General features: G+C 63.4%; 55 protein-coding genes, 1 tRNA gene and 1 pseudogene (2 of these 57 cut by a window edge). 22 read left to right on the forward strand and 35 right to left on the reverse strand.

All coding sequences use genetic code 11. From position 1 onward, the window contains the following. The 8 genes in view from cbiE to F3H96_RS30415 are tightly spaced (at most 58 nt apart) and all read left to right on the forward strand, a layout consistent with a single transcriptional unit that may run on beyond the window. On the forward strand, nt 1-415 hold the 3' end of the coding sequence (cbiE, locus tag F3H96_RS07025; RefSeq protein WP_149791224.1) for a precorrin-6y C5,15-methyltransferase (decarboxylating) subunit CbiE. It extends 827 nt beyond the left edge of the window; the window shows 415 of its 1,242 coding nt (coding positions 828-1,242); its start codon lies off the left edge, out of view; it ends in the stop codon at nt 413-415. Next, nucleotides 412-798, forward strand: coding sequence for a cobalamin biosynthesis protein (locus F3H96_RS07030; protein ID WP_149791554.1), 387 nt, complete (start codon nt 412-414; stop codon nt 796-798). Before cbiE ends, F3H96_RS07030 begins: the two co-directional genes overlap by 4 nt. Further along, nucleotides 795-1,559: a precorrin-4 C(11)-methyltransferase gene (cobM, locus tag F3H96_RS07035; RefSeq protein WP_149791225.1), complete on the forward strand. Its 765-nt coding sequence runs from the start codon at nt 795-797 to the stop codon at nt 1,557-1,559. The genes F3H96_RS07030 and cobM overlap by 4 nt, the downstream gene beginning before the upstream one ends. Next, nucleotides 1,556-2,371: a uroporphyrinogen-III C-methyltransferase gene (gene cobA / locus F3H96_RS07040; RefSeq protein ID WP_149791226.1), complete on the forward strand. Its 816-nt coding sequence runs from the start codon at nt 1,556-1,558 to the stop codon at nt 2,369-2,371. The genes cobM and cobA overlap by 4 nt, the downstream gene beginning before the upstream one ends. Then, nucleotides 2,368-3,684: a cobyrinate a,c-diamide synthase gene (locus F3H96_RS07045; RefSeq protein ID WP_149791227.1), complete on the forward strand. Its 1,317-nt coding sequence runs from the start codon at nt 2,368-2,370 to the stop codon at nt 3,682-3,684. Before cobA ends, F3H96_RS07045 begins: the two co-directional genes overlap by 4 nt. After that, the gene (locus F3H96_RS07050; RefSeq protein ID WP_149791228.1) at nt 3,681-4,448 is read left to right on the forward strand and encodes an adenosylcobinamide-GDP ribazoletransferase; all 768 of its coding nucleotides are present in this window, start codon (nt 3,681-3,683) and stop codon (nt 4,446-4,448) included. Before F3H96_RS07045 ends, F3H96_RS07050 begins: the two co-directional genes overlap by 4 nt. Nucleotides 4,449-4,472: 24 nt before the next feature. Next, on the forward strand, nt 4,473-5,483 hold the full coding sequence (gene cobT / locus F3H96_RS07055; protein ID WP_149791229.1) for a nicotinate-nucleotide--dimethylbenzimidazole phosphoribosyltransferase: 1,011 nt from the start codon (nt 4,473-4,475) through the stop codon (nt 5,481-5,483). A 58-nt stretch (nt 5,484-5,541) separates the two neighbouring features. Beyond that, entirely contained in the window at nt 5,542-5,706 is a 165-nt protein-coding gene (locus tag F3H96_RS30415) for a hypothetical protein (RefSeq protein ID WP_188131313.1), read from the forward strand. Between the two features lie 147 nt (nt 5,707-5,853). Here F3H96_RS30415 and F3H96_RS07060 read toward each other — a convergent pair whose 3' ends face one another. The 8 genes from F3H96_RS07060 to F3H96_RS07095 form a co-directional block, all read right to left on the reverse strand. Further along, on the reverse strand, nt 5,854-7,173 hold the full coding sequence (locus F3H96_RS07060; RefSeq protein WP_149791230.1) for an extracellular solute-binding protein: 1,320 nt from the start codon (nt 7,171-7,173) through the stop codon (nt 5,854-5,856). Nucleotides 7,174-7,268: 95 nt separating this feature from the next. After that, complete coding sequence (locus F3H96_RS07065; protein WP_149791231.1) at nt 7,269-8,117, reverse strand: carbohydrate ABC transporter permease; 849 nt, start codon at nt 8,115-8,117, stop codon at nt 7,269-7,271. Next, the gene (locus F3H96_RS07070) at nt 8,114-9,031 is read right to left on the reverse strand and encodes a sugar ABC transporter permease (RefSeq protein WP_244619941.1); all 918 of its coding nucleotides are present in this window, start codon (nt 9,029-9,031) and stop codon (nt 8,114-8,116) included. The genes F3H96_RS07065 and F3H96_RS07070 overlap by 4 nt, the downstream gene beginning before the upstream one ends. A gap of 19 nt (nt 9,032-9,050) precedes the next feature. Beyond that, nucleotides 9,051-10,142 (reverse strand): sn-glycerol-3-phosphate ABC transporter ATP-binding protein UgpC, encoded by a 1,092-nt coding sequence (gene ugpC / locus F3H96_RS07075; RefSeq protein WP_149791233.1) that lies wholly within the window; start codon nt 10,140-10,142, stop codon nt 9,051-9,053. Between the two features lie 44 nt (nt 10,143-10,186). Next, a complete protein-coding gene (locus tag F3H96_RS07080) occupies nt 10,187-11,698 on the reverse strand; it encodes an alpha-N-arabinofuranosidase (protein WP_149791234.1) in 1,512 nt (503 codons plus the stop codon). A 183-nt stretch (nt 11,699-11,881) separates the two neighbouring features. Then, the gene (locus F3H96_RS07085; RefSeq protein ID WP_149791235.1) at nt 11,882-12,808 is read right to left on the reverse strand and encodes a helix-turn-helix domain-containing protein; all 927 of its coding nucleotides are present in this window, start codon (nt 12,806-12,808) and stop codon (nt 11,882-11,884) included. Between the two features lie 256 nt (nt 12,809-13,064). After that, a tRNA-Lys gene (locus F3H96_RS07090) sits at nt 13,065-13,140 on the reverse strand. A 160-nt stretch (nt 13,141-13,300) separates the two neighbouring features. Then, nucleotides 13,301-14,203, reverse strand: a complete 903-nt coding sequence (locus F3H96_RS07095; RefSeq protein ID WP_149791236.1) for a PhzF family phenazine biosynthesis protein — start codon at nt 14,201-14,203, stop codon at nt 13,301-13,303. A 132-nt stretch (nt 14,204-14,335) separates the two neighbouring features. Between F3H96_RS07095 and F3H96_RS07100 the strand changes: the two genes are divergently transcribed. Genes F3H96_RS07100 through F3H96_RS07110 form a run of 3 tightly spaced genes read left to right on the forward strand, consistent with a single transcriptional unit; the run spans nt 14,336 to nt 17,545 of the window. Further along, nucleotides 14,336-15,622 carry an efflux RND transporter periplasmic adaptor subunit gene (locus F3H96_RS07100; protein ID WP_149791237.1) on the forward strand — a complete coding sequence of 429 codons (1,287 nt, stop codon included), beginning with the start codon at nt 14,336-14,338 and terminating at the stop codon, nt 15,620-15,622. Nucleotides 15,623-15,626: 4 nt separating this feature from the next. Next, complete coding sequence (locus F3H96_RS07105) at nt 15,627-16,331, forward strand: ABC transporter ATP-binding protein (RefSeq protein ID WP_149791238.1); 705 nt, start codon at nt 15,627-15,629, stop codon at nt 16,329-16,331. Continuing rightward, a complete protein-coding gene (locus F3H96_RS07110; protein ID WP_149791239.1) occupies nt 16,328-17,545 on the forward strand; it encodes an ABC transporter permease in 1,218 nt (405 codons plus the stop codon). Before F3H96_RS07105 ends, F3H96_RS07110 begins: the two co-directional genes overlap by 4 nt. Nucleotides 17,546-17,580: 35 nt before the next feature. Here the strand turns inward: F3H96_RS07110 and F3H96_RS07115 are convergent, their stop codons facing one another. Continuing rightward, a complete protein-coding gene (locus F3H96_RS07115; RefSeq protein ID WP_149791240.1) occupies nt 17,581-18,057 on the reverse strand; it encodes an Lrp/AsnC ligand binding domain-containing protein in 477 nt (158 codons plus the stop codon). Nucleotides 18,058-18,205: 148 nt separating this feature from the next. Here F3H96_RS07115 and F3H96_RS07120 point away from each other — a divergent pair, with 148 nt between their 5' ends. Then, nucleotides 18,206-19,282, forward strand: coding sequence for a 1-aminocyclopropane-1-carboxylate deaminase (locus tag F3H96_RS07120; protein WP_149791241.1), 1,077 nt, complete (start codon nt 18,206-18,208; stop codon nt 19,280-19,282). Between the two features lie 33 nt (nt 19,283-19,315). Here F3H96_RS07120 and F3H96_RS07125 read toward each other — a convergent pair whose 3' ends face one another. Together F3H96_RS07125 and F3H96_RS07130 are read right to left on the reverse strand one after the other, a co-directional pair. Further along, nucleotides 19,316-20,035, reverse strand: a complete 720-nt coding sequence (locus F3H96_RS07125; protein WP_149791555.1) for a hypothetical protein — start codon at nt 20,033-20,035, stop codon at nt 19,316-19,318. Between the two features lie 5 nt (nt 20,036-20,040). Next, on the reverse strand, nt 20,041-21,153 hold the full coding sequence (locus F3H96_RS07130) for an endonuclease/exonuclease/phosphatase family protein (protein WP_149791242.1): 1,113 nt from the start codon (nt 21,151-21,153) through the stop codon (nt 20,041-20,043). 166 nt (nt 21,154-21,319) lie between these two features. Here F3H96_RS07130 and F3H96_RS07135 point away from each other — a divergent pair, with 166 nt between their 5' ends. Further along, on the forward strand, nt 21,320-21,910 hold the full coding sequence (locus F3H96_RS07135) for a BA14K family protein (protein ID WP_149791243.1): 591 nt from the start codon (nt 21,320-21,322) through the stop codon (nt 21,908-21,910). Nucleotides 21,911-22,084: 174 nt separating this feature from the next. Next, the gene (locus tag F3H96_RS07140; RefSeq protein ID WP_149791244.1) at nt 22,085-22,369 is read left to right on the forward strand and encodes a PilZ domain-containing protein; all 285 of its coding nucleotides are present in this window, start codon (nt 22,085-22,087) and stop codon (nt 22,367-22,369) included. A gap of 189 nt (nt 22,370-22,558) precedes the next feature. Here the strand turns inward: F3H96_RS07140 and ilvC are convergent, their stop codons facing one another. Both ilvC and F3H96_RS07150 read right to left on the reverse strand, forming a co-directional pair. Continuing rightward, entirely contained in the window at nt 22,559-23,578 is a 1,020-nt protein-coding gene (ilvC, locus tag F3H96_RS07145) for a ketol-acid reductoisomerase (RefSeq protein WP_149791245.1), read from the reverse strand. A gap of 26 nt (nt 23,579-23,604) precedes the next feature. Then, nucleotides 23,605-24,258, reverse strand: coding sequence for a TetR/AcrR family transcriptional regulator (locus F3H96_RS07150; RefSeq protein ID WP_149791246.1), 654 nt, complete (start codon nt 24,256-24,258; stop codon nt 23,605-23,607). A gap of 137 nt (nt 24,259-24,395) precedes the next feature. On the opposite strand from F3H96_RS07150, the gene F3H96_RS07155 reads away from it, so the two are divergent. Next, on the forward strand, nt 24,396-24,827 hold the full coding sequence (locus F3H96_RS07155; protein WP_188131331.1) for a DUF1772 domain-containing protein: 432 nt from the start codon (nt 24,396-24,398) through the stop codon (nt 24,825-24,827). A 21-nt stretch (nt 24,828-24,848) separates the two neighbouring features. Here F3H96_RS07155 and F3H96_RS07160 read toward each other — a convergent pair whose 3' ends face one another. Continuing rightward, entirely contained in the window at nt 24,849-25,253 is a 405-nt protein-coding gene (locus F3H96_RS07160; protein WP_244619931.1) for a MarR family transcriptional regulator, read from the reverse strand. Nucleotides 25,254-25,399: 146 nt separating this feature from the next. Here F3H96_RS07160 and F3H96_RS07165 point away from each other — a divergent pair, with 146 nt between their 5' ends. Then, complete coding sequence (locus tag F3H96_RS07165; protein ID WP_149791249.1) at nt 25,400-25,705, forward strand: Rieske (2Fe-2S) protein; 306 nt, start codon at nt 25,400-25,402, stop codon at nt 25,703-25,705. Between the two features lies 1 nt (nt 25,706). Further along, nucleotides 25,707-26,426, forward strand: coding sequence for a glutathione S-transferase family protein (locus F3H96_RS07170; protein ID WP_188131314.1), 720 nt, complete (start codon nt 25,707-25,709; stop codon nt 26,424-26,426). Here F3H96_RS07170 and F3H96_RS07175 read toward each other — a convergent pair. Both F3H96_RS07175 and F3H96_RS07180 read right to left on the reverse strand, forming a co-directional pair. Continuing rightward, nucleotides 26,380-27,609, reverse strand: coding sequence for an NAD(P)/FAD-dependent oxidoreductase (locus tag F3H96_RS07175; RefSeq protein WP_149791251.1), 1,230 nt, complete (start codon nt 27,607-27,609; stop codon nt 26,380-26,382). The genes F3H96_RS07170 and F3H96_RS07175 overlap by 47 nt on opposite strands. Before the next feature lie 93 nt (nt 27,610-27,702). Further along, nucleotides 27,703-28,110 carry a helix-turn-helix domain-containing protein gene (locus F3H96_RS07180; RefSeq protein ID WP_149791252.1) on the reverse strand — a complete coding sequence of 136 codons (408 nt, stop codon included), beginning with the start codon at nt 28,108-28,110 and terminating at the stop codon, nt 27,703-27,705. A 167-nt stretch (nt 28,111-28,277) separates the two neighbouring features. Here F3H96_RS07180 and F3H96_RS07185 point away from each other — a divergent pair, with 167 nt between their 5' ends. Beyond that, the gene (locus F3H96_RS07185) at nt 28,278-29,171 is read left to right on the forward strand and encodes an SDR family oxidoreductase (RefSeq protein WP_149791253.1); all 894 of its coding nucleotides are present in this window, start codon (nt 28,278-28,280) and stop codon (nt 29,169-29,171) included. A 36-nt stretch (nt 29,172-29,207) separates the two neighbouring features. Here the strand turns inward: F3H96_RS07185 and F3H96_RS07190 are convergent, their stop codons facing one another. The 4 genes and pseudogenes from F3H96_RS07190 to F3H96_RS07205 form a co-directional block, all read right to left on the reverse strand. Beyond that, nucleotides 29,208-30,248 (reverse strand): aldehyde reductase, encoded by a 1,041-nt coding sequence (locus tag F3H96_RS07190; protein ID WP_149791254.1) that lies wholly within the window; start codon nt 30,246-30,248, stop codon nt 29,208-29,210. A 117-nt stretch (nt 30,249-30,365) separates the two neighbouring features. Beyond that, nucleotides 30,366-32,214: pseudogene (locus F3H96_RS07195) on the reverse strand (potassium transporter Kup). A gap of 148 nt (nt 32,215-32,362) precedes the next feature. Further along, nucleotides 32,363-34,276, reverse strand: a complete 1,914-nt coding sequence (locus tag F3H96_RS07200) for a potassium transporter Kup (protein ID WP_149791255.1) — start codon at nt 34,274-34,276, stop codon at nt 32,363-32,365. Between the two features lie 86 nt (nt 34,277-34,362). Then, nucleotides 34,363-35,103, reverse strand: coding sequence for a pyridoxine 5'-phosphate synthase (locus F3H96_RS07205; protein WP_149791256.1), 741 nt, complete (start codon nt 35,101-35,103; stop codon nt 34,363-34,365). A gap of 174 nt (nt 35,104-35,277) precedes the next feature. Between F3H96_RS07205 and F3H96_RS07210 the strand changes: the two genes are divergently transcribed. Next, nucleotides 35,278-35,673, forward strand: a complete 396-nt coding sequence (locus F3H96_RS07210) for an STAS/SEC14 domain-containing protein (protein WP_149791257.1) — start codon at nt 35,278-35,280, stop codon at nt 35,671-35,673. A 12-nt stretch (nt 35,674-35,685) separates the two neighbouring features. Here the strand turns inward: F3H96_RS07210 and F3H96_RS07215 are convergent, their stop codons facing one another. From F3H96_RS07215 to F3H96_RS07260, 10 genes are all read right to left on the reverse strand, one after another. Further along, the gene (locus F3H96_RS07215; RefSeq protein ID WP_149791258.1) at nt 35,686-36,813 is read right to left on the reverse strand and encodes an ATP-dependent RecD-like DNA helicase; all 1,128 of its coding nucleotides are present in this window, start codon (nt 36,811-36,813) and stop codon (nt 35,686-35,688) included. 150 nt (nt 36,814-36,963) lie between these two features. Beyond that, entirely contained in the window at nt 36,964-37,854 is an 891-nt protein-coding gene (locus tag F3H96_RS07220) for a hypothetical protein (protein ID WP_244619942.1), read from the reverse strand. Between the two features lie 113 nt (nt 37,855-37,967). Beyond that, nucleotides 37,968-38,318: a nitrile hydratase accessory protein gene (locus tag F3H96_RS07225; protein WP_149791260.1), complete on the reverse strand. Its 351-nt coding sequence runs from the start codon at nt 38,316-38,318 to the stop codon at nt 37,968-37,970. After that, nucleotides 38,305-38,964: a nitrile hydratase subunit beta gene (nthB, locus tag F3H96_RS07230; RefSeq protein ID WP_149791261.1), complete on the reverse strand. Its 660-nt coding sequence runs from the start codon at nt 38,962-38,964 to the stop codon at nt 38,305-38,307. Before nthB ends, F3H96_RS07225 begins: the two co-directional genes overlap by 14 nt. Beyond that, nucleotides 38,961-39,581, reverse strand: coding sequence for a nitrile hydratase subunit alpha (gene nthA, locus F3H96_RS07235; RefSeq protein WP_149791262.1), 621 nt, complete (start codon nt 39,579-39,581; stop codon nt 38,961-38,963). Before nthA ends, nthB begins: the two co-directional genes overlap by 4 nt. 120 nt (nt 39,582-39,701) lie before the next feature. Next, complete coding sequence (locus F3H96_RS07240) at nt 39,702-42,860, reverse strand: efflux RND transporter permease subunit (protein WP_149791263.1); 3,159 nt, start codon at nt 42,858-42,860, stop codon at nt 39,702-39,704. After that, entirely contained in the window at nt 42,857-44,146 is a 1,290-nt protein-coding gene (locus F3H96_RS07245; RefSeq protein WP_149791264.1) for an efflux RND transporter periplasmic adaptor subunit, read from the reverse strand. Before F3H96_RS07245 ends, F3H96_RS07240 begins: the two co-directional genes overlap by 4 nt. Before the next feature lie 214 nt (nt 44,147-44,360). Further along, entirely contained in the window at nt 44,361-44,957 is a 597-nt protein-coding gene (locus F3H96_RS07250; RefSeq protein WP_149791265.1) for a LysE family translocator, read from the reverse strand. A 106-nt stretch (nt 44,958-45,063) separates the two neighbouring features. After that, complete coding sequence (gene ilvN, locus F3H96_RS07255) at nt 45,064-45,639, reverse strand: acetolactate synthase small subunit (RefSeq protein WP_027169049.1); 576 nt, start codon at nt 45,637-45,639, stop codon at nt 45,064-45,066. An 82-nt stretch (nt 45,640-45,721) separates the two neighbouring features. After that, the gene (locus tag F3H96_RS07260; RefSeq protein ID WP_149791266.1) at nt 45,722-47,503 is read right to left on the reverse strand and encodes an acetolactate synthase 3 large subunit; all 1,782 of its coding nucleotides are present in this window, start codon (nt 47,501-47,503) and stop codon (nt 45,722-45,724) included. A gap of 381 nt (nt 47,504-47,884) precedes the next feature. On the opposite strand from F3H96_RS07260, the gene F3H96_RS07265 reads away from it, so the two are divergent. After that, nucleotides 47,885-49,693: an NAD(P)/FAD-dependent oxidoreductase gene (locus tag F3H96_RS07265; RefSeq protein WP_149791267.1), complete on the forward strand. Its 1,809-nt coding sequence runs from the start codon at nt 47,885-47,887 to the stop codon at nt 49,691-49,693. 107 nt (nt 49,694-49,800) lie between these two features. Here the strand turns inward: F3H96_RS07265 and F3H96_RS07270 are convergent, their stop codons facing one another. From F3H96_RS07270 to F3H96_RS07280, 3 genes are read right to left on the reverse strand one after another with little or no spacing between them, the layout of a single operon-like run. Next, nucleotides 49,801-50,343 carry a GNAT family N-acetyltransferase gene (locus F3H96_RS07270; protein ID WP_149791268.1) on the reverse strand — a complete coding sequence of 181 codons (543 nt, stop codon included), beginning with the start codon at nt 50,341-50,343 and terminating at the stop codon, nt 49,801-49,803. Between the two features lie 22 nt (nt 50,344-50,365). Next, nucleotides 50,366-50,674: a hypothetical protein gene (locus F3H96_RS07275; RefSeq protein ID WP_149791269.1), complete on the reverse strand. Its 309-nt coding sequence runs from the start codon at nt 50,672-50,674 to the stop codon at nt 50,366-50,368. A 5-nt stretch (nt 50,675-50,679) separates the two neighbouring features. Further along, nucleotides 50,680-51,246, reverse strand: coding sequence for an XRE family transcriptional regulator (locus F3H96_RS07280; protein ID WP_149791270.1), 567 nt, complete (start codon nt 51,244-51,246; stop codon nt 50,680-50,682). A 154-nt stretch (nt 51,247-51,400) separates the two neighbouring features. Here F3H96_RS07280 and F3H96_RS07285 point away from each other — a divergent pair, with 154 nt between their 5' ends. Further along, nucleotides 51,401-53,233 carry an ATP-binding protein gene (locus F3H96_RS07285; protein ID WP_149791271.1) on the forward strand — a complete coding sequence of 611 codons (1,833 nt, stop codon included), beginning with the start codon at nt 51,401-51,403 and terminating at the stop codon, nt 53,231-53,233. Nucleotides 53,234-53,388: 155 nt separating this feature from the next. On the opposite strand, the gene F3H96_RS07290 is transcribed toward F3H96_RS07285, so the two are convergent. Together F3H96_RS07290 and miaA are read right to left on the reverse strand one after the other, a co-directional pair. Next, entirely contained in the window at nt 53,389-54,180 is a 792-nt protein-coding gene (locus tag F3H96_RS07290; RefSeq protein WP_149791272.1) for a GGDEF domain-containing protein, read from the reverse strand. A gap of 125 nt (nt 54,181-54,305) precedes the next feature. Beyond that, nucleotides 54,306-55,250 (reverse strand): tRNA (adenosine(37)-N6)-dimethylallyltransferase MiaA, encoded by a 945-nt coding sequence (gene miaA / locus F3H96_RS07295; RefSeq protein ID WP_149791556.1) that lies wholly within the window; start codon nt 55,248-55,250, stop codon nt 54,306-54,308. On the opposite strand from miaA, the gene serB reads away from it, so the two are divergent. Continuing rightward, nucleotides 55,240-56,119, forward strand: the 5' portion of a protein-coding gene (gene serB, locus F3H96_RS07300; protein WP_149791273.1) for a phosphoserine phosphatase SerB. 8 nt of this gene lie beyond the right edge of the window; 880 of the gene's 888 nt are visible here — the first part of the coding sequence; its start codon is at nt 55,240-55,242; its stop codon lies off the right edge, out of view. The two genes, miaA and serB, sit on opposite strands and share 11 nt — an antisense overlap.

Genomic DNA, 56,119 nt, shown 5'->3' on the forward strand with positions numbered 1-56,119 from the left:
CATCGAGTGGATGCTGGCTCATTCCTCGCTGCGCGCCATCGCCATCGAGGCCAACGGCGAACGCGCCGCCCGCATCGCCCGCAACGCCGCGCATTGCGGCGTGCCCGGCCTTGTCGTGGTCGAAGGCGCCGCGCCCAAGACGTTCGCCAGGCTGGCGACGCCGGATGCCATCTTCATCGGCGGCGGCGGCAGCGATGCCGGCGTGCTGGAGAAAGCGATCAAGGCGCTCCGCCCCGGTGGCCGGCTGGTCGCCAATGCGGTGACGCTGGAGATGGAGACACTGCTGCTCGGCCAGCACAACAGGCGGGGTGGCGATCTCACCCGCATCGCGCTTTCGCGCGCAGCACCAGTCGGTTCCATGCAGGCGTGGCGGCCGGCGATGCCGGTGATGCAATGGAGCTGGGTGAAGCCATGATGGTCGCGGGGATCGGCAGCCGAAAGGGTGTGACGGCGCGCGACGTGCGCGCCGCGATCGAGACCGCGCTGGAAGCACATGGGCTGGCCATGACGGCGCTTTCGGCGCTGGCGACCGGTGAAATCAAGCGCGACGAACAGGCGATCTTCCTTGCCGGTCGCGACCTCGACCTCCCGGTGCTCGTCATCTCCGACGATGCTTTGCAGGCCGTCGCGTCCGGCACGATCAGCCGGTCCGAAGCGTCGCAGGCACGTGCCGGCACGCCTTCGGTTTCGGAGGCTTCGGCGCTGGCCGCGGCCGGCAAGGATGCAAAACTGCTTGGGGCCCGCACCGTTGTCGGTCCAGTGACCTGCGCCATCGCTCTCGGCGGAGGCGCCGCATGACCGTCCACTTCATCGGCGCCGGTCCGGGCGCGGCCGACCTCATCACCTTGCGCGGCAGCCGCCTGCTGGCGTCCTGCCCGGTCTGCCTTTATGCCGGCTCGATCGTCGCGCCGGAACTGCTCGAGCACTGCGCGCCCGGCACGAAGCTGGTCGACACAGCGCCGATGTCGCTCGATGAAATCGAGGCCGAATATGTCGCCGCCCACAAGGCCGGCCAGGATGTCGCGCGCCTGCATTCCGGCGACCTCTCTGTTTGGAGCGCCGTCGCCGAACAGATCCGGCGCCTGGAAAAGCATGGCATCCCTTACACGCTGACGCCCGGCGTGCCCTCTTTCGCGGCGGCAGCGGCCGCGCTGCGCCGTGAGCTCACCATTCCCGAACTCGCGCAAAGCCTGGTGCTGACGCGTGTTTCCGGCCGCGCCTCGAAGATGCCGCCAGGCGAGACGCTGGCCGGCTTCGGCCGCACTGGCGCCACGCTTGCCATCCACCTTGCCATCCACGCCATCGACCGTATCGTCGCTGAGCTCACGCCGCTCTACGGCGCGGAATGCCCGGTCGCGGTCGTCTTCCGCGCTTCCTGGCCGGACGAGCGGATTCTCACCGGCACACTCGCCACCATCGAAGCTCAGCTGGCGGAAAACCCGATGGAGCGCACGGCGATCATCTTCGTCGGCAGCGCTCTCGCCGCGCAGGATTTCGGCGAAAGCTCACTATACGACGCCCACTACCAGCGGCGTTTTCGCGGACGGGACGGATTGTGAACGGCAGCGCCAATACAAACGCACGGACAACGGTGGCGCAGGCGCTGGCGCGGCTGAACTTCAAGCCGCGCGAACTTGAGCCCGGCCATGTCTGGCTGGCCGGCGCCGGCCCCGGCGATCCCGGCTGCCTGACGCTCGAAGTGCTGGCGGCGCTCGGGCAGTGCGATGCGCTGGTCTATGACGCGCTGGTGTCGCCGGATGTCGTGGCAGTCGCTGAAGGCGCCGAGCTCTTCTATGCCGGAAAACGTGGCGGCCAGCCCTCGATGAAGCAGGACGACATCAACGCCCTGCTGGTGCGGCTGGCGCGCGAGGGCCGCCGTGTCGTGCGCCTCAAGGGCGGTGACCCCTATATTTTCGGCCGCGGCGGCGAGGAAGCGTTGGCACTCGCGCGGGAAGGCATTCCATTTCGAGTGCTCTCCGGCCTCACCTCCGGTCTCAGCGCATTGGCCGCAACCGGCATTCCCGCCACGATGCGCGGCATCAACAAGGCCGTCATCCTTGCCACCGGCCATGCGGCAGGCACCGAGGACGACATCGACTGGGCCGCGATCGCCCGCACTGGACAGCCAGTCGTGGTCTACATGGGCATGGCCAACCTGCCGCTGATCGCTGCTGCCCTGCTCAAGGGCGGCCTCGCGCCATCGACCCCCGCCGCCGTCATCGTCGCGGCGACCACCCCGCAGGAGCGGATTGTCGTCGCCACGCTTGCAACAATCGCCGAGGAGGCCGCGGCCGCCGGGCTCGCTTCGCCGGCGCTGATCGTCGTCGGCGGCATCGTCGCCATGCGCAAGACATTGTTGGGCGAACCATGACGGCGCGCGCGATCATCGTCGGGGCGCCGCGCTCCGGCTCGGGCAAGACCAGCGTCACCATCGGCCTGTTGCGCGCGCTGGCCCGGCGCGGACTGAAGGTGCGCGGCGCGAAGTCCGGACCGGACTATATCGACCCGGGCTTCCACACGGCTGCCACGGGCCTCTCCGGCGTCAATCTCGACAGCTGGGCAATGTCGCCTTCCCTGCTCAATGCGCTGGCCGGCCAGGCCGCGGACGATGCGGACTACGTCATCCTCGAAAGCGCGATGGGGCTGTTCGACGGCATCCCCGCGCCGCAAGGCCGTTCGGGCTCGGCCGCCGACCTCGCCCGGCTCTACGGCCTGCCGGTTCTCCTGGTGCTCGACGTTTCCGGGCAGTCGACCACCGCCGCCGCCGTCGCCAAGGGCTTTGCCACTTACGATCCGGACGTGCGCATGGCCGGCGTCGTGCTCAACAGGCTTGGCAGCGAGCGCCATCGAAAACTGTCGGGCGACGCCATCGAGGCGATCGGCTTGCCGGTGGTCGGCGCCATACTGCGCGATCCGACGCTCAACCTGCCGGAGCGGCATCTCGGCCTGGTGCAAGCCGGCGAATACGAGAACCTGATGGCGCATCTCGACCGGCTGGCCGACATGGTCGAGAAATCGCTCGACATCGACGCCATCCTGGCGCTGGCGACGCCGCTGGAACCGGCGGCTGGCGACTTCGGCGATGCCTTGCGGCCGCCCGGGCAGCGCGTCGCGCTGGCCGAGGACGCCGCCTTCACCTTCCTCTATCCGCATGTCGCCACGCATTGGCGCAAGGCCGGCGCCGAGATCGTGCCTTTCTCGCCGCTTGCCGACGAGGCGCCACGTGAGGACTGCGATGTCTGCTGGCTTCCAGGCGGCTATCCCGAACTCCATGCCGGCAAGCTTGCGGCCGCCGGCAATTTTCAGAAGGGAATGGCGCGCTTTGCGACGATGAAGCCGGTTCATGGCGAATGCGGCGGCTTCATGGTGCTGGGCGAAGTGCTGGAGGATGCGGATGGGGCAAGCCACCGCATGCTGGGTCTGCTCGGACATTCGACCAGCTTCGCCAAGCGCAAGATGAACCTCGGCTACCGCGAGGCGCGGCTGCGTGCCGCCTGCCCATTGGGGGCCGAAGGAACGTTGATCCGCGGTCACGAATTCCACTATGCGCAGATGACGGCTGCCGGCAATGACGAGCCGCTGGCCGATCTTGCCGATGGCCAGGGCAATCCGCTTGGCGCCTCCGGCTACCGGCGCGGCCATGTCAGCGGCACCTTCTTCCATGCCATCGCGAGGGGCGCATGAGCGGCCCTTCGGCACCCCGGCAAGTGCTTGACGATATCGGCCTCAGCCTCGTCTTCTTCACCAGGCTCAGGCTGCCGTCGACCGACTTCGGCGGCCGCAGCCTTGCCGACGCGATCTGGGCGGCCCCCTTTGCCGGCCTCGCCGTGGCGATCATCGGCGCGCTCGTCTACGCCATCGCCGTCGTCCTCGGCCTCGGCCTCGGACCGGCCTCGGCGCTGGCGCTCGCCGCGACGATGCTTGTTACCGGCTGCCTGCATGAAGACGGGCTTTCCGACATCGCCGACGGCTTCGGCGGCGGCAGGACGCGCGACAGGAAACTGGAGATCATGCGCGACAGCCGCATCGGCGCCTATGGCGCCGCGGCGGTCGGCGCCTCGCTGCTCATCCGCTGGAGCGCGCTGTCAGAGCTCAGCGGTCCCGGCCACGTCTTCCTGGCGCTGCTGGCCGCGCATGCGGCCTCGCGCGGCCTGTTCGGCGCCTTCATGCATCTTCTGCCGCCGGCCCGCGGCGACGGCCTGTCGGCGGGCGCTGGAACCGTCACCGCCGAGACCGCCATTGTCGGCGCGGCGCTCGGCACGGTGGCGCTGCTGGCGCTTGGGCTCGGAGGCGCGATCGCCGCGCTCATCCTGCTCGGCCTGCTCTTTGCCGCCTTCCGCGCGCTTTGCCTCAGCCAGATCGGCGGCCAGACCGGCGACACGATCGGCGCGCTGCAGCAGCTCGGCGAGATCGCGGTGCTGCTTGTCGCTTCCGTCTGCCTTTCCTGATTCCCTTTCGGAGACCTTGCCCCCATGTCCTTCAAATCGTTCGAAGACCTTCGCGCCGCCTGCCTCGATCTTCCGGCCGGCAACGACGCCGCCGCCGCGGCCGTCGCCCGCCGGCAGGATACGCTGACCAAGCCGCCGGGCAGCCTCGGCCGGCTCGAAACGATCGCCGCCTGGCTGGCGCGCTGGCAGGGCCAAGACATGCCGAAGCTCGACGCCGTGAAAGTCTTCGTCTTTGCCGGCAATCACGGGGTAACGGCGCAGGGCGTGTCGGCCTACCCATCCGAAGTCACCGTCCAGATGGTGGCGAACTTCGCCGGCGGCGGAGCCGCGATCAACCAGCTTGCCCGCATTGCCGGCGCCGGGCTCGACGTCATCCCGCTCGATCTGGACCATCCGACCGGCGATTTCACGCAGGTGCCGGCGATGGACGAGAAGGCTTTCCTGGCCGCCGTCTCAGCCGGCTATGATGCCGTGACCACCGACCTCGACCTCGTCTGCTTCGGCGAGATGGGCATCGGCAACACGACGCCCGCGGCGGCGATCTCCACCGCCCTCTTTGGCGGCGGCGCTGAAAAATGGACGGGACGCGGCACCGGCGTCGACGATGCCGGCCTGAAGCGCAAGGTCGTCGCCATCGAGGCGGGCCTCAAGCGCCATGCCGATTCGCTTTCCGATCCGCTGAAGATCGCGGCTGTGCTTGGCGGCCGCGAACTCGCCGCCATCTTCGGCGCCACGCTCGCCGCGCGTCGCAACAACGCGCCGGTGCTGCTCGACGGCTTCGTCTGCACCGCCGCAGTGGCGCCGCTGGCAAGGCTGCATCCAAGCGGGCTTGCCCACACCATTGCCGCCCATGTCTCGGCCGAGGCCGGCCACCGCCGACTGCTCGAAGCACTTGGCCTGCCGCCGCTGTTCGATCTCGGCATGCGGCTCGGCGAAGGCTCAGGCGCCTGTCTTGCCGTCAACATCGTGCGCTCGGCGCTGGAGTGCCATGCGAAGATGGCAAGCTTCGCCGAGGCCGGTGTCTCGGAGAAATAAAAATCGATCGAAATTTCAACACTGTTGAGACGTCGAAATAACGTCATCTTGCGCCATCGTGCTCGAGACCGTCGCCAACACGTGCGAGATTTCCGGCATGACGACCAATCTCAATGCGCGAGACCACAACCTTGGCGGCTACGGCGCATCACAGCTCACGGTGAGCGGCCAGATCACGATGAAGGTCGAGTTCAAGGCAAGCCTCGGCAAGACGGCGCAATAGAGACGATTTTGGTGGCGCTGGCAGCCTGGAGCGAACCCCAGGCGACGTTTGGTCACTTGGAATCGCGACACGGCTTCCATTGGCCGAGAAATACCCCACGACTGTTTCCAGCCGCGGGGCATCGGAGAGTTCTCGATAAACCTGTGGTCAAAGGTTGGCGAGCAATTCGTTGACGCGGCTTTCCATGTCGGCAAGCGCGGCATCGACGTCCTTTTGCCCAGTGATTGCAGCGCTCATCTCTTCGCCGATAATGTCCTGGATCGCAAATTGGCGCTGTACCGCGGACGGCAGCGGTCTGCCGAGATCGGCGACCGCGGCGATCGTATTGCGATGTGGCAGTGCCTTGAAAGCGTCCGAACCGATGATGGCTTTGTATGCCGGCAGGTGACCGGTCCGCGACCAATCGAAGTCGTTGTCTGCGAAGAACTTCAGGAACTTGCTGATGGCCGCGGTCTGTTCTGGTGTGCGGTCCTTCTGCGAGACCGCCCAGGTGTGGCCGTCGGCATATTGCGCATGGGCGCCGGCAAACAGCTGCGGATACGGATAAACCGCGTAGCCGCCCTTGTTGAGGGCCGTGCCTTTGGTCTCGGACTGGGCGTTGTTGTCACCCACAACCCACGTGCCGTTGAGCTGCACGCCGCCTTCACCGGCAAGGAAGGCATTGATCGCGCCGCCGTAGTCGAGGTCCTTGGTCGTGTAGCCCTTGTCGAAGATCGCCTTGTACATCTCAACGACCTTCTTGGCTTCCGGCGTGTTCAGCTTCACATGCTTCGGATCGGCAAAGAAGTCGGAATCCTGCTGGAAGAGATAGGTGTAGAGGTTGCGCGTGTAGAGTGCGGTCTCGTTGGCCAGGTTCTGGACGAAGTAAGGTTTTCCGGTCTTCTGCTTGAACTGCTCGGCCTGGGCGAGCAGTTCCTCGGGCGACTTCGGAAGGATCGGCGTGCCGTCGGCATTGACGAGGCCAGCCTGTTTGAAGAGATCCATGTTGATGTGATAGAGCATTGTCCAGCTGTCAATCGGCAGGCCGTAGATCTTGCCGTCCTTGGTGGCGCCGTTGCGCGCCGCGTCCGTGAATGCGTCGGGTGTGATGCCGACTGACTTCAAGAGATCGTCAAGCGGCATCAACAGCCCCTTGGACTGGTAGTCCGAAAGCGCGGATTCATGAATCGTGACGATGTCGGGAGCATCGCCCGACGCAAACTGCGCGGTCAGTTGGTCATAGCCAGGCCATTCCACGGTGGTGACGTTGACGTGCACATCGGGATTGTCGGCGTTGAACTTGTTGATCAGCGAGGTGATGATGCCGCATTCGCCAACGGCCTTGGCGACGTCGGTGTTGCTGCCGAAATCGGCATCGCAGGCACCGAAAAAGCGCTGCAAGGTCAGTTCGGTCGCGGCGAAGGCCGGACTGGCCAACGCCATTACACCTGCAGAGACTGCCGCAAGCAGGACTCTCTTTGTTTTCATGTCAGCTCCTCCTACTGAGTTTCCGCCATTCCACCTTGGATTGGCTTCGTGCATTCCATCGCTGCGGCCCCATCCCTGCCGCCAGGCAATTTTCGCTATCGCACCGCGGCGCCGGAGACGGCCGTGACGATGTATTTCTGGAAGAACAGGTAGACGATCAGGATTGGCGCGCCGGCGAACACCGCCTGCGCCATCAGGAAGCCGATGCCTTCGGACTGCGCGAAATTGGTCTGTGTCGAGGCTATTCCGACCGTCAGCGTGTACATATCCTTCTTGGTTGCCGAGATCAGCGGCCACAAGTAGTCGTTCCACGCGCCGAGGAAGGTGAAGATGCCGAGGGTTGCCTGAGCGGGCACCGTGAGCGGCAGAAGCACCTTCCAGAAAATCCTGAACCGGCTGGCGTTGTCCAGCAGGGCGGCTTCGTCCAGCTCTTTCGGGATGGCCTTGAAATACTGGGTCATCAGGAAGACGCCAAACGAGGCCGACAGGCCCGGGAGAATGAGCCCGTGATAGCTGTTGTGGAAGTTCAGCATGCTGAAGATCTGATGGCGGGCCACAAGCACGGCCTGTTCCGGAACCGCCAGGCCGAAGAGCACGATCACGAACAGGACGTTTCGGCCGGGGAAGTTCAGCCGCGCGAAGCCGTAGCCGGCGAGCGACGACAGGATCAGCGTTCCGAGCGTCAATCCGCCCGAGACTATGATGCTGTTGAGCACCCAGACGAATACTGACGATGTGCCGACGGTGTTGATGTAGTTCTTGAGCGTATAAGGCGCCTGAAACACCGAATTCGGATTTGCCATCAGCTCGGCATTTTCCTTGAGCGACAGGCCGATGACCCACAGAACCGGCGCGACCATGACGATGGAGAGCAGGATGACCAGAGCCAGCAGCACGCGGTCGCCAAAGGCGCGTCCCCTGATGGAAATCGCTGGAGCCCTCATGTCAGATCCGCCTTGTTGCGTGTGACGAGGTATTGGGCCATGGCCGCTATCAGGATGAGGATGAACAGGATCTCCGATGCCGCGGCGCCCATGCCCAGATCCCAGCGACGGAATGCGGTGTCATAAATGTAGAGCACGACCGGTTTGGTCAGGTTGTTCGGACCGCCGCGTGTCATCAGCCAGGCCTGGCCGAACAGCTGGAACTGCAGCACGATCTGGACGATGACCACCAGGATGAAGGTGCGTTTGATCGACGGCAGCGTGATCGAGCGCAATGTCTGCCAGCGATTGGCATTGTCCAGGGCGGCCGCTTCGTAAATGTCCTGCGGAATCTGCTGGAGGGCCGAGAGAAAAAGCATCATCGGCAGCCCGATGCACCACCAGATGGTGGCGATGGCGATGCCGATCATCGCGAGGCTGGGATCCGAAATGAAAGCCGGGGCGGTTGCGCCGAACCATCCGTAGATCGTCGACAAAAGGCCGACATTCGGGATGAACACGATGCGCCAGATCAGTGTGACGATTGTGACCGACAGCACCGAGGAAGAGAAGAACAGTGTCCGCAGCACGGCGGCAGTGCGCGTGCGGCGGTTGAGGCAAAGCGCGAGAAAGAGACCGATCAACGCCAGCGAGGGCACCGTCAGAAGCACGAAGTAGAAGGTGTTCCAGACCGACTGCAGGAACACCTTGTCGTGAAACAGCCTGATATAGTTGCCGAGACCGACAAAGTTTCCGGACGAGAAAGTGTCGGCCTTATGGAAACTCAGCCACATTCCCCAGAGCAGCGGGACGAGCAGCAGCGTCGTGAAGAAGAACAGGAATGGCGCAACGAAAATGAAGTTTCGCCATTGCGGCGCGTAGATATCGACGCTTGGGGTCCTGATGCGCGCGGCCGAAGTCGCGGGCTGCGGCATCGTCGACCGGTCATCCATATCAGGCCTCCCTCGCGTGCCAGGCGCGGCCGGCCTGATTGAACAGATGCGATTTCCGGCCGTCGAAGGCGAGCCCGACCTTGTGACCAACCGCAACGCGGCTATTGCCGACATCCGAGCCGACAATCTGCTGGCCATCGCCCAGCCGAGCGTAGACCAAGGTGCGTTCGCCGAGCCGCTCGATCACATCCACCATGCCGTCGGCATTGCCCTGTCCAGCGGGAACGATGCGGACGTCTTCCGAACGGATGCCGAAAGTGTACTTGTCATCGCTCAACTGGTCGGAGGCGATCTCGGTCTGAACCGACATACCGTCCTCAAACCTGGCCGTGGCATTCCCGTTCGATCTGTCGAGCTTCACCTCGACGAAATTCATCGCGGGTGCGCCGACGAAGCCGGCGACGAATTTGGTCGCGGGGCGTTCGTAGATCTCCATGGGGGAGCCGATCTGCTCGATCTTGCGATTGTTCATGACGACGATGCGGTCGGCGAGCGTCATCGCCTCGACCTGATCGTGGGTGACGAAGATCATCGTCGATTGCAGGCGCTGGTGGAGCTGGGCAAGCTCGATGCGGGTACGGGTCCGCAAGGCCGCATCGAGATTGGAAAGCGGCTCGTCGAACAGGAAGGCCTTCGGCTCCTTGACGATCGCACGGCCGATGGCGACGCGCTGGCGCTGGCCGCCCGAGAGCTGACCCGGCTTGCGCTCGAGCAAGTGCGCCATTTCGAGGATGCGGGCGGCCTCGTTGATCCGCTCGTCGATGACCCCGCGCGACATGCCGATATTCTCAAGCCCGAATGCCATGTTGTCGCGCACGCTCATATGCGGATAAAGCGCGTAGGACTGGAACACCATGGCAATGCCGCGCTTGCCCGGCGGCAGGTGATCGATACGTTCGTTGTTAATGGCAATCTCGCCGCTATCGACCGTTTCGAGGCCCGCGATCATTCGCAGAAGCGTCGATTTCCCGCAGCCGGACGGTCCGAGAAAGACGATGAATTCGCGTGCCTCGATGGAGAGCGACAAGTCGTCCAGCACCGTCATGGCGCCGAAATGCTTGCTCACGTTCCTGATTTCGATGTGGGCCGTCACGTCGACGCTCCTCCTCAGCGCATGCACGACGATGGCGCCTGAAGTCAGAGCTTCAGGCGGATCATCTGGTAAGAATAGGCCGGTAGCGACAGGCTCAGCTTGCTGCCCGCTATCGAGGCGCCAGTCCCCTTCCTGGGCGCGACATTGCCGGGGTTCTGCGCCGAGTTGACGGCTTTCAGATCCGCGTGCGCCATCAGCTGATGGTCAACGATGTCAGCCGCCCCGAAACCGGTGATGTCGATCACGGTTTCCATTTCCTCACTCGAATGGCGGTTGATGGCAAAGAAGGTGACATGTCCGGTTTCCGTGTCATGCACGCCGGCGACGTCGACATAGGAAACATCACCCGCGACGGTGGATTTGTAGGTCGGGCTTTCCACCTTGAGATCCAGCGCATTGCCGCGGCCGTGAAGCGAGGCAAACAGATATGGATAGAAGATCGTCTGGCGCCATGCCGGGCCGTTGGGAACAGTCATGATCGGCGCGATGACGTTGACCAGTTGTGCCAGGCACGCGATCTTGACCACGTCGGAGCGACGAATGAAGGTGTTGAGGATCAAGCCGACCTGCAGCACGTCCTCGAAATTGTAGATGTCTTCGAGCAACGGCGGCGCGAAGGGCCAGCCGTCATTGCCGCCAAGGATATTCTTGTCCTGCTCCTTGGAATGGTACCAGACGTTCCATTCGTCGAACGAGATGTAGACCTGCTTCTTGGAGCGCTTCTTGGCCTTGATATAGTCGATGACGCCGGCGACCGAGACGATGTAGTCGTCGAGCTTCTTGCTCATGGCGAGATAGTTCGGCGCGTCATTGGCTTCGTTGTCGAAATACATATGCAGCGAGATGTAATCCACCTCGTTGTAGGTGTGGTCGAGAACGGTCGCTTCCCATTCCGGATAGGTCGGCATCTTGGCGTTTGAAGAGCCGCAGACCACGAGTTCGAGCGATTTGGAGAAGGCGCGCATCGCCTTGGCGGTCTCGTGGGCCAGGCGGCCATACTCGTCGGCGGTCTTGTGGCCGATCTGCCAGGGGCCGTCCATTTCGTTGCCAAGACACCAGAGCTTGACGTCGAAGGGCTCCTTGCGGCCGTTGGCGATGCGCTTGTCGCTCCACTCGCTGCCGCCGGGATGATTGGTGTATTCCAAAAAGTTGCGGGCTTCATCGAGGCCGCGTGAGCCGAGATTGACCGCAAGCATCATCTCGGTGTTGGCCGAGGCGCACCAGTCGGCAAATTCATGCAGGCCGACTTCGTTGCTTTCCGACGTGTGCCAGGCCAGGTCGAGGCGCACCGGGCGCGCCTCCTTGGGGCCGACGCCGTCCTCCCAATTGTAAGCGGACACGAAATTGCCGCCCGGATAGCGGACGATCGGAACATTGAGTTCCCTGACGAGATCGATGACGTCCTGACGCATGCCATTGGCATCCGCCGTCGCGTGGCCAGGCTCATAGATACCGGTGTAAACCGCCCGCCCAAGGTGCTCGATGAAGGATCCATAGAGCCTCGGATCGATTTTCGAGACGACATAACGCGGATGCGCCGTAACGGCCGCCTTCATGCATTTCCTCCAACGATATCAAAAATGATGATTTAAATCACCTTGTGCGATATCAAAAGGAAGCGGCATCCATTCGTCAAGCGAAAACCGTCAAATGTCTGACAATTAACAGGCGGCCTGGGTTGGAAAAGAGAGCAAAAGGCTGAAATCGCTGCGTTATTTTTGAAACCCGGTTTGATGATATCATCCGGTTTTGATTCTGAGCAGGATGTCCTGGTCGTAATTTCCAAATCCCTTGCCGAAAATGTTGACCCCGCCGGGGCGCTTGGCATCGTCCTTGACGCCGATACGGACCCGGATTGAATGATGGCCCATGAGGTCGAGGTCGGCGAGGCTGGTCTCGGATATCCTGACACCGTCGACATAGGTGCCGTCGGTGGAAATTCGCCAGTTCTTCAGCTTGCCATATTGCGAGCCTTTGAGCTTCCACCAGGAGGGCGTGAAGACGCCGCGCTTGTCGCCGAAATCGCCTGGTGACGTCCACGTTCCGGCATCGACGCCATTGATCGTCAACGTGATATCGGAGGGCCAATCGGCGCTGGTGCCGGGCACCTCCGAAGACAGTTCTACCGCCAGTTCCAGTTCGGTGATCTCGGCATTGGCGAGCTTGGCATTGTTGGGGAACTGGTATTCGACAAAGCCGCGCGTGAACCACAACAGTCCAGCCTTCATACGGTCCGGATCGAGGAAAGTGTTGGGCACGTCGAGCAGGCCGATGATGCCATCCGGCGAACAAAGGCCGCAGGGCGCCGTGACCTCGAATCCGGTGTAAAGCCCAATCGGCATCGACACTTCGATAGAGTCGTTCTTGATCGCACGATACTCGCTCTTGAAGACAACGAGCACTTCCTCGGCGGTCGGATAGCAGATCTTCTGGCTGCCCTTCTTCGCCTTCTGGTTCTCGGTGCGGATCAGGCCGGCATCCTCGAGCACCTGGATATTGGTCGAGACCGTCGATTGCGGCAGCGACAGCACGGCGGCGATGTCGTTGACATTCATCGGCCCCTTCTCGTGCAGCAGTTTCAGCATCGAGATGCGCGCCGAAGAGGCCAGCCCCTTGAGGACAGCAATCCCCTCCTCCGGTTCGATCATCAAGAAATTGCGACTCATGGATTTGCCAGCCTACGCAATCTATATCCGAAATCAGCTTGTATATCGGAATATTTGATTCAATCAATGCGCTAGCTGGGCGCCGTGTGACTGATTAGCTTGATCGACCGCGACGGCCATTGTCGTCACATCGGGGTGCGAATGGGCTGAAACGGACGCGCTGCTCGGCTTCACCAACAGCGCGAAGGCGTCTTCGACAAAATCTCGACGCGATTTTGCCGCGCCTTGGTTGAAAGCTGAAAAAGCGAGGACTGAATGGTGGGTGTGCACAGGATCGAACTGTGGACCCGCTGATTAAGAGTCAGCTGCTCTACCAACTGAGCTACACACCCACACCGCCGGGAAAACCAGCGTCGGCGGCGCATATAGCCGCCGGTTTCGGTGATGTCCAGCCCTGCCGGATCATTTCCCGACAAATCGACACGGCATGATCCCGAAAAGTGGATTCCGGTTTTCGGAAAGGATCATGCCGGCTTAAAAAGCTCGCACCGGTCAGACAAACAACCTGCCTTCCGCCACCTTTATCGCATGGCCGCCGATGCGCGCGGAAGCCAGTTTTCCGCCGTCGACATTGAGCTCGAGCCGGATGCGCGACGGTCGGCCCATTTCCAGTCCTTGCTCTATCCAGAGCTGCGAGACGCCGTCGGTCGGGGCATCGAAATGCATGATCGCGCCGGCAAAGGCCGCCGCGGCCGAACCGGTTGCCGGATCTTCGTAGGAAGGATTGCCCGGCACGATCATGCGCACGTGGAAAGCGCTGTCGTGGTGGACGCGCTCGCGGCAGTAGATATAGGGGCTGGCCATGGCCCATTCGCTCTTGCGCGGCGCAAGTTCCGACCACGCCTGGTTGTCGAGCCTGATCTTGGCCGCCTCCTCCAGCCCGGCAACGGGAATCGTCACATAGGGCACGCCGGCCGACCAGAAGGCCACGCGGTGATTCTCGAACCCGATCTCGTGCGGGCCAAGGCCGAGCGCCGCGCCGATCGCTTCGGGGTCGGCCTTGAGCTCCAACGGTTCCGGCAATTTCGCCAGATCGAACTCGGCGAAGGTCGAGCCGTCATGCTTGCTCACCGCGCAGCGGACGGGTCCGATATTTTCCTCCAGCACGAAAATGCCGGTCGCCTCGCCGGCGAGCTCGGCCAGCGCGATCGCCGAACCGACCGTCGGATGCCCCGCGAACGGCATTTCATAGTCGGGCGTGAAGATGCGGATCCGGTTGCGGTGCTTTGGATTGTCGGGAGGCAGCACGAACACCGTCTCGGAAAGATTGAATTCGCGCGCGATCGCCTGCATGCCGGCGCTATCGAGCCCATCGCCGTCGAGCACCACTGCAAGCGGATTTCCGGCCAGCGGTTCGGTGGTAAACACATCGTAAAGCAAGTAATTGCGCGCCATGGAGAAAACCTTTCGCCTCGCCCCGAATTTCTGCCTCAATCCCAACATGAGGGAAATTTAATTTGAAATTCGAACCTTAAGGCCTGATTTGTGCACGGATAGGGACATCAAATTTCAGCATAGGGGTCCGGCGTGGACCAGCTTGTCAATCCGCCAAACGCGGAATCCGATACTTCCATAGCGGCCGCACTCGGGCTCGATCGCAAGGGCGTAAGCCGCAAGCGTCGCCGCGGCTGGCTTTACGCGTTGCTGGCGCTGGCAATCGTCGCGGCCGGCATTACCTTCTATCAATGGTATGCAGCCGCGCCGCCCGCAATTGAATACACCACCGTGCCTGCGGCGACTGCCGACCTCACCGTCCAGGTGTCGGCCACCGGCACGCTGCAGCCGCTCACCCAGGTCGACATCTCCAGCGAGCTTTCCGGCATCGTCCGTTCGGTCGCGGCCAATGAGAATCAGCAGGTCAAGAAGGGCGACGTGTTGGCGACGCTCGATACCGCAAAGCTGGAGGTCCAGATCGAGCGGGCTACCGCCTCCGCCAAGGCAGCGGCGGCGGCCGTCGAGGACGCCAAGGTGACCTTGCAGGAGAACGAAAATGCGGTTGTACGCGCCAACGCCCTCACCAAGCGCGGCATGGCGACGGACCAGTCGCTCGAAGCGGCGACCGCGACGCGCGATCGTTCGAAGGCGGCGCTCGACAGCGCCGAAGCCAATCTCGCTATCGCCCAGGCCGACCTCAAGGCGCAGCAGACCGATCTTGCGAAGAGCACCATCTATGCGCCGATCGACGGCATCGTGCTGACGCGCTCGGTCGATCCCGGCCAGACGGTGGCGTCCTCGCTGCAGGCGCCCGTGCTCTTCGTTATCGCCGCCGACTTGCGGAACATGGAATTGCGGGCCGCGGTCGATGAGGCCGATATCGGCGCGGTGAAGCCCGGCCAGCACGCCCGCTTCACCGTCGACGCTTTCCCGGACCGTCCTTTCGACGCAGAGATCCGCGACATCTCCTACGCCTCGGTCACCACCGACGGCGTCGTCACCTACAATGCGCGTCTCGAAGTCGACAATGGCGAGCTTCTGCTCAGGCCCGGAATGACGGCGACGGTCTCGGTTGTCACCCGGCAGGCCAAGGGCGTGCTCGCCGTTCCTGCGACGGCCTTCCGCTATCGCCCGGTGCAACGAGCGGACCGGGGCTGGGGCCTGGGCGACCTCTTCACCGGGCGCATGGGCCGTCCCAACCGGCAGCGCGAAGCCACGAAGGCGCCGACCGACGGTTCGCGCACGCTCTATGTGCTGGAGAACGGACGGCCGCGTCCGGTCAACGTCAGGATCGGCTCGACCGACGGCGAGTTGACCGAGATCACGTCGGGCCTCGACGAGGGCGCGCAAGTCATCACCGGCGCGCAGCAGCGGAGCTGACGAAGTGTCGGCTCCCCTGCTCATCACTTTCGACAAGGTCTGGAAAAGCTATGGCGAGGGCGAGGCCCGCGTGCATGCGCTGGCCGGCGTCGATCTCGCCATCCGCAGAAGTGAATTCGTCGCCATCATGGGACCCTCGGGCTCGGGCAAGTCGACGGCCATGAACATCATCGGCTGCCTCGACACGCCGACTGCCGGAACATACCGCTTCATGGGCGTCGATGCCGGCCGGCTCGACCGCAACCGCCGCGCGCTTTTGCGCAACCTCTATGTCGGCTTCGTCTTCCAGGGCTACAATCTCCTGCCGCGCACCACGGCGGCGGAAAATGTCGAGCTGCCGCTGATCTATCGCGGCGTCGCCGCGCGCGAGCGGCGCGATCTTGCCATGCAGGCGCTTGCCCAGGTCGGGCTTGTCGGGCGCGAGCACCACACGCCGGCCGAGCTTTCGGGCGGCCAGCAGCAGCGCGTGGCGATCGCCCGCGCCATCGTCACCAGGCCGACGCTGCTCGTCGCCGACGAACCGACGGGCAATCTCGATACGGCGCGCACGCACGAGATCATGGAGTTGCTGACCAGGCTCAATGCCGATCTCGGCCTCTCCATCGTCATGGTCACGCATGAGGCCGATGTCGCCGGCTATGCCGGCCGCATCATCCGTTTCCTCGACGGCCATCTCGCTTCCGACACGATGACGGCGGAGGCGGCATGATCTGGGAGACCGTCCGCCTCTCGCTGCGCTCGATCCGCCGCAACGTGTTGCGCTCGTTCCTGACACTGCTTGGTATCGTCATCGGCGTCGCGGCCGTCATCGCCATGCTCACCATCGGCTCCGGCACGACGGAAAAGGTCAAGGCCGATATTTCGAAGCTCGGCAGCAACTTGCTCGTCGTCCGCGCCGGCCGGCCCGCCGGACCCGGCGGACCGGGAGGACTCGATCAGGCGGTGCGGCCGCTGGCCGAAAAGGACGTCGCCGCGCTCGTCGCGCATCTGAGCGGCGCACGCGCGATTTCGCCTGCTTCGCAAAAACAGGTCCGCGTCATCTTCGGCACCGAAAGCCTGACCTCGGGCGTCACCGGCACCGACAGCGCCTATCTCGACGCCCGCGATTGGAAACTCGTATCGGGACGGCCGTTCAGCGATTCGGAAACGCGGGCCGGTGCGGCTGTGTGCCTGATCGGCGAAACCGTGCGCCAGCAGTTCTTCGGCGCCGGTGATCCGGAGGGCGAGCTAATCCGCGTCAACCGCACCTCCTGCAAGATCATCGGCCTGCTTGAGCCCAAGGGCTATACCGGCTTCGGCCAGGACCAGGACAATGTCGTGCTGATGCCATTGCACGCCTATCAGCGGCGCATCGCCGGCAATCGCGACATCGACAACATCTACATCGCCGCCGACGACCGCACGCCGACCAGCGAACTGCAACCGCGCGTCGAGGATATTTTGCGCGATACCCGCCGCATCACGCCGGACCGCGATGCCGATTTCGCCATTCGCGACATGACCCAGATCGCCGATGCGATGACCAGCGCCACCACCACCATGACCGGCATGCTCGGCGCCGTCGCCGGCGTCAGCCTCCTGGTCGGCGGAATCGGCATCATGAACATCATGCTGGTCTCGGTCACCGAGCGCACGCGCGAGATCGGCATCAGGCTGGCGATCGGCGCCCATGAAAAACACATCCTCATCCAGTTCCTGGTGGAAGCGACGGTGCTGTCGCTCTTTGGCGGCATCATCGGCATCCTGATCGGTCTCTCGCTGGCCGGCCTCACCTCGATGGCGCTGACGATACCCTTCGCGCCGAGCCCGGCCGTCATCCTGCTCGCCGTCGGCTTCTCGGCGCTGATCGGCATGGTGTTCGGGTTCTTCCCGGCGCTGCGCGGCGCCAGACTCGACCCGATCGACGCGCTGCGGCACGAATAAGGCGGCTTTTGCCGCGCCCTTTGGCTGCAGGACTGTCAAAACGGCAGTCGCGCATTCTCCTTGACCTCCTTCATGACGAAGAAAGTCCGGGTTTGCCGCACGCCCGGCAGCGCGATCAGCTTCTGGCCGTGCAGCTTGTTGAAATCCGCCATATCGCGCACGCGTATCTTCAACAGAAAGTCGAAGTCGCCGGCCACGAGATTGCAATCCAGGACCTCCTTGAGCATCAGCACCGCCTCCTCGAAAGCGGCGAAGCTTTCGGGCGTAGAGCGGTCGAGCACGACACCAACCATGACCAACGCGCCGAGCCCCACTGCGGCCGGCGCGATCTCCGCCCTGACCCCGGTGATGTAGCCCTCTTCGAACAGGCGTTGCGTGCGCCGATGGCAGGTGGCCGCACTGACATTCACGCGGGCTGCCAATTCCGCGTTGGTCAGCCGTCCCTCGGACTGAAGGGCCCGCAGGATCTTGATGTCGATCCGGTCAAAGGTTGGGTCAGAAGATTCTTCCATTTTTTTGGCTCTATTGGACGGTTGGAACCAACCCTAGCGCATTTTCTGATGGAAGTGGATAAATCTTGAAAGGCTTTCGAGAGCACCTTTCGCCCTTGTTCGTCTATCATCCGTCTATCGAAAAAACGACTACGGCGGAGGCAGATCGATGTCACTTCTCGCGAAATTTGAACGGTATCCGCTGACCTTCGGCCCGACGCCGATCGAGCATCTGCCGCGGCTCAGCGCGGCGCTCGGCGGAAAAGTGCAGGTCTATGCAAAACGCGACGATTGCAATTCCGGACTCGCCATGGGCGGCAACAAACTGCGCAAGCTCGAATATATTGTGCCGGACGCAATCGCGTCCGGCGCCGACACGCTGGTTTCGATCGGCGGCGTTCAATCGAACCACACGCGCATGGTCGCCGCGACAGCGGCCAAGATCGGCATGAGATGCGTGGTGATCCAGGAGAAGTGGGTGCCGCACTATGATGCGGTCTACGACCGCGTCGGAAATATCCTGCTGACGCGCCTGATGGGCGCCGACAGCCGGCTGGTCGACGATGGCTTCGACATCGGCATCCGCAAAAGCTGGCAGGATGCGATCCAGTCGGTGAAGGATGCCGGCGGCAAGCCCTACCCTATTCCTGCCGGCGCCTCGGTACACAAGTTCGGCGGTCTGGGCTATGTCGGCTTCGCCGAGGAGGTCGCAAGGCAGGAGAGCGAGCTCGGCTTTGCCTTCGACTACATCATAGTCTGCGTTGTGACCGGCTCGACGCAGGCCGGCATGGTCGTCGGCTTCGCCGCGCAAAACCGCGCCGACCGGGTGATCGGCATCGACGCCTCCGGCACGCTCGAACAGACCCGCGCGCAGGTCCGGCGCATCGCCGACGACACCGCCGCCCTTGTTGGGCTGGGTCGCGCCATACGTGAGGACGAAATCGTGATCAATCCCGACTATGCCTATCCCGCCTACGGGGTTCCGTCGGACGCCACCAACGAGGCGATCCGGCTCTCGGCCCGCACCGAGGCGATGATCACCGATCCGGTCTATGAGGGAAAATCGATGCAGGGGCTGATCGATCTGACCAGGAAAGGCTTCTTTCCTGAAGGATCGAGAATACTCTATGCGCATCTTGGCGGCGCGCCGGCCCTCAACGGCTATAGTTATTACTACAAGGATGACGGCGGCCCGCGGGAACGCGCACCGCACAACGCCGACGCGCTGCCGCCGCTCTTTCCGTAGGACGCACCCGGTGGCATCGACGCCACGGCGAGTTCAGGAAACGGCGCCCGCGAAATGCCACTCGATCAGCGGCTTCATGTGCCCCATCAGCCCGTCCGGCAGATCGCCGGCATGGCGGATGATCACCGGCCCCTCGATCTCCGGGTCCGTCTCGGTGGCGACGAAGGCCATGATGCGCCGTGCCAGCTCGTCGGCCGTTTCAGCCACGCGGTAGTGGCGGAAGATCACCGTGCCGCTCGCCGTGGACAGCGCGTGATAGCGCTGCCCACGCTCGGCGGCCGACAGGTCGAGCCCTGTCTCCTCCCTCACCTCACGGACCATGTTGAAGTCGGCATCGACAAGCCCGTCGCGGAAGTCGATCGGCTCGAACGAGCCGGCGGCGAAATAGACGCGGCCGGCATTGACCGTGTGCGGTCCCATGCGGATCGCCACCAGCGCGTTGTCGCCGGCAACCAGCATGGCGTGCGCATAGGCATGCTCGGCACCGGAATTCTCGCGCCGCTTACGCCACAGCAGGAAGGTCGAATAGTTGACCGCATGGCAGCGGCCGACAAGCTGCCCGTCGCGATAGGCAAGCTGCGAGAGCAGCACCACAGTGCCGTCGAACAGTGCCGGATTGGCCGCGATTTCCTGCCGCCAATTCTCGGCGATCGCATCCGCATTGCTCACCGCGAAGGGGTGCGGGCCGGAATCCAGGCGGACGTCGATCGCGTCGACCGGCAGGATGACGTTGCGTGGCAGATCGAAACTCAAGAGGGTCACACCATGTCCAATGTGATCGCCACCGGGCAGTGGTCCGACGCTTTCGGCCTGTCCCAGCCGGCGCGCGGGAAACGCTCGACCTCCTGTCCGGGCGGAAAGATGGTGCGCCAGGGCTGGCCGTTGCGAATGATGTCGGGAACGGCGGTGGCATTTCTAGCGGCCAGCGCCTTCGACAGGAGGATGTAATCGAGCTGGCACAGATGCCGCTCCTCCGGGCCGCGCGTGTGGTAGAAACTCCAACGGTCTACCTCCGGCCGCCGCTCGACAATGTTCTCGCAAAAACCGTCGGCGGTCAGGGTATTGATCGAGGACCGGGCTTCGTCGACAACCTCGAACCGGTAGCCGTCGATCGCGTCGCCGTCGATCTTCACGCGTTGCCGATAATCGTTCAGGTCACCGCAGATCGCCCAGCGCTTGCCGGCGGCATGATCCTTGCCGAAACGTTCCTCGATGATGCGGCGCACCGCCTGCGCCTCGGCAATGCGCAGCGGCATCGTCGCCTCGCGGCCGTCAAGTCCGTTGCGCGGCGGACCCATCGATTTGAAATGCACGAGATAGAGCGTCAGCGGCGCGCCGCCGATCTTCACGTCGACTTCCAGGCAGTCGCGGCGAAAGATCCGCTCATTGGCGAGATGCCCGAGCGCGGCAAGCTCCGGCGTAAACAGCCCGAGCTGTTCGAAGGTGACATAGGCATGGCTGGTCATGCGCACGAAATCGATCGATTGCCCTTGCGCAGTCTCGTTGCGCATCATCAACGCGACATCGATGCCGCGCGTATCGTTGCCGGCGGTCGTGTATTTCTGGCGATAGCCCTGCCCGACCATCTTGAACAGATAGCCGTATTCGAAGGCCTTCAGCGCCTCGATGTTGTCGACCTCCTGCATGCAGATGATGTCCGCGCGGGTGGCTGCGATGGCGAGCGCCGTCAACTGGCGGGTGTCGTCGGACTGGGCGATCATGCGGGCCTGCTCGAGCAGCCGGTACTCGGCTTCGCTCTGGATATCGAACAAGGCCAGCGTGCGGTCTTCATTGAGCTGGTTGCGATAGCCCGAGAAATCGAACCTGTTCATCAGGTTCTCGACATTGAAGGTGGCGAGCCGCAGCGACATGGCCGTGACCTTTGCCTGCAAGCGAGGACGAAAACAAGAGCCGGGCTCGATGCTCGTCATGGTTGACGGAACCTTTCCGTTCATCCCCCGTTCAGACGGAAAGTTCCAACAATAGGCCATTTCCCAGGTGCTCTGGGCGTGGGGCCTTTACTCCTTGGAGAGTGAAATGAAACCGCTCTTGTCTTCCCTCGGCTCCGGGCTGGTGGCCCTGGGCCTCATGACGGGTCAGGCGGCGCCCTCGATCGCCGGCCCGATCCTGCAGCCCGATCTCTCGGTCGCCACCAGCACGGCGGCACCTACGATCATACCTGTCCGCGACAGCTGGGCCGGCGGCAACAACTACTCGCCGCAGATGTATGACTGGCGCTGGCGGCGCGGTGGCGACTGGCGCGGCCGCGACTTCAGATGGCGCGGTGGCGACTTCCGCGGCCGTCATTTCTCCCGCGACTGGGATGGCGGCGACTGGCGCTGGCGGCATCATCGCCATCATCGGCATTTCGATAGTGGTGCCGCCGCCCTTCTGGGGCTGGGCCTTGGTCTGGGCTTAGGCAGCCTGGCCTACAACAACTACTACGATCCCTACTATTATGATGCCTATCCGCGGTACTATCAGCCGCGGCGCATCTACCGGACCGAGCGGCTCTCCAGGGCCCATGTCCAATGGTGCTACGACCGTTACCGGTCCTATCGGGCCTGGGATAACACGTTCCAGCCCAACTATGGCCCGCGCCGGCAGTGCATTTCGCCCTATATCTGAGCCGCCCGCCAACGGAGACAGCGAAACGGCGCCCCTCGCGGGCGCCGTTCCATTTGGCGCAAACCGTATGTCCACGACCGGCGATAACCCTAAATTTATCAACGGCGCCTATTCATCCATGTCGGCGCCCCGCACGCCGATTCGCGGCGAACAGTTCGCGAGAACGTACCCGCAATGGCCGAAAACGAACCCAGGATCCAACGCAGGCAACGCGTGCTGAAGGGCGCGACGATCCTGACCGGCATCACCAATTCCGAGGTAACATGCACAGTGCGCAACATGCATTCGCGCGGCGCGGAGTTGAAAGTGCCGATCGACGCACGCGTGCCCGAAGAATTCCTGCTCTACGTGCCGACAGACGGCGTCGGCTACAGGGCCGTGGTGCGCTGGCGCCGTGAGGATCGCATCGGCGTCGAATTTACCGGCACCGAGCCCAAACCGCATTGGCACTACGGCTGAACCCGCACCCGACCAGCGGTTTGGCAAAAGAAGACCGGCGGATCGCTCCGCCGGTTCATGTCAGATGGGAGCGGTAACATCGACAATTAGTTTGGTTCTTCGCCTTGTCGACCAGCTTGCTCTTGGTGATCACCAGCGCGACCGCAGGGCCAAGCCCGAGGACGCGCAGGCAAATAGACGTGGATCGGCTCAGTTCTTCGCCTTGTCGACCAGCTTGTTCTTGGCGATCCACGGCATCATGGCGCGCAGCTTGGCGCCCACTTCCTCGATCTGGTGGCTGTCGTTCATGCGGCGGATGCCCTTGAAGCGCGACAGGCCGGCGCGGTATTCCTGCATCCATTCCGAGGTGAACTTGCCGGTCTGGATGTCCTTCAGGATGCGCTTCATCTCGGCCTTGGTCTCCGCCGTGATGATGCGGGGACCCGAGACGTATTCGCCCCACTCGGCGGTGTTGGAGATCGAGTAGTTCATGTTGGCGATGCCGCCTTCATAGATCAGGTCGACGATCAGCTTTACCTCGTGCAGGCACTCGAAATAGGCCATTTCCGGCGCGTAGCCGGCTTCCACCAGCGTCTCGAAGCCGGCGCGGATCAATTCGACCAGACCGCCGCACAAAACCACCTGCTCGCCGAACAGGTCGGTCTCGCATTCCTCGCGGAAGTTGGTCTCGATGATGCCCGAACGGCCGCCGCCGACGCCGCAGGCGTAGGAGAGCGCCAGGTCGAGCGCGTTGCCCGAGGCGTCCTGGTTGACGGCGACCAGGCATGGCACGCCACCGCCCTTCTGGTATTCGCCGCGCACCGTGTGGCCGGGGCCCTTCGGCGCGATCATGACGACGTCGACCGAAGCCTTCGGCTCGATCAGGCCGAAATGCACGTTGAGGCCGTGCGCGAAGGCGATGGCGGCGCCGTCGCGGATGTTCGGCGCGATCTCGTTCTTATAGATGTCGGCCTGCAACTCGTCGGGCGTGGCCATCATCATCAGATCTGCCCATTTGGCCGCATCCGCCACGCTCATCACCTTGAGTCCGTCGGCCTCGACCTTCTTGGCGGTGGCGGAACCGGGCTTGAGACCGATGGCGATCTCCTTGACGCCGGAATCCTTGAGGTTGAGCGCATGCGCCCGGCCCTGGCTGCCATAGCCGATGATGGCGACCTTCTTGCCCTTGATCAGATTGAGATCGGCGTCACGATCGTAATAGACACGCATTTTGGTCTTCCTTCCCGTTTTGAAGATCAGAGGCCTTGCGGCCGGTTTTTTGCTCCGAAAAGAGCGAGAAACTGTTGCGTCGCGCGCACGGCATCGCCGCCGATCGTCGCCTCAGTCAATTCCACCCGGTCGCCGAGCAGCAGACGGATCTGCACGTCGCGGCCGACCAAGCCGAAGAAGGTCCGGAACGCCGTCTCGGCGTCGTCGAAATGGAGCAGCCCGGCCTGCCGGCCTGCCTCGAGCACCGGCTTCAAGCGTCTGGCAAGCGCGAAGCGGCCGTTCTGCAGCACGACCGCGCCGAGATCGTCCTTGCCGGAGCCGGCGTGACCGACAGCGACACGGTTGAGCGCGATCGACGTGTCGCTGGATATCACCTTGAGCCAGTCGGACGCAAAACGTTCCAGGGTCGCCGTAAGCGAACGGAGATCCAGTTTCTCGCGGTCGATGGCCGCGACGCGCACCTTGGAAGCCTGCCACTGCACCGTCGCCGTCAAGAGCCCGTCGCGATCGCCGAACCATTTGTAGAGCGTTTCCTTGGAGCAGCTTGCCCGCCGCGCCACCGCGGTCATGGTCAGGTTGTCGCCCTCCTCGACCAGAAGGCGAAGTGCCGCATCCAGCACGGCCTGCTGGCGCTCCGTCAGCGCTTCGCTTGTGTCGATGTCGGCGCCTGCCTGCAACACGCTCTTTCCTACGTCGTCGAGTTGATTGCTCCCGAAAGAGTACCGTACGTTACGGTTCGGCTTCTATGCCGTATTGTCCGCGGCCAAGCAAGCGCTATTTTCCGCCGAGGGCTTCTCTCTTGCTGGAGGACGAGATGCTGGCCGGTCTGCTTGCCTTGGCCGTGGCGGCCGCCTTCACCGGCGCCGCAGTCTATGTCAGCGTCGCGGAGCAACCGGCGCGCCTGGGGTTGGGAGACGAGGCATTGCTGCGGGAATGGCAGCCTTCCTACAAGCGCGGCGCCGCCATGCAGGCTTCCATTGCCATAGTCGCCTGCGTTCTCGGACTGATTGCCTGGTGGCAAACCGGAGCGCCGGGCTTTTTGGCCGGCGCAGTGGCGATCATCCTGCCCTGGCCATGGACGGTGCTGGTGATGATGCCGACCAATCTTTTGTTGATAGCGATGAAGATCGAGGCCGACAATCCGCAGGCAAGATCGTTGATCGTCAAATGGGGCAAAATGCATCTAGTCCGCGTCGCGCTTGGCGCGCTGGCGACGATCGCATTTCTTTGGGCTTCGCATCTACCCTGAAAGGTCGATCGGTCGGCGCATTCATTCCATGATTGGCGGGTCGCGCAGCCGCCCGAGCAAACCGGCCAGCATTTCCAGCTCCTTGGCAGAAAGCTTGTCGCCCATCAGCTCGGATATGGCTTTGCCGTAGACTGCCCATAGGCGGCGGCGCGTCTCCCGGCCGCTTGGCGTGATACGCACGGTCTGGCCGCGGCCATCATCGGAAACAGGCAGCTTTTCCACAAGGCCATCCGCCTCGAGCCGCGCCAGCAGCCTCGAGACGCTGTACTGTGCCAGCAGGACGCGATCGACGAGCTCGAACGGCCGCAGCCCCTCCTCGCCCGACTCCGCAAGCTCGTGCAGAACGTCGTACCAGCCGAGCGGCGGCAGACCCTCAGCCTTCAAGGCATCCTCGGTCTTTTCGACCAGCTGGCGCGACACGCGCATCAGGCGCGCCCAAGCGGCGACGGCTTCGGGTGATGGGGGTGTCTTCGTCATCAGGGCAGCCTAAACGATAGATGCAATTGCATCAAGCTTGACGATCGATGCAAACGCATCTATATAAATGCAAATGCATTGAATGGAGCTGTCCCATGAAACACGAAATCTGCAAGATCGCCGATATCCCGCAAACCGGCAGCCTGATCGCGCCCTTCTTCGGCCGCGAGGTTCACGTCTGGCGCAGCGGCGAGCGCATCCGCGCCGCGGCCAATGTCTGCCTGCATTTCGGCGGGCCGCTGGACTGCAAGGACGGCGCCTTCGTGTGCCAATGGCACGGCGCCCGCTTCGACATGGAGAACGGCGAGCGCCTCGAAGGCCCTGCGCCTAAGGGCTCGCGCCTCCTGTTCCTGTCGACCCTGGTCGAGGATGGCGCGCTCAACTATGTCTGGGGAGAGTGAGATGACCGCCAGGCTCACCCTCGTCAGCCACCACTTGTGCCCCTATGTTCAGCGCGCGGCGATCTCGCTTGCCGAGAAGGGCGTGCCGTTCGAGCGGATCAATGTCGACCTCTCCGACAAGCCGGATTGGTTCAAGGCCATCTCGCCACTCGGCAAGGTGCCGTTGCTGCGCGTCCGGCACGGCAATGCGCAGGAAGTGATTTTCGAATCCGCCGTCATCCTGGAATTCCTCGAGGAGACCGAGGACGATCCCTTGCACCCTGCCGATCCGCTGGAGCGCGCCCGGCACCGATCCTGGATCGAATTCGGTTCGGCCATCCTCAACGCCATCGGCCGCTTCTATTCTGCCGCCGATGAAGCTGCGTTCCTCCGTGAAAGCAGGAGTTTGTCCGAGATGTTCGCACGTGTGGAAGCAGAACTGGCGACAAGGCGAGGCGGGCCGTGGTTCGCTGGAGATCCCTTTTCGTTGGTCGATGCCGTCTACGGGCCGGTCTTCCGCTATTTTGACACCTTCGACCGCATCGGCGATTTCGGCATTCTCGATGGCAAGCCTCTCATCCAGGCCTGGCGCGACGCCCTGAGCAAGCGTCGATCGGTGAACGAAGCCGTCAGCCCGGACTATCCGCGGCGATTGCACGCCTTCCTACGGGCTAAAGGATCCTATCTGTCCGAGGTCATCCGGCTACAGGCCATTGCAACTCCGCAAGCCCGATCCGCCTGAACGGGTCGATGACCGTTCCGGCGACCATGGCGGCGAGGAATTGCGGCCCCGGCGGAATTCTCGCCAGCGCCGCCACCATGCGGTCGCGGACAAAGGGCAAGCTTGTCGAGTCCGACTGATAGAACGGCGTCAGCGACAACGACAGGGCCTGGAAGACGCGCACATGCCAACGGCGTGCGCTTGCGTAGATCCCGATCGCGTCGTCGACATTGTTGGCCTGCGCCAATGCATGGCTGAGTGCCGCGGCGTCGAGCAGCGCCATGTTCGCGCCTTGCCCGAGTTGCGGGCTGGTCGAGTGCGCGGCATCGCCGATGACGGCAAGCCGCCGGCCGGCCGGCAGCGCCATCGTATGGTGGCCATAGCGGGCGAGCGAGAGCTGGTCGAAACTGTCGATCTGACCGGTGAAGGCCTCACATGCCGGCCACACAGAAACCACGCTCGCCTTCCAGGCGTCGAGGCCTTCGGCCCGCACCTTTTCAGCATCGGCCGGTTTCAGGCTCCAGAAGAAGGCCGCCATGTCTGCCGCGCCGGGCTCCGGCCGGCCGATCGGCAGCACCCCCACCATGATGCTTGCCTTGTCGTAGCGCTGCAGCAGCGCCCGCTCGTCGAAGCCGTCGCGCCACCCGAGCGACGTCCAGAATGCTCCATAAGCGAGCGGCCGCGGCTTGGCGCAATTGCCGAGGTATCGCCGCAATTTCGATCGCGCGCCGCTGGCATCGACAACGAGGTCGAATGGCCCCAGCCGCTTGCCGTTGCCGCAGATGAGCGTCGCCCGCTCGCCGGCCTCCAGCGTTTCGATCTCGACATTGGTTTCGACGGCGATCGCTTCGCGCGCAGCGGCGCGGTGAAGCACCCCGAACAGCGCTGCCCGATGCACGGCCAGACCGAAGCGGCGGCCGCGCCGCGCGTCGTATCGGACTTCGAGCACCGTGCGTCCGCTCTTGGCGTCTGTACCGTGCAGTCGCTCGATACGGCTGCCGAGGGCCAGGATGTCGTCAAGCAGGCCGAGATCGGCGAGCACGGTCAGCCCGGCCGGCTGCAGGATGAGACCTGAACCCACGGGCTTCGGCGCGTCGAAGCGCTCGAAAACGGTGACCTTGTGCCCCGCCCGCTTGAGGTAGAGCGCTGTTGCCAGCCCTGCCGGACCGGCGCCGGCGATCGCGATGTCGAGATTCTTGTCCATTGCCCGCCCAGACCGACCGGCGGGCACAATCCCTGATTGATGTCACCAAATCAACTTGGAGCTTTGACGCTGACCGAGTGCAGAAGGCCGAACTCAAATCCGGGCATCGAACGCCTTGCGCGCTTCGCGCACCGCATCATGGTTGAGTTCGGCCCATTGAACGAGCTGCTGCAGCGGCAAAAACATCGAGCGGCCGAGATCGGTGAGGCTGTATTCGACGCTGGGCGGTTTGGTTGGAAAGACCTCGCGGTGAACGTAGCCGTCACGCTGCAGGTCGAAGAGCGTCTGTGTCAGCATGCGCTGCGAGATATCCGGAACCAGCCGGCGCAACTCGCCGAAGCGATAAGGCTTCTCCGCCAGCGCCATCACCAGCAGCGAGCTCCATTTGCCGTTGATGCCCTGGATCACGTCGCGGACCGGGCAGTCGGCGAAATTGCCGCCGTTGGTCATCGCTTTGTAGACCTCGAGCTTCGATTTCAGATTGAAGATCTTGCTGTCCATCGCGACATCCCGCTCAGCGAAACAAGGCCGCCAAGGTGGTTCCCTGGCTGTGCCTACCTCCCGAAAAACTGCCTTCTTTACGGCTTGATGTCAATTCCTATTTTAGCGCTGGTCTCTTTTTGAGACCATCCGTCAGACCCGCCTGTTGGCAATTCGAGGAATCCTCAATGACCGAAACACTTCTCGTAACTGGCGCCTCCGGCCATCTCGGACGCGCCGTCGTCAATCATCTGCTGGCTGAGCAGAAAGTCGCGCCGGCCAATATCATCGCCACCACGCGCAACCCGGCAAACCTTGCCGATCTGGCGGCGCGCGGTGTCACCGTGAGGGTCGCCGATTTCGACGATCCAGCCTCGCTGGAGAAGGCGTTCAGAGGGGCCGACAGGGTGCTGATCGTCTCGACCGGCGAGCTCGATTTGAAGAGCGATCGGCGTCTGAAGCAGCACCAGACGGCGGTTGCCGCGGCCAAAGCGGTCGGCGTCTCGCATCTGCTCTACACGTCGATGCCGGACCCTGAGCCCGGTTCGCCTGTGCTGTTCGCCGGCGACCACTACGGCACCGAGCAGGCCATCAAGGCGAGCGGCATCCCCCACACGATCTTCCGCAACGGCTGGTACCAGGAGAACCTGTTCATGTCGCTGCCGCACGCCATTGCTACCGGCAAGTGGTACACATCGGCGGGCGATGGCCGTGTCGCGCACGGCGCGCGCGACGACATGGCGGCTGCTATCGCCGCCAGCCTAGCGTCCGGTTCCAAGGAAAGCCGCATCTACACGCTGACCGGCCCGCAGGCGTTCACGACAAGCGAGATCGCGGCAATGGTCAGCGACGCGACCGGCAAGCCGATCGAAGTCGTCCAGGTGCCGGACGCAGGCTTGACCGAAGGCATCAAGGCATCCGGCGTCCCAGAGGATTTCGCCCGCATCATCGTCTCCTTCGACGCCAATACCCGTGCCGGCCGCATTGCTCAGGTGACGGACGCGGTCGAGAAGCTGTCAGGCCGCAAGTCGCGGACGCTGAAGCAGTTCCTCGAAGCGAACACGGCCGCCCTGCTCGGCTAAAACCGCGCGCCCCGGGGCATGTCCTCGGGGCGCGCGCTATTTCGACGTCTTGAGCAGCCCGAGCCGGATCAGGCTTTCGCCTGTGGCAACGAGCGCCTCTTCCCGTGACCGCGGCGCCCAGCCGAGCAGGTGCACCGCCTTGGCGGCCGTCGCGTTCCTCGGCTTGCCCAGTTCCGTCACGATCTGGGCTGCCTGCCCGTCGAACAGTCCGACGAGCCGCACCTGCCAATCCGGCAGCACCCTCGTGGTGACGCGCGAGGCCGCGTCGCCCAGCCGGGCTTTCAAGGTCCGCGCGATCTCCAACATCGTCATGAAATCGCTGCTGATGGCCAGGAACCGCTCGCCCTTGGCGGCGGGGTCGGTCATGGCGCGCAGATGCAGGTCGGCGACGTCGCGCGCATCGACCACACCGACCGCCATGCGCGGCAGGCCCGGCATCTCGCCGTCCATCAGGCGCCTGATGAAATCCGTGGACGTCGAATGATCCTGTCCCAGGACCGGACCGAAGATGCCGACCGGATTGACGACGGCCAGTTGCAACGCGCCGCCTTGGGAAGCGATGAAATCCCACGCTGCCCGCTCGGCGAGCGTCTTCGACTTCACATAGGCGCTCACCTTCTGCGCCAGATTTGTCCAATTCTCTTCCGTGAACGGATGGCCGGGCACCGGCGCCTGGCCGTAGCCAATGGCGGCAAAAGACGAGGTGAGCACGACGCGTTCGACGCCGGCGTCGCGCGCGGCTCGCAATACGCGCAACGCCCCTTGCCTGGCCGGGACGATCAGGTCGTCCTCGTGCTTCGGCACGCCGGGCGGAAAAGGCGAAGCGACGTGAAGAACATACCGGCATCCGGCGACCGCTACGGGCCAGCCGTCGTCGCTGGTGAGATCGGCATGGGCGAATGTGAGCGCATCGCCAGGCTCGGCCCCGCCGATCTTCAACATGCCGCGAACGTCGGCTTCGCGCCTGGCGGAGCGGACGGTCGCGCGCACGCGGTAGCCCGCGTCCAAAAGCGCGAGGATGCAGTGAGCGCCGAGGAAGCCGGAGCCGCCGGTAACAAGCACCAACTCGCCGCTCATGCCCGCCTCCCTCCACGGCAATCCCAGGCAAGTGCACAGCGCTTGGGCTCGGCGCCTTCGCCGTGGCCTTCGGTTCGGATTGCGTAACGCTGAAACCAGCCTATGCGGTGCAATCTCTCAGATCGCGACCTGCGTGCCAATCTCGACCACGCGCCCGGTCGGGATTTGGAAATATTCCGTCGCGTCCGCCGCCGTTTTCGCCAGACCGATGAACAGCCGGTCCTGCCAGATCGGCATGCCCGAATTGGGCGAGGCCTTCAGCGAACGCCGCGACAGGAAGAAGGACGTCGTCATGATGTCGAACTTCCAGCCTTGCTTGCGGCAGATGGCCAGCGCACGCGGAATATTCGGCTGCTCCATATAGCCGAAGGTCAGCGTCACGCGCATGAACAGGTCGTTGACGGTCTCCAGCTTGACGCGCTCGCTGTCAGGTACGACCGGTTGCGGCGCCGTCACCACCGACAGGATGACGTTCTTTTCGTGCAGCACCTTGTAGTGCTTGAGGCTGTGCATCAGCGCCGAAAAAAACAACCGCCAGGAAGTCGAGCGGGATCTCGTTGCGGCGCGTCTTGTCGAAGAGATAGCGGCTGCCGCGCACCCAGGTCCACATACCGAGGATGATGGCGAAGGCGACCGCGAGCGAAGCCCAGCCCCCCTCGAACACCTTGACGATGTTGGAGGCGAAAAAGCCGACATCGATCAGCCCAAACACCGCAGTCAAGGCGATGGCCGGCCAGATGTTCCATTTCCAGATGCGCGTCATGACGATGAACAACAACGTCGTCGTCACCAGCATGTTGCCGGTGACCGAGATTCCGTAGGCCGAGGCGAGCCTGCTGGATTCACCGAAGCCGACCACCAGCAGCATCACGACAAGGGCGAGCAGCATGTTGACGCGCGGCAAGTAGACCTGCCCGGATTGTTTCTCCGACGTGTGCAGGATTTCCAGACGCGGCAGCATGTTGAGCTGCACGGCCTGCCGGGTCAGCGAATAGGCGCCGGAGATGACCGCCTGGCTGGCGATCACGGTCGCCGCTGTCGCCAGCACCACCATGGGGATCAACGACCAGCCCTCGTTCATCTCGAAGAACGGATGGCCCACTGTGCCGCCCTTGGCCAGCACATAGGCGCCCTGCCCGGCATAGTTCAGAAGCAAGCAGGGAAACACGATCGCCAGCCATGCCAGAACGATGGGCTTGCGGCCGAAATGACCGAGGTCGGCGTAGAGCGCCTCGGCGCCGGTAACGGCCAGGAAGACGGCGCCCACCGTGACAAAGGACACATCCGGCGAGTTGATGAAGAAAGCCACGACATAGTGGGGGCTTATCGCCCACAGGATTTCCGGATCCGAGATGATGTGCTTCAGCCCGGAAAGACCGATGGCGAGAAACCAGATGGCGGTGACGGGACCGAAAACCAGGCCCACGCCGCCCGTGCCGAAGCGCTGCACGGCAAACAGCATCGCAAGGATCAGCAGGGTCAGCGGCACGACATAGGGCTGGAAGGCAGGCGTCACGACATTCATGCCTTCGACCGCCGACAGCACCGAGATGGCGGGCGTGATAACGGCATCGCCGAAGAACAGCGAGGCCCCGACGATGCCGATGCCGAGCACGATCGCCGAGCGCGTCGGGAAAGTGCCGCGCGCCAGCGCCATCAGCGACAGGACGCCGCCCTCGCCGCGGTTGTCGGCGCGCAGCACGAACATGATGTATTTCACCGTCACCGTGATGGTCAGCGACCAGATGATCAGCGACAATACGCCGAGAATGTCGGCGCGGTTGGCGACATCGCCCCCGGAGGAGGCGTGCAGTGCCTCGCGGAACGCATAGATCGGGCTGGTGCCGATGTCGCCATAGACGACGCCGAGCGCACCCAGCATCAGCACCTTGGTGCTGTGCTGCTCTATTTCCGGGTGGCTCGATTGGTCGGCGGGTTCTGCCTCAGCACCACTGGCAAGGGCCATGGACGACACTCCGATAAAACGCGCGGTGCTCTACGCTTGCTGCAGTGCAATATCAAGTGCCGCCACGTAAGGGCTCCCATGTCGGTAATGCAGGGCTTAACTGTATGCGGAACGCGCGGGCTTCTTCATCCGGCACAAATCGCGGCTGTCAGATCGCGACCTGCGTGCCAATCTCGACCACGCGCCCGGTCGGGATTTGGAAATATTCCGTCGCGTCCGCCGCCGTTTTCGCCAGACCGATGAACAGCCGGTCCTGCCAGATCGGCATGCCCGAATTGGGCGAAGCCTTCAGCGAACGCCGCGACAGGAAGAAGGACGTCGTCATGATGTCGAACTTCCAGCCTTGCTTGCGGCAGATGGCCAGCGCACGCGGAATATTCGGCTGCTCCATGTAGCCGAAGGTCAGCGTCACGCGCATGAACAGGTCGTTGACGGTTTCCAGCTTGACGCGCTCGCTGTCAGGTACGACCGGTTGCGGCGCTGTCACCACCGACAGGATGACGTTCTTTTCGTGCAGCACCTTGTAGTGCTTGAGGCTGTGCATCAGCGCCGTCGGCGCGCTCAGCGGATCGCTGGTCAGGAACACGGCGGTGCCGGACACCAGCTGCGGCTTCTTCTTCAAGAGGTTCGACGCCAGGAAGTCGAGCGGGATCTCGTTGCGGCGCGTCTTGTCGAAGAGATAGCGGGTGCCGCGTATCCAGGTCCACATAATCAGCCCCATGAGAGAGGCGACCGTGATCGACACCCAACCGCCTTCAACGACCTTGACGACATTGGCCGAGAAGAAGCCGAGATCGATGACGCCGAAGAGCCCCACCAGCGCCAGGGCAAGCGCCAGCTGCCATTTCCAGAGCCAGCGCATGACGACGAACAGAAGTATCGTCGTCATCAGCATCTCGCCGGTGACGGAAATGCCGTAGGCGGAGGCAAGCGCGCTCGAGCTGCCGAAGCCGACGACCAGGAGCATCACACCGAGCGCCACCAGAAGATTGACCCTCGGCATATAGATCTGGCCGCTCTGCATCTCGGAGGTGTGCTGCACCTCGATGCGGGGCAGAAGGTTGAGCTGCACGGCCTGTCTGGTCAGCGAGAAGGCGCCTGAGATGACCGCCTGGCTGGCGATGACGGTCGCCGCCGTCGCCAGGCCGACCATCGGCATCAGCGCCCATTCAGGCAGCATCTGGAAGAACGGGTTGGTGGGTTTGCCGCCATGCGAGAGCACGAAGGCGCCTTGCCCGAAATAATTCAGCAGCAGGCAAGGAAAGACGATTGCGAACCAGGCCATCACGATCGGCTTGCGGCCGAAATGGCCGAGGTCGACATAGAGCGCCTCGGCGCCGGTGACCGCCAGGAACACGGCGCCAACGGTGACGAAGGCGCCGGTCGGCGTGGTGGCCAGATAGTAGACCGCGTAATAGGGATTGATCGCCAGGAAAACGGAGGGATCGTCGACGATATGGTAGACGCCGGCCGCGCCGATCGCCACGAACCATGTCGCCGTCACCGGTCCGAATACCGCCGCCACTTTGCCCGTACCGAAACGTTGCACGGCGAAAAGCACAGCCAGGATCACCAGTGTGATCGGAACGACATAGGCGTCGAGCGCCGGGGTGACGACTTTCAGGCCTTCCACCGCCGACAGCACGGAGATCGCCGGCGTGATGATCGAATCGCCGAAGAACAGCGCCGCGCCGCAAAGGCCGATCACCAGGATGAGGCGCGAGCCCGGGGGATAGGCGCTGCGCGCCAGCGACATCAGCGACAGCGTGCCGCCTTCGCCCTTGTTGTCGGCCCTGAGCACGAAGGCGACATACTTGATCGTGACGATGATGGTCAGCGCCCAGACGATCAGCGACAGCACGCCGAGCACGTCATGGCGGGCAACCGCGCTCGACGAAGCATGCAACGCCTCGCGAAAGGCGTAGATCGGGCTCGTGCCGATATCGCCATAGACGACGCCCAGCGCGCCAAGCATGAGGACCTTGGTGCTGTGCTGCCGCTCGGCGTCGGCATGGCCCGAACGTTCGAGGGATTCTGTTTCGCTGGCGTTGGCTAGCACCATGAACCCCACTTCATCAGATTCGCCACGCTTCGAGGCCGCCGCAATACGCGGGACGCTCCAAAACTGCCGAAGCTACGCAAGGCGCCCTACCATCCACAGGCCTTCAAGAACCGCCCAACCGTGCCGGCCATGCCATACTCCAGCGCATCCGCTGTCAACCCATGTCCGATCGATACTTCGGCCAATGCCGGAATGCGCTTGGCCAAAGCCGGCAGGTTCTTCACGGTCAGGTCATGGCCGGCATTGACGCCGAGCCCGGCCGCGAATGCCGCGTCCGCGGTTTTTCCCAGTCTTTCCAGTTCTTTCGCCGCCTTTGCGGAATCAGAATGAAAGCCGCCATAAGGGCCCGTATAAAGCTCGATGCGGTCGGCGCCGGTGTCGCGAGCCGCATTCACGCCCGCGGGGTCCGCGTCGGAAAACAGTGACACGCGGAACCCTCCTTTCTTCAGCCGCTTGACGATCGGCATCAGGAACGCCGCCTGGGCGACGAAGTTCCAGCCATGGTCCGAAGTCGCCTGCGCCGGGTCGTCCGGCACCAGCGTCACCTGCTCGGGCTGGTTCTTCTCGACGAGCGCCAGGAAATCCTCGGTCGGATAACCCTCGATGTTGAATTCTGCCTTCGGAAACTCGTCGTCGATCAGCGCCCTGATCTCGGGCAGGTCGGAATGCCTGGTGTGCCGCTCGTCGGGCCTGGGATGCACCGTCAGCCCGTGCGCGCCGGCGGCAAGCGCGATGCGGCCAAGTCCGGTGACGCTCGGCCACGGCAGATCGCGACGGTTGCGCAGCATGGCGACGGCGTTGAGATTGACCGAAAGCTTGGCGGGCATGAACTGGAGTCCAGTGGGTCGGCGGGCATCTATACCGCCTTTGCAGGGAACAGATAGAGGGTTTCGGGTGTTCCAGGGGATAGATGGTGGCTAACGTGCTCTGTTTTAACGCAATTCCGGGGGAAAAACCGTTTCGCAGTTTTCCTGGAAATGCGCCAACGCAAGGATTTGCCAGTGAATTTCCTTGACGCCGTGCCGGCGATCCGCCGCATCGAAACCAATCGCGACGCGCTCTTCGCCATCGATGTTGTCGGCGATGTTTCGCCCGCCGACGCGGAAAACCTGTTCGGCCTGCTGGAGGCCGCTTACGCGCTCCACCCCAGGATCGACGTGCTGGTGCGGCTGACCGACGAGGAAAGCGTGGACTGGGCCAATATTTCGCAAGACACGCTTCGCCAGGGCGTGGCCGGCGCGATGGAACATGTCGTGCGCTGCGCGACCATCGGCGAGCCGCGTTGGGCTTCTCGTGTCGCCGCCATGTTCCCGAAGGCGCTGCCGTTCGATTTCAGGCGCTTTGGCGTCGACGACGAAGAAGCGGCCTGGCGATGGCTGGGCGCAAGGCCAACATGAGGTTCGCAAGCGTCAGCGCACGACCGTCAGCCGCTCCGCGGCACGCGTGATCGCGGTATACAGCCAGCGCTGCCGGGTTTCCTTGAAAGCCCAGCTCTCGTCGAACAGCACGACGTCGTTCCACTGCGAGCCCTGCGCCTTGTGTACCGTCAGCGCGTAGCCATAGTCGAAATCATCGAAACGCTTCTTCTGCTGCCAGGGGATTTCGGCATCCGGGTCCTCGAATGCCGCCTTGAGCAACTTGATCTTGGCGACGCCGCGGTCGGGATCGTCCTCTTCCGGCGAGACCAGCAGGTTGATGCCGGGCTTCACAGTCTCGCGCGACGAGGTCATCACCTTCCACAGCGAGCCGTTGAGCAGCCCCTTTGCCGGATCGTTGCGCAGGCATACCAGCTTGTCGCCGGCTTGCGGATAGTCGGCATTGAACCCCTTGAGCTCGCGCAGCCGCTGGTTATAGCGGCGCCGCGTGCGATTGGTGCCGACCAGCACCTGGTCGGCCTTGAGCACCAGTTCTTGGTTGACGCCTTCCCTGCCGATCACCTGTGCCGCGCCATAATCGCCATGCATGAACTCGCGGCCCTCGCGCACATCGAGCGCCAGCCGGATGATCGGGTTGTCGCGCGCCTGGCGATGGATCTCGGTCAACAGCACGTCCGGCTCATGCTCTGTGAAAAAGCCGCCGCCCGAGATCGGCGGCAACTGGGCCGGATCGCCCAGAACCAGGATCGGCGCGCCGAAGCTCATCAGGTCGCGGCCGAGTTGCTCGTCGACCATCGAACATTCGTCGATGACGACGAGCTTGGCGCGCGAAATCGGGCTTTGCCGGTTGAGCGAAAAGGTCGGCGACATCGAGGTCTTGCCGGTCACCTCGTCCTCGACCGATTCCTCGCCTTTCGGCCGGTAGATCAGCGAATGGATGGTGCGGGCGTTGGTCGCCCCCTTGGAGCGCAGCACCTGCGCTGCCTTGCCGGTGAAGGCGGCGAACTGCACCTGTCCATCGACATGTTCCGCAAAATAGCGCGCCAGGGTCGTCTTGCCGGTGCCGGCATAGCCGAACAGGCGAAAGACCTGCGGCCGGCCCTCCTTGAGCCAGCGCCCGACCGCCTTCAAAGCCTCATCCTGTTGGGGAGAGAATTCCATCAACGCGAGAGACCGGATTCGCTAGCGAAAGACAAGACGGCCATCACCACATCAACCGCAGTCGGCGGCGAACGCGACGCCTACGACGGCATCAAGCTATCAGGCAAAGACAAGAACGTAAAGAGAACATACTGCCCGTCGCCCAAACGGTCAGGCGATGGCCATGGCAGCCGAGGGTCCGGGATCGTCGGGCGGCATCGGAACAGGAGCATATCCGGCATAGCTGACGCTCAGCCGCGCTTGCCCCTTCGAACGCGACCGCAGCATATCCTCCAGCTTGAACATGGTGGCTAGCGGCACCAACGCGTTGATGTTGACCATCCCTTGGCTTTCTTGGTCCTGGATCTTGCCGCGACGGCCCTTCAACTCGGTGACCATATCGCGGACATAGTATTCCGGCGTCAGCACCTCGACCTCCATGATCGGCTCGAGCAGTTGCACACCAAGCTTGGGCGCGGCTTCCTTGAAACATGCGCGGCCGGCGACCTCGAAGGCCAAGGCTGTAGAGTCGGTTTCATAAAAGGCACCGTCAACTAAAGTCGCCTTCATCCCGATCATCGGAAAGCCAGCGAAGGGACCCGAGCGCAGCACGGTGCGCAGCCCCCTTTCGACTCTGCCAACATATTCATCAGGAACGGCACCGCCGATAATCCTGGATGCAAACACGAAGTCCGGGTCGTGTCCGTTTGGCTCGAACAAAATCTTGACGCGTGCAAATTGTCCCTGGCCGGCGAACGCCCTCTTGTGGCTGTAATCCTGTTCGCGCGCGTGGGTGATCGTCTCGCGATAGGCCACCTGCGGTGCGCCGATATTCACGGCGAGATCCAATTCGTGCAGCAGGCGGTAGACGATGATGTCCAAGTGACGCTCGTCCCTGCCCGCGACGATCGTCTGGCCGGACTCTTCATCCCAATTGACACGGAAGTCCGAATCTTCGTCCGCCAGGCCCAACAGGGCGACACCCAGCTTCTCCTCATCGGCCTTCTTCTTCGGCTCGATCGCGATTTGCAGCAAAGGCCATGGCGCAGCGGACTTCTTCATCTCAACGATAAGGTCGCTGAAAGCGCCAATATTTACAACCGGAGTGCCACAGCGAAATCCGAACGAAGATAAAAGAAGGCTAAACTGACCTGTTTTGTCCCGCAGGACCCAACTTACTTTCGGAACGTTGGATCGTTCTCCAACAAGATCGGCTTGCCATGTGGCGTGGCATGCGCGGCGCGTTCCCATGCGGCGGCGAGCTCGTCCACCTCGCCCTTGCCGGCAAACCCCTTGCGCGACAAAAGCTTCTCCAGCGCCGCCAGCCAGTGTTCGTAATAGTCGTGCCCGTCGCTTGCGGCGCCAGGCTGCTTCACCTCGGCGGACAAGGCCTCCGCCCATTCGTTCCACGAGAACAGCCCCTTGCCATGCAGCGCAACCGTCAGAGCGAAAGCTTCGGCCTGCCACGGCTCGGCGAAGACCGGCTCGTCGAAACCCGCCGGCAACTTGGCCTCATGCCGGCTCAAGATAGCTCTCCCAGGCATCGATCGAGACGCTGAGCGTCGGATCGGCGCCCTCGCCCCAGATCTCCGCCGCGTCGAACACCACCGTGTAGACCCATTGCGGGTTCTCGCCCTTGCCATGCGCGTTGCTGTCGGGAAAGACGAAGCCGTCGCGCACGGCCTCGATCGTCCCGCGCCTGCCGCGCGCATAGCGCGGCAGGCGCGTATGGCCGGTGGGGTTGAAGTTCTTCGTCCGCACGCGATCGCCCGTTTGGAAACGCGCCGGCGTGGCGACGGGACGGTCGCACGGCCCGCCCTTGGCGAGCACGGCCGGCACATCCGCCGCCTTCAGCACCTTTTTCGGCGCCGCGGCGGGATCGATCGCCTTGCCGGCGGCGAGGTCGCGCTCCGTCACGAACCCATGGCGCTTCAGCAGCACCTCCAGCGCCTTGATCCAGATCTGATAGTAGCTCGATGAATAATAGTGGGCGGGATGCAGCGATTCCCGCGCATGCCGGCTCTCGTCGATGTTCCAGGCGCCCATGGACCCGGCGGTGAGCGTGACGCCCAGCGCTCGCCTTTCCCATGCCGCGTGGAAATAAGGCTCGTCTTTCTCGGGCGCGACCGGCCCGAAGCCCATCTGTCCACCGAGATCCTGCGGCCCGTTCATGCCGGCGCCCCTTCTGCCGGCTCCTTGGCGAGCGCCGTGCCGATCATCGCATCGCGGCTCACCAGTGCTGCGAGTTGCTCCTCGCTCCAGCCCTCGGTGCCCTTCGGCCGCATCGGCACCACCAGATAGCGAAGCTCGGCGGTCGAATCCCAGACACGGATCTTCTTGGTCCTCGGCAGCGTCAGTCCGAACTCCTCCAGCACGCCGCGCGGATCGATCACCGCACGCGAGCGGTAAGGCGGCGCCTTGTACCAGACCGGCGGCAGGCCGAGCACCGACCACGGATAGCAGGAGCACAGCGTGCAGACGACGAGGTTATGCGTCTCTTCGGTGTTGAACACGGCCTGCATATGTTCGCCTTGCCGGCCGGTATAGGAAAGCGACCCGATCGCCGCCGTCGCGTCGCGCTGCAGCCAGTCGGCGTAAGTCGGATCGTTCCAGGCCTTGGCCACCACCTTGGCGCCGTTGCGCGGGCCGATCTTGGTCTCGTAGGTGTCGACGATGACGTCGATGGCCGCCGGGTCGATCAGGCCCTTTTGCGTCAGGATCGTCTCCAGCGCGCGCACGCGCGCCGCGAACGGATCGAGCTCGTTGTCGTGATCGTGATCATGGGACATGGCGTAAGGTTACGATCGCCGGCCCGCCCTCGCAAGCGCTGCCCCTTGGGCCAGACGCCGCCGCTTTTGTTTTTTGAAGCATGATCTCTCCGAAAGCCTGCAACTTTTCGGGATCATGCTTTATTCGGCTGCCACCTTTTTCGGTTCGGCTTCTTCCTCGGAGCCGAACAGCGAGGGCTGTTCGACAGGTTCGACCGCATGCAGCACCGGACGGCTCTTCCTCGACGAGAAGCCGAGCAGCCAGCCGGAGAGGTTTTCGAAGTAGACGTAGATCACGGGCGTGACGAACAGCGTCAGCGCCTGCGAGGCGAGCAGGCCGCCGACCACGGCAACGCCGAGCGGCTGGCGCAATTCGGCGCTGGCGCCGGTGCCGAGAGCGATCGGGAATGTGCCCATCAGCGCCGCCAGCGTCGTCATCATGATCGGCCTGAAACGCATCAGGCAGGCCTTGTGGATGGAGTCCTTCGCCGACATGCCCTGTCGCCTGAGCTCCAGCGCGACGTCGACCATCATGATGCCGTTCTTCTTGACGATGCCGATCAGCATCAAGATGCCGATCACCGCGATCACCGAGAGATCCATGCCGGCGAAGCGCAGCGCCACCACCGCGCCTAGCACCGCCGAAGGCAGGCCCGTGAGGATGGTGAGCGGATGGATGAAGCTCTCATAAAGCATGCCGAGAACGATATAGATCGTCAGGATGGCGCCGCCGATCAGCAGGCCCTGGTTGGCCAGTGAATCCTGGAAGGTCTTGGCGGTGCCGGCGAAGCTGGTCGAGATCGCCGCCGGCATGCCGATCTGCTCCTTGAGCTGGTCGATGCGGGTCACCGTGTCGCCGAGCGATACGCCCTGCGGCAGATTGTAGGAGATCGTCACCGCGGGCAATTGTCCAAGCTGGTTGACCGTCAAGGCACCGGCCGTGCGATCGACACGGGCGAAGGCGCCGAGCGGCACCAGGCTGCCGCTGGCCGTCCTCACCTGGATGGCCAGCATCCGCTCGGGCGACCACTCGATATTGGGGTCCAGCTCGGTAATGACTTCGTAGCTGTCGGCCGAACCGAAGATCGTCGACACCTGGTCGGTGCCGAAGCCGCCATAGAGGGCGGAGCGCAGCGTATCGGTGTCGATGCCGAGCTGGGCGGCCTTGTCGCGGTCGACCACCAGCGAGGCCTGCAAGGCATTGTTCTGCAGGTCGCTGGTGACGTCGGTGAAGGTCGTATGGTCCGCCGCCATCGCGTCATTGAGCTTCTGCGCCCAGATATCGGTCTGGCCGGTATCGAGACCCTGAACCACGAGCTGATAGGCGCTGGCCGACGACCGCGAGCCGAGCCGTAGGTTCTGCACCGGCTGCATATAGGTCTCGATGCCCGCCACGCCGGCCAGTTGGCGTCTCAGATCCGAAAGCACCTTCTCGATGTTGGGTCGCTGATCCTTCGCCTTGAGCTGGACGAAGAGCTGTCCCTGGTTGAGCGCGTTGTTGCCGCTGCCCGCCGACCAGGCCACATGGTCGACATAGGGCGACTTGGAGAACACGCTGGCCACCTGCCCTTGCAGCCTTGCCATGGCGTCGAACGAGATGTCCTGGCGCGCGATCGTCGTCACCGATATCTGGCCGATATCTTCCTGCGGGAAGAAGCCCTTCGGCGAGACCTGGATCACCCAGACCGACGCGGCGGCGGTCACGACGAAGATCAGGAAGATCAGGAAGGTATGGCGCAGGCAGAAGCTCAGCAGCCAGTCATAGGCACGGGTGACGATGTCATGCCTGTGGCCCGCGCCATGCGCTTCGCGATCCGCCTTGGTCACTGACAGCAGCCGCGAGCAAAGCATCGGCGTCAGCGTCAGTGACACGAACATGGAGGCCAGGATGGCGACGGTCACCACGACCGCGAATTCGTTGAAGATGCGCCCGATGACGCCGCCCATCAAAAGCACCGGGATGAACACCGCCACCAGCGAGATCGAGATCGAGATGATGGTGAAGCCGATCTCGCGCGCGCCCTTCAGCGAGGCGTCGAAAGCCGAAAGCCCATCCTCCTCCATGTGGCGGAAGATGTTTTCGAGCATGACAATGGCGTCGTCGACGACGAGGCCGACCGCGAGCGTCAATCCCATCAGCGAGATGTTGTCGATGGAAAAGCCGAACAGGAACATCGCGCCGAGCGTGGCGATCAGCGAGATCGGCACCGCCACCGCCGGAATGATCGTCGCCGTGACCCGGCGCAGGAACACGAAGATCACCATCACCACCAGCGCGATGGTCAAAAGCAGCGTGAACTGAACGTCATCGACCGCCTGGCGGATCGAAGTCGAGCGGTCGTTGAGCAGCTTGATGCTGGCCGCCGCCGGCATCTGGTCGTGGAAGGACGGCAGCATCGCCTTGACCTTGTCGACGACGTCGACGGTGTTGGCGTCGGGCTGGCGCTGCACGGCCATGATGATCGCGCGGGTACCATCATACCAACTCGCAGTGGTCGTGGTCTGCACGGAATCGACGACGCGCGTCACCTCCCCCAGCCGCACCGGGTGCCCGTTCTTGGTGGCGATGATGAGGTTGGAGAAACCGGCTGCGTCGCTAAGCTGCGTGTTGGCGGTGATCGTCAGTTGCTGCTTGTCGTTCTGCAGCACGCCGAGCGGCGTGTTGCTGTTGGCGGAGGCGACCGCCGCCTGCAGCTGATCGATCGAGATGCCGCGCGCGGCAAGCGCGGTCGGGTCGATCTGGATGCGCACGGCATATTTCTGCTGGCCGAAGATAGAGACCTGCGCGACGCCGTCGATCGTCGAGAGCGACGGCGAGATCACGTTCTCGGCAAAGGCGTCGAGATCGGTCAGCGGAACCGTATCGCTGACCAGCGACATCAAGAGGATCGGCGCGTCTGCAGGATTGACCTTGCGGTAGCTGGGCGGCGACGTCATCTGCGGCGGCAGCGATTTCTGCGTGCGCGCGATCGCCGCCTGGACATCGGCGGCTGCCGCGTCGATGTCGCGGTTGAGCACGAACTGGATGGCGATCGAGGTCTGGCCAAGCGAGTTGGTGGTCGAGATCGAATCGATGCCGGCGATCGTCGCGAACTGCTTGATCAGCGGCGTGGCCACCGAGGTCGCCATGGTCTCCGGCGAGGCGCCCGGCAGCGACGCGGAGACGTTGACCACCGGGAACTCGGCGCTGGGCAACGCCGCCACCGGCAGGAACTTGTAGGCGAAGATTCCGCCCAGCACGAGGGCGAACGACATCAGCAGGGTGGCGACGGGCTTGCGGATGCAGAATTCGGAGATCATCGGCTCGCCCCGCCGGCCTTGTCAGCCTCCGCGACCTTGGGTGGTGCCTGATCACCGGTTCCGGCTGCGGCCTTGCCTTCATGCACCGCCGCGCCGTTCTTCAATCTTGTCTGGCCTTCGACAACGACCTTCTCGCCGCTCTTCAGACCGCCACTGATGGCGCTGTTTTCGCCCTCGGTCAGCGCCACCTGCACGGGGCGCATCTCGACCGTGTTGTCCGCCTTGACGACATAGACGAAGGGGCCTTTCTGGCTGGGCTGCACCGCGACCGTCGGAACCGAAGTCATCTGCGGCATGGTGCCGGCGTCCAGCACCACGTTCACATACTGGCCGGGCCACAGCGAAAGATCCGGATTCGGTATGCTCGCCCGAGTGGCGATGGTGCCGGAGGCCGTATCGACGCTGGAGTCGACGAAATCGAGCGCGCCCTTGCCGATGGGCGTCGGATCGCCGTCCTTGGTCAGCGTCACGCCGCCTTGCTGCGGATCGGCGAGCGCCTTGTGCAACAAGGCAAGGTTGCTTTCAGGCAGTGTGAAATTCACCTGCAGCGGATCCATCTGCGTGATGGTCACCAGCGGCGTAGTGCTGCTCGAGTTGCCGTTGCTGGTGGTGACGAGATCGCCGACCGAGACGTTGACGGCGCCCAGCCGGCCCGAGATCGGCGCCAAGATGGTCGCATAGCTCAATTGCACGGTGTCGGCGTCGATGGTCGCCTTGTCGGCATCGATGGTCGCGGCCGCGGCCTTTTGCGCCGCCAACGCCTGGTCGTAGGTCTGCTGCGTGCCGGCCTGCTTGGCAACGAGGTCCTTGGCGCGCTGCAGGTCGGCCTGGGCGCTCACCAGCAGCGCCTGGTCCTTGGCGAGCGTCGCCTGGTCCTTGGCCAGTTGCGCCTTCAGCGCACGGTCGTCGAGCGAGAACAGGAGATCGCCGGCCTTGACCATCTGCCCGTCCTTGACCGCGATCGACATGATCTGGCTGGAAACCCGGGCATTGATGCTCACCACCGCCGGCGAGGAGACGAAACCGATGGCATAACGGCGGATCGGGAAATCCGCGATCGTGGCGGTCGCGGAAACGATCGAGGCGGAACGCGGGCCGCTACCCTTCGCATTGTCCGAGGCTTTGGCCGTGTTGTCGCCGCCTGCCGTCTTGTCCGAGGCGGCTGTGTCGGCCCGCTGGCCCGAAATCAGCTGCTGGACCCTGCCCAGCGCGGCGGGCGAAAGGTAGAGCCCGGCGCCCGCCAGACAGGCGATCGCGACAATTGCAAAGGCGATTTTCCCGCGCATCGACAATACGCCCTCTACCCGACACGCCGATTTCGGTGGTCCATTCTAGCTCGATCCACGGCCTCGTGCCGCGATTTTCGTGGAGTAGATAGGACAAGGGTTTGGCGGAAAAGGGCCAAAACGCGGCATTACGAAGATTTAATGTGCACTGCACAATAGCTGGGCAGCCGGCCAACGTGCCGCGACCGGACCGCGCGTCGGTCCGAAAATCGGCTCAGCGTAGCATCGGCCACAGCGTCGCCGCGAGCAGCACGCCCATGGTGATATTGAACCATTTCAGCCGCATCGGATCCGACAGGAAACCGCGCAGCGCCGTGCCGAAGCCCGCCCATACGGACACGCTGGGCAGGTTGACGATGGCGAAGGCCGCGGAGATCAGCATCACCGAGATGAACGGGTGGTCGGGGTTGGTGTAGACCGCCATGGCGGTGATCGCCATGACCCATGCCTTGGGATTGACCCACTGGAAGGCGGCCGCATCGACGAAGCGCATGGGCGTCGCTTCCGCCTCGCCCTTGCCGCTCAGCGAGCGCGACATCGCGATCTTCCAGGCGAGGTAGAGCAGATAGGCCGCACCCGCGATCTTCAAGCCTGTATGCAGCGCGGGTACCGCCACCAGCGCCGCGCCGAGGCCGAGGCCCACGGCCAGCAGCAGGACGAAAAAGCCGATGCTGATGCCGAGCATATGCGGGATCGTCCTGACGATTCCGAAATTCACGCCGGACGCCAGCAGCATCAAATTGTTCGGCCCGGGTGTGATCGATGTCACCAAGGCGTAGACCAAAAGGGCAAGGAATGCGTCAACCGACATGATATCCTCCCAGATATGTCAGCCTTACTGTCCTTTTAGCGAAGCTGCAAAACCCAGAAGCGGGCAACCGCCGGTCCAAAAGCAGAAAACGGGCTGGCGCTCCTGATCACATGCCCTGCGGACCGCGGTTCATCGCGGCCACGCCGGTGCGGCAGATCTCGACCAGGCCAAGCGGCTTCATGATGGCGATGAACTGGTCGAGCTTGGAGCCCTTGCCGGTGATCTCGAAGATGAAATGCTCGGTGTTGGCGTCGATGACCGAGGCGCGGAAAGCATCCGCAAGCCGAAGCGCCTCGACCCGGGCATCGCCCGTGCCGGCGACCTTGACCAGCGCGAGCTCGCGTTCCAGCGGCCGCTCCTGCCCGAGCTCATGCGAGCGCACGGTCAGGTCGACCACCCGGTGCACCGGCACGATGCGTTCGAGCTGGTGCTTGATCTGCTCCATCACATGCGGCGTGCCGCGCGTCACAATGGTGATGCGCGACAGATGCTTCTCATGCTCGGTCTCGGAAACGGTGAGGCTTTCGATGTTGTAGCCGCGGCCCGAGAACAGGCCGATGACGCGGGCAAGCACGCCCGGCTCGTTGTCGACCAGCACGGAAAGCGTGTGCGTTTCCGGCTTCTCGGTTTCCTTGGCGATGAAGTAGGCGGAACCGGTCGGTTGAAGGTGCTGTGCGTTCATGAGGTGAATCTCGATTTCAGACTTTTGAGCTAATTCTCTGTTTGCGCACGGCTTCTCGCGACAGCCCTGCCCCGGCGGCCGACTACACCAGTTCCCTGCCCTTGGCGTCGATGGCGTTGGCGACCGCCTCGTCGGTGGCCTCGTCGGGCAACAGCATTTCGTTATGCGCCTTGCCGGACGGGATCATCGGGAAACAGTTGGCCAAAGTCGCCACGCGGCAGTCGAACAGCACCGGCTTCTTGACCGAGATCATCTCCTTGATCGCGTCATCGAGCTCGTCCGGCTTGTCGCAGCGGATGCCGTGACCGCCATAGGCCTCCGCCAGCTTGACGAAGTCCGGCATCGCCTCGGTGTAGGAGTGCGACAGCCGGTTGCCGTGCAGCAGCTGCTGCCACTGGCGCACCATGCCCATATACTGGTTGTTCAAGATGAAGATCTTGATCGGCGCCTCGTACTGAACCGCCGAGCTCATCTCCTGCATCGTCATCTGCACCGAGGCGTCGCCGGCGATGTCGATGACCAGCGCATCGGGATGCGCGATCTGCACGCCGAGCGCGGCCGGTAGGCCGTAGCCCATGGTGCCCAATCCGCCCGAGGTCATCCAACGGTTCGGCTTGTCGAAATGATAATGCTGCGCAGCCCACATCTGGTGCTGGCCGACCTCGGTGGTGATGTAGGTGTCCATGTCCTTGGTCAGCGCGTAGAGCCGCTGGATCGCATATTGCGGCATGATGACGTCGTTGTTCATCTTGTAGGCGAGCGAGTCCCGCGCACGCCATTTCGCGATCTGTTCCCACCACGGATAGAGCGCCTTCTTGTCGGTCTTGGCGGTCGCCCGCCACAGCCGCACCAGATCCTCCAACACGCGGCCGACATCGCCGATGATCGGCACGTCGGTGTGGACGTTCTTGTTGATCGAGGACGGATCGATGTCGATGTGGATCTTCTTCGAATTCGGCGAGAACGCGTTCAGCCGGCCGGTGATACGGTCGTCGAAGCGCGCGCCGATGCAGACCATCACGTCGCAATCATGCATGGCCATGTTGGCTTCATAGGTGCCGTGCATGCCGAGCATGCCGATCCAGTTCTTGCCGGATGCCGGATAGGCGCCGAGCCCCATCAGCGTCGAAGTGATCGGAAAGCCCGTCAGATCGACCAGTTCGCGCAGCAGATGGCTGGCTTCCGGGCCGGAATTGATGACGCCGCCGCCGCTATAGATGATCGGCTTCCTCGCGCCGGCCATCAGCTCGACCGCCGCCTTCACCTTTTCCAGATCGCCCTGGACCTTCGGCTGATAGCTGGTGCGCGGCGCCGTCTGCGGCGGCACGTACATGCCTTTGGCGAACTGCACGTCCTTCGGAATATCGACCACGACCGGACCGGGCCGGCCGGTGGTGGCGACGTGGAAGGCCTCATGAATGGTGGCGGCGAGTTCGTTGACGTCCTTCACCAGCCAATTGTGCTTGGTGCAGGGCCGCGTGATGCCGACCGTGTCGCATTCCTGGAATGCATCGGAGCCGATCAGCGAGGTCGGCACCTGGCCGGTGAGACACACCAGCGGAATGGAATCCATCAGCGCGTCCTGCAGCGGCGTCACCGCATTGGTGGCGCCGGGGCCGGAGGTGACCAAGAGAACTCCCGCCTTGCCGGTCGAGCGCGCATAGCCTTCGGCCGCGTGTCCGGCGCCTTGCTCGTGCCGGACCAGAATGTGCTCGACCTCGTCCTGCTGGAAAATCTCGTCGTAGATTGGAAGGACCGCGCCACCCGGATAGCCGAAGACGTGCTTGACGCCGTTGTCCTTCAGCGCCTGCACCACCATTTCGGCGCCCGTCATTTCGCGTCGCTCGTTCTGTCCGTTGCTCATCGGTCTGGTCCCGTATTGTCCGCCGTCTGGCGATTTGCTGGTCGTTTAGTTGGATTTCGGGCAATAAAAAAGGCCCCCGAGGGAGCCTGTGGGATGCGCATGGGAGGTTTTCGCCCGGCGGTTACACCGCCTTGCCCACGCGCCAGCCTACGAGAATGAGTGCCGTTTTCATGGTCGCGGACACTAGAGGTGGGTACGGCAGCCTGTCAACGGGTAAAATGACGCCTTTGGCGCGGCGTTCCGAGCAAGCCATTGAAAACGCGCCAAACTATTGGAGGGCGTGACGCAAGGCGGATTTTGCCGAAATACTTCAAGGTTGCCGGAGGCCCATCCGGTCACGGCGCTCACACAAGAAGCGATCCCAAGCGCGGAGGAGAACAAATGCTCGAAAGGACACCCACCACCAAGGCACAGGCGCTGCTCGACAAGTTCGGCAAGGCGCTGGAAGCCGGCGACATCGACACCGCCGTCAACTGCTTCCAGGCCGATTGCTACTGGCGCGACCTCGTCACCTTCACCTGGAATTTGAAGACGATGGAAGGCCGCGACCAGATTCGCGACATGCTGCAGGCGACGCTGGCCAACACCGGACCCACCGGCTGGGCGGTCGCCAAAGGCGAGGAAGCGAGCGAGGACGGCGGCATCATCACCGCCTGGATCACCTTCGAGACGAATGTGGCGCGCGGCTTTGGCCTTGTGCGGTTCAAGGGCGACCTGATCTGGACCCTGCTGACCACGATGGCGGAACTGAAAGGCCATGAGGAGAAGGCGGGCTTCACCCGTCCGCTCGGCGCCAAGCATGGCCATGGCAAGGGGCGCAAGACGTGGCGTGAGGAGCGCGACGACGAAATCGCCGAACTCGGTCACGCCAAGCAACCCTACGTCGTCATCATCGGCGGCGGTCAGGGCGGCATTGCGCTCGGCGCCAGGTTGAAACAGCTTGGCGTGCCAACCATCATTGTGGAGAAGAACGAGCGTCCGGGCGATTCCTGGCGCAAGCGCTACAAGTCGCTCTGCCTGCACGACCCGGTCTGGTACGATCACCTGCCCTATATCGACTTTCCGAAGAACTGGCCGGTGTTCTCGCCGAAGGACAAGATCGGCGACTGGCTGGAGATGTACACCAAGGTGATGGAGCTGAACTATTGGGCCTCCACATCAGCGAAATCCGCCAAGTACGACGACAAAGCCAAGGAATGGACAATCGTCGTCGAACGCGACGGCAAGGAGATCGTGCTTAAGCCGAAGCAATTGGTTCTGGCGACCGGCATGTCCGGCAAGGCGAACTGGCCGAAATACAAGGGCCAGGACATCTTCAAGGGCGAGCAGCAGCATTCCTCGACCCATCCCGGTCCGGACAAATACCGCGGCAAGAAGGTGGTCGTCATCGGCTCCAACAACTCGGCCCACGACATTTGCGCGGCGCTGTGGGAAGGCGGCGCCGACGTGACCATGGTGCAGCGTTCGTCCACCCACATCGTCAAGTCCGACACGCTGATGGATATCGGTCTCGGCGCCCTTTATTCGGAGCAGGCGGTGGAGAACGGCATGACGACGCGCAAGGCCGACATGATCTTCGCTTCGCTCCCCTACCGCATCCTGCATGAATTCCAGATCCCGCTCTATGAGCAGATGAAGGAGCGTGACGCGAAATTCTACGACGATTTGGAAAAGGCCGGCTTCATGCTCGACTGGGGCGATGACGGCTCAGGCCTGTTCATGAAGTACCTGCGCCGTGGCTCCGGCTATTATATCGACGTCGGCGCATGCGACCTCGTCATCGACGGTTCGATCAAGCTCAAGAGCGGCCCCGGCGCGGCAGTGCAGGAGCTCACCGAAACAGGCGTCAAGTTCGTCGACGGCACCGAATTACCGGCCGACCTGGTGATCTATGCCACCGGCTACGGCTCGATGAACGGATGGGCGGCGGACCTCATCTCACAGGAGGTGGCGGACAAGGTCGGCAAGGTCTGGGGTCTCGGCTCCGGCACCACCAAGGATCCCGGTCCGTGGGAAGGCGAGCAGCGCAACATGTGGAAGCCGACGCAGCAGGAGGCACTCTGGTTCCACGGCGGCAACCTGCATCAGTCGCGGCACTATTCGCAATATCTGTCACAGCAGCTCAAAGCCAGGCAGGTCGGCTTGCCGACGCCTGTCTACGGGCTGCAGGAGGTCTACCACAAGGCCTGATGCGTGGCGCCCTCGCATGAAGGTAGAAGCCCGGCTTGCCTGGCTTCTACCATGTCCGGCGCCGAAACGGACTTCGCCGCTGGCTTCTGTCGCGCATCGCCGCGACTTCAGGGTAGCGTATCGGCCGCCGCTGCCCCTATTCGCTTCCAGTAGATGAGCGTGCCGGTCAGCCCGCCATGCGGCTTCAGCGCAAAGTCCGGGATCTCGCCGGCGAAGGCGAAACCAAGCTTCTCATAGAGGCCTGCCGCACCCTCTTCTCTCGCCGTGTCCAGCACCAGCAGCGTGCGGCCTTTCTCGATGGCGAGTTTCTCGGCGGCCCGCATCAGGCGGGTCGCGACACCTTTGCCGCGATGCTCCCGGCCGGTCATCAGCTTGGCGATCTCGGCGCGGTGCGGCTGATTTGGCGGGAAGTCGAGGAGCAGCGTGACGGTGCCGGCAAGCACCCCGCCATGCCATGCGCCTAGCACCGCCCTTTCGCCGCGCGCGGCCGCGGCCAGCGACTTGCGCCAGAAGTCTCGCGCTGCTTCCGCCGGCAATGGATGCATGAAGCTCACCGATCCGCCGGCAGCGACCGTTTCGATCAAAAGATCGGCCAAAAGCGCGATGGTCGCCGCGTCGTCGCTCAACGCCCGGATTTCAAGGGAGTTCATGCTGGTGGTCTCCAGGTAAAGGTCATTCGAAATGGCTGATCCGCCGGCGCCGTCGCGCCCGCCTGATTTCGGCGATACGATCGGCGTCGCTCTCGCTGAGATGGCGGCCGCGCTCCAGGATCTCGAGCGTATATTCCTCATACGTCAGCCCGAGCTGCTTGGCCCGCTCCAGCCGCATCAGCATGACCGCTTGGCTTGGCGCCTTCCAGGCCTTGGCGTGGGCGGTGCGCCAGGCAAGGAAAATGTAGGCGTCGCCCCTGCCCCAGGGCGGGCCGTCATAGTCGTCGAGCGGCGGCCCGCCATTGTGCGAGCGTTTCGGACGGCGAGACATCGCAATCAGTCCCTGACCAGCGCCACGAGATACTCCGCCGCATCCGGTCCGGGCGCATGAAAGACGCAGTCCGAGGGCGCCCCCAGCGCCAGGCAGTCTCCGGGTTCGAGCCTGTGCACGACATCGCCCTCGGTGAAATCCAGTCTTCCGCCGATCAGCCATATCTGCTGCTTGATGAAGGCGTAGGATGCGGCCGGAAGACTGACCTTTGCGCCCGCCGGCAGGCTCACCCTGATCAGCTCGAGCGGCATCTGCGCTGCCGGCGACAGATGCCGCCTGACATAGCCGGTCGCCGGATCCCGCCAGACCGGCTGCTCGTCCTTGCGAGAAAGGCCGCCGCCGTGCATCTCGGCCCGCGCGATCAGCGTCGACAGCGTCATGGCGAAGGCTGCCGCGATGCGCACCAAAAGCGCGGCGGTCGGACTGGTCGTACCGCGTTCGATGGCGCTCAGCATCGCCTTCGAAACGCCCGAGCGCTCGGCAAGGTCGGCCAGCGACCAGCCCCTCACCGTTCTTTCGGAGTGTATCCGTCTGCCGATCGTGGCGGTAATATCATTCGATATATCACCCATTCGTCCAATATATCGGAATTTCGCCAGCGGGGAAGAACCTTGTTCGATCGAATTGTCGCAGCCGGCTTAACACCGCCTACACCATTCGACCTCACCTGACTTTAACCCCGATCGGGTAGGGTCGACGCTCCAGGGGAATGGGACCAGGACAGCCATGTTTGTCGAACGCGAAGCCTCCATCGGCGAACCGATCTCGCAGGAGCGCCGCACCGCTCTGCAAAGCGACAAGCGCATTCTCGGCAATGTCGTGCAGTGCGACGGCGCACGCGCCACCATCAGCGCCTATGCCGAAGATGCGGAAGGCACGGTCACCGGCCAGTGGACGGTCGGCAGGATGATCTCGATAAATCTGGGCATCACGCGCACGGTCGGCCTCGTCTATGAGATCGGCAAATCGGACCGCGCCTGGAGCAACGAGGGCCAGAACCCGATCGAGGTCAGGATCGAGCTGATCGGCGAAGTACGCGATGGTGGCGAGCCGGGCGCCAAGCCGGTCTTCGACCGCGGCATCACGGTCTATCCGCATATCGGCGCCATCGCCCATCGTATCCGCAGCCGCGACCTGCAGGCGGTCTACGATCTGGCCGGGCGTCATTCGGTCACCATCGGCACGCTGTCGCAGGATGAATCGATCGCTGCCAACATCGCCATCGACGACACGCTGGCGCGCCATTTCGCCATTGTCGGCACCACCGGCGTCGGCAAATCCACGGCGGTCTCGCTGCTGTTGCGCAAGTCGATCGAGGCGCGGCCGGATCTGCGCGTGCTCATCCTCGACCCGCATAACGAGTTCGCCTCCTCGCTGCCGGAATACTGCGTCAAGGTCGATTCCAAGACGCTCGACCTGCCGTTCTGGATGTTCAGGCTGGAGGAGTTCGCCGAAGTGCTGTTTCGCGGCCGCGAGACGGTGCCGGAGGAAGTGGACGTCTTGCGCGACCTGATCCCGGCCGCCAAGAACCTCTACCGCAACCCGAATTCCGGCACCTATGTCAGGCGCGGCAGCGACGCGCTGACGGCGGACACGCCGGTGCCTTATCGCATCGCCGATCTCATCAAGCAGATCGATGAGCGCATGGGAATGCTGGAGAGCAAGAACGATCGCCCGACGCTGAAGTCACTGAAGACACGCATCGAATCGGCGGCAGCCGACCCGCGTTACCGCTTCATGTTCAATTCGCGCCTGATCGAGGACACGATCCACGAAACCATTGGCAATATCTTCCGCGTCCCCAACCATGGCCGTCCGGTGACCTGCTTCGAGATGGCGGGCATGCCTTCGGAAGTCGTCAACTCGGTCTGCTCGGTGCTGGCGCGCCTGGCCTTCGACCTGGCGTTGTGGAGCGAGGGCCGGCTGCGGTTGCTTCTGCTTTGCGAAGAAGCGCACCGCTACATGCCGGCGGATCCACGTCTGGGCTTTGCACCGACGAGGCACGCGCTGTCGCGTATCGCCAAGGAAGGCCGCAAATACGGCTGCTATCTGGGGGTCGTCACCCAGCGCCCGGGTGAGCTCGACCCGACCATCCTGTCGCAATGCTCGACCTTCTTCGCCATGCGCCTTGCCAATGAGCAGGACCAGGCCATCATCCGCTCGGCGATCGCCGATTCCTCGGCGTCGACGCTGGCGTTCCTGTCCTCGATGGGCCAGCGGGAAGCCATCGCCTTCGGCGAAGGCGTGGCGACGACGATGCGGCTGAAATTCGAGAAGCTGGCGCAAGAGTTCATCCCCGGCACGGCGAAGGGCGAACAGATCGAGCCCTCCGTGGACGGCAACGACGTCGATCTGGCCATGATCGTCGAGCGGCTGCGCAACGTGCCGAAGCCGCAGCAGGCCATGGCTTTCGCCGAGGTGGTCGACTCAACCCGGCAAGCCGGCGACCCCGACTATAAAAAGCCGGCCACTGCCCCGCGCGTGCAGCCGGACGACGACTTCGACACCCGCTACGGCCTGAAGCCCTCGACCTTCGGAATGCGCCAGCTGAACGATTGATCTGTCGGCGTAAAGGTGCTGCAAATTCCGATAGGGAATTCGTCAGGCTGAGTCGGATTGCGAGAACCGGAGCGGAGCGGACATAAAGTCCGTGAGCACCGGAAGCGCAGGAAACGGCGGCATACGGCCGGCCTCACGAATTCATCTTCGGAATTTTAGGCGCAGACGCGGTTGCGGCCTTGCTTCTTCGCCTCGTAGAGCTGGCGGTCGGCGCGGCGGTAGAAGTCCTCAGCGCTCTCCTTATGGTCCCAGACGGCAAGCCCGACGCTGGTGGTGATTTTCAGCCGCACATTGCCCGACAGGATCGACATGTTGGCAATCGCCTTGCGGATGCGCTCGGCGAATCTGGCAAGCAGTTCGACATCCATGTTTGGCGTGACCACGGCAAACTCTTCGCCGCCTAGCCGCGCAACGACATCGTGATAGCGCGTCATGCCTCGCAGGCAAGTGGCAACGGCCCTCAGCACCTCGTCGCCGACATCATGACCATGGGTGTCGTTGACCTGTTTGAAGTGATCGAGATCGAGGATCATCAGCCCGACCGGCCTGTCGATGCGACGAAATTCGAGGAGATATTCGCGCAGCGCATCATCGAAATAGCGGCGGTTCTGCATTCCGGTCAGACCGTCGGTGAGCGCAGCCTGCTCGAACGTTTGCGACCGGGCGCTGAGCGAAACCGTCATTGCCCTCAGCTTGCCCTCTTCCCGCACCTGTCCACGGATCAGCGGGTAGATGAAGAAGGTGCCGAAGAACAGGGCGGTCGCCAGCAGCGCCCCGGTGACGAACAACAATTTGTTGAGATAGATGATTTTGTCGACGCGCGATGCCGCATCGAGGTCGGCGGCGATGTCCTGCAATTGGCCATAGGCATGGAAGGTCACCAGGCCCGCGGCCAGGATCACGAAAATAAAGACGAAAAAAGCGGATTCCGCCTTGTGGAAACGCATCAATTCCCCGCGGTACTGCAACCCTTGAGGTTATGGCATGGCGGAACTTACGGACCGTTAACCCGAACAACCCTGGCGGGAATTGGAGTCAGCGATTTTAAGGCACTGATTGAAAGCAGTATTCGTCAGTCCTGAACGGCCGGTTCATTGCCCGGCCGCAGCCTGCGCCACTCCGCGCCCAGCTGGTGCCTGAACCAGGTCGCCTGACGCTTGGCATACTGCCGGGTCGCGATCTTGGCGCGTTCGATCGCTTCGGGAAAACCTGACTGTCCGGCCATCGCCGCCTGCAGCTCGCGCACCCCGATCGCCTTCATCGCCGGCAGGTCCGGGTCGAGGTCGAGCGTCGTGAGCTGCCGCACTTCCTCGAGCGCGCCCTTGTCGAGCATCTGGTCGAAACGCGCTTCTATGCGCCGCACCAGTTGCTCCCGGTCCGGCTCGATCACCAGAAAGCGCGCGCTGTCGCGATCGATCAGCGGGCGACCGCGCGCCGCCTGCCATTCCAGGATCGAGCGCCCGGAAGCGTCGAGCACTTCCAGCGCCCGCACGATGCGCTGGCCGTCGGTCGGCCTGAGCTGCATGGCCACGGTCGAATCCTCACGCATCAGCACGCGATGCAGCCTTTCGGCGCCTTGCTCCTTGAGTTCGTAGCGCCAGCGTTCGCGCACCGATGCTGGAATGTCCGGCATGTCCGAGATGCCTTCGGCCAGCGCGCGGAAGTAGAGCCCGGTGCCGCCGACGAAAATGGCTGGACGGTCCGCCAGGACGCCGTCCTCTATCAGCCTCGTCACATCGCGCAGCCAGGCGCCCGTGGAATAAGCTGTCGAGGGATGCACATGACCGTAGAGGAAGTGCGGTACGCGAGCCATCTCCGAGGCGCTCGGCCGCGCCGTCAAAACATCGAGCACCGAATAGACTTGCATGGAATCGGCGTTGACGATGACGCCGCCCTTGCGTTCGGCGAGATCGAGCGCCAGCGCCGACTTGCCGCTGGCTGTCGGCCCGGCTATCAGGATCGCGTTCTTGACGCGGCCTTCGCCCGCCTGCTTGCCGGATTTTTCAATGCCGCTGATCGCCACCTTAGTGTCCCGTCCAGAAGCCCGCGCCGTGCCGGCCTCGATTGCGAATATGGCCTTGCAGGCCGCCGGCGCAAGCGCCGTTCATTGGCTGGCTGAAGACGTCGCCTGCGATCTCGTTTTGCCGCGGACGCCCGATATCGGCGAAATGACCGCCAATCTGCGCGCGGCGCTGGCTTCCGAGCCGGTCGACGTCATCGTTCAATCCGCCGAGGGCAGAAGGAAGAAGATCCTGCTTGCCGATATGGATTCGACGATGATCGACCAGGAATGCATCGATGAACTGGCCGACGAAATCGGCGTCAAGGAACATGTGGCGGCGATCACCGCGCGCTCGATGAATGGTGAGATCGCTTTCGAGCCCGCCTTGCGCGAGCGCGTCGCCTTGCTGAAAGGCCTCGACACGGCCGTGGTCGACCGCATCATCGCCAACCGGCTGACGCTCGCCGCCGGCGGCCGTGCGCTGGTGCGCACGATGCGCGCCAATGGCGCCTGGACGGCGCTGGTCTCGGGCGGCTTCGACGTCTTCACCAGCCGCATTGCCGGCATGCTGGGGTTCCAGGAAAACCGGGCAAACCGCTTGATCGAGGACGGTGGAAAATTCACCGGGGTGGTGGCCGAGCCGATCCTCGGGCGCGCGGCCAAGGCGGAGGCGCTGCTCGACATCGCGGCTAGGCTCGGGCTGGCGACCGAGGATGCCATCGCGGTCGGCGACGGCGCCAACGATCTCGACATGATCCGCCTTGCCGGCACCGGCGTCGCCCTGCACGCCAAGCCGGCGGTGGCGGAGCAGGCGCGGACTCGCATCGATCACGGCGACCTGACCGCGCTGCTCTATCTCCAGGGCTACCGCAAAGAAGAGTTTG

Origin of the sequence: Mesorhizobium sp. NFR06 (assembly GCF_900115245.1) — a bacterium.
Classification (GTDB): Bacteria; Pseudomonadota; Alphaproteobacteria; order Rhizobiales; family Rhizobiaceae; genus Mesorhizobium.

Excerpts from the sequence above, each read along its gene's own strand:
- F3H96_RS07030 (WP_149791554.1), top strand. The coding sequence starts at position 412 with ATGATGGTCGCGGGGATCGGCAGCCGAAAGGGTGTGACGGCGCGCGAC.
- cobM (WP_149791225.1), top strand. The coding sequence starts at position 795 with ATGACCGTCCACTTCATCGGCGCCGGTCCGGGCGCGGCCGACCTCATC.
- F3H96_RS07045 (WP_149791227.1), top strand. The coding sequence starts at position 2,368 with ATGACGGCGCGCGCGATCATCGTCGGGGCGCCGCGCTCCGGCTCGGGC.
- F3H96_RS07050 (WP_149791228.1), top strand. The coding sequence starts at position 3,681 with ATGAGCGGCCCTTCGGCACCCCGGCAAGTGCTTGACGATATCGGCCTC.
- cobT (WP_149791229.1), top strand. The coding sequence starts at position 4,473 with ATGTCCTTCAAATCGTTCGAAGACCTTCGCGCCGCCTGCCTCGATCTT.
- F3H96_RS07060 (WP_149791230.1), bottom strand. The coding sequence starts at position 7,173 with ATGAAAACAAAGAGAGTCCTGCTTGCGGCAGTCTCTGCAGGTGTAATG.
- F3H96_RS07065 (WP_149791231.1), bottom strand. The coding sequence starts at position 8,117 with ATGAGGGCTCCAGCGATTTCCATCAGGGGACGCGCCTTTGGCGACCGC.
- F3H96_RS07070 (WP_244619941.1), bottom strand. The coding sequence starts at position 9,031 with ATGCCGCAGCCCGCGACTTCGGCCGCGCGCATCAGGACCCCAAGCGTC.
- F3H96_RS07080 (WP_149791234.1), bottom strand. The coding sequence starts at position 11,698 with ATGAAGGCGGCCGTTACGGCGCATCCGCGTTATGTCGTCTCGAAAATC.
- F3H96_RS07085 (WP_149791235.1), bottom strand. The coding sequence starts at position 12,808 with ATGAGTCGCAATTTCTTGATGATCGAACCGGAGGAGGGGATTGCTGTC.
- F3H96_RS07095 (WP_149791236.1), bottom strand. The coding sequence starts at position 14,203 with ATGGCGCGCAATTACTTGCTTTACGATGTGTTTACCACCGAACCGCTG.
- F3H96_RS07110 (WP_149791239.1), top strand. The coding sequence starts at position 16,328 with ATGATCTGGGAGACCGTCCGCCTCTCGCTGCGCTCGATCCGCCGCAAC.
- F3H96_RS07115 (WP_149791240.1), bottom strand. The coding sequence starts at position 18,057 with ATGGAAGAATCTTCTGACCCAACCTTTGACCGGATCGACATCAAGATC.
- F3H96_RS07120 (WP_149791241.1), top strand. The coding sequence starts at position 18,206 with ATGTCACTTCTCGCGAAATTTGAACGGTATCCGCTGACCTTCGGCCCG.
- F3H96_RS07130 (WP_149791242.1), bottom strand. The coding sequence starts at position 21,153 with ATGTCGCTGCGGCTCGCCACCTTCAATGTCGAGAACCTGATGAACAGG.
- F3H96_RS07135 (WP_149791243.1), top strand. The coding sequence starts at position 21,320 with ATGAAACCGCTCTTGTCTTCCCTCGGCTCCGGGCTGGTGGCCCTGGGC.
- F3H96_RS07140 (WP_149791244.1), top strand. The coding sequence starts at position 22,085 with ATGGCCGAAAACGAACCCAGGATCCAACGCAGGCAACGCGTGCTGAAG.
- ilvC (WP_149791245.1), bottom strand. The coding sequence starts at position 23,578 with ATGCGTGTCTATTACGATCGTGACGCCGATCTCAATCTGATCAAGGGC.
- F3H96_RS07160 (WP_244619931.1), bottom strand. The coding sequence starts at position 25,253 with ATGCGCGTGTCGCGCCAGCTGGTCGAAAAGACCGAGGATGCCTTGAAG.
- F3H96_RS07165 (WP_149791249.1), top strand. The coding sequence starts at position 25,400 with ATGAAACACGAAATCTGCAAGATCGCCGATATCCCGCAAACCGGCAGC.
- F3H96_RS07170 (WP_188131314.1), top strand. The coding sequence starts at position 25,707 with ATGACCGCCAGGCTCACCCTCGTCAGCCACCACTTGTGCCCCTATGTT.
- F3H96_RS07175 (WP_149791251.1), bottom strand. The coding sequence starts at position 27,609 with ATGGACAAGAATCTCGACATCGCGATCGCCGGCGCCGGTCCGGCAGGG.
- F3H96_RS07180 (WP_149791252.1), bottom strand. The coding sequence starts at position 28,110 with ATGGACAGCAAGATCTTCAATCTGAAATCGAAGCTCGAGGTCTACAAA.
- F3H96_RS07185 (WP_149791253.1), top strand. The coding sequence starts at position 28,278 with ATGACCGAAACACTTCTCGTAACTGGCGCCTCCGGCCATCTCGGACGC.
- F3H96_RS07190 (WP_149791254.1), bottom strand. The coding sequence starts at position 30,248 with ATGAGCGGCGAGTTGGTGCTTGTTACCGGCGGCTCCGGCTTCCTCGGC.
- F3H96_RS07200 (WP_149791255.1), bottom strand. The coding sequence starts at position 34,276 with ATGGTGCTAGCCAACGCCAGCGAAACAGAATCCCTCGAACGTTCGGGC.
- F3H96_RS07205 (WP_149791256.1), bottom strand. The coding sequence starts at position 35,103 with ATGCCCGCCAAGCTTTCGGTCAATCTCAACGCCGTCGCCATGCTGCGC.
- F3H96_RS07215 (WP_149791258.1), bottom strand. The coding sequence starts at position 36,813 with ATGGAATTCTCTCCCCAACAGGATGAGGCTTTGAAGGCGGTCGGGCGC.
- F3H96_RS07220 (WP_244619942.1), bottom strand. The coding sequence starts at position 37,854 with ATGAAGAAGTCCGCTGCGCCATGGCCTTTGCTGCAAATCGCGATCGAG.
- nthB (WP_149791261.1), bottom strand. The coding sequence starts at position 38,964 with ATGAACGGGCCGCAGGATCTCGGTGGACAGATGGGCTTCGGGCCGGTC.
- nthA (WP_149791262.1), bottom strand. The coding sequence starts at position 39,581 with ATGTCCCATGATCACGATCACGACAACGAGCTCGATCCGTTCGCGGCG.
- F3H96_RS07240 (WP_149791263.1), bottom strand. The coding sequence starts at position 42,860 with ATGATCTCCGAATTCTGCATCCGCAAGCCCGTCGCCACCCTGCTGATG.
- F3H96_RS07245 (WP_149791264.1), bottom strand. The coding sequence starts at position 44,146 with ATGCGCGGGAAAATCGCCTTTGCAATTGTCGCGATCGCCTGTCTGGCG.
- F3H96_RS07250 (WP_149791265.1), bottom strand. The coding sequence starts at position 44,957 with ATGTCGGTTGACGCATTCCTTGCCCTTTTGGTCTACGCCTTGGTGACA.
- ilvN (WP_027169049.1), bottom strand. The coding sequence starts at position 45,639 with ATGAACGCACAGCACCTTCAACCGACCGGTTCCGCCTACTTCATCGCC.
- F3H96_RS07260 (WP_149791266.1), bottom strand. The coding sequence starts at position 47,503 with ATGAGCAACGGACAGAACGAGCGACGCGAAATGACGGGCGCCGAAATG.
- F3H96_RS07265 (WP_149791267.1), top strand. The coding sequence starts at position 47,885 with ATGCTCGAAAGGACACCCACCACCAAGGCACAGGCGCTGCTCGACAAG.
- F3H96_RS07270 (WP_149791268.1), bottom strand. The coding sequence starts at position 50,343 with ATGAACTCCCTTGAAATCCGGGCGTTGAGCGACGACGCGGCGACCATC.
- F3H96_RS07275 (WP_149791269.1), bottom strand. The coding sequence starts at position 50,674 with ATGTCTCGCCGTCCGAAACGCTCGCACAATGGCGGGCCGCCGCTCGAC.
- F3H96_RS07280 (WP_149791270.1), bottom strand. The coding sequence starts at position 51,246 with ATGGGTGATATATCGAATGATATTACCGCCACGATCGGCAGACGGATA.
- F3H96_RS07285 (WP_149791271.1), top strand. The coding sequence starts at position 51,401 with ATGTTTGTCGAACGCGAAGCCTCCATCGGCGAACCGATCTCGCAGGAG.
- F3H96_RS07290 (WP_149791272.1), bottom strand. The coding sequence starts at position 54,180 with ATGCGTTTCCACAAGGCGGAATCCGCTTTTTTCGTCTTTATTTTCGTG.